The sequence below is a fragment of the Spirosoma sp. KCTC 42546 genome (assembly GCF_006965485.1).
Lineage (GTDB): Bacteria > Bacteroidota > Bacteroidia > Cytophagales > Spirosomataceae > Spirosoma.
Map to the genome: position 1 here is coordinate 6,819,084 of NZ_CP041360.1, position 57,671 is coordinate 6,876,754.

At 47.3% G+C, this 57,671-nt stretch carries 50 protein-coding genes (2 of these 50 cut by a window edge); 28 read left to right on the forward strand and 22 right to left on the reverse strand.

Annotation, left to right across the window (positions count from 1 at the left end; genetic code table 11):
- The 7 genes from EXU85_RS27855 to EXU85_RS27885 all read left to right on the forward strand — a co-directional run.
- On the forward strand, positions 1-3,545 hold the 3' portion of the coding sequence (locus tag EXU85_RS27855) for a hybrid sensor histidine kinase/response regulator transcription factor (RefSeq protein ID WP_142775226.1). Its footprint begins 526 nt before the window's first position; only the last 3,545 of its 4,071 coding nucleotides appear in the window; the start codon falls outside the window, past its left edge; it ends in the stop codon at positions 3,543-3,545.
- A gap of 387 nt (positions 3,546-3,932) precedes the next feature.
- Positions 3,933-4,331: a T9SS type A sorting domain-containing protein gene (locus EXU85_RS27860; RefSeq protein ID WP_142775227.1), complete on the forward strand. Its 399-nt coding sequence runs from the start codon at positions 3,933-3,935 to the stop codon at positions 4,329-4,331.
- A 194-nt stretch (positions 4,332-4,525) separates the two neighbouring features.
- Positions 4,526-6,196 (forward strand): putative maltokinase, encoded by a 1,671-nt coding sequence (locus EXU85_RS27865; protein WP_210422412.1) that lies wholly within the window; start codon positions 4,526-4,528, stop codon positions 6,194-6,196.
- A gap of 148 nt (positions 6,197-6,344) precedes the next feature.
- Positions 6,345-6,545 carry a hypothetical protein gene (locus EXU85_RS27870; protein WP_142775228.1) on the forward strand — a complete coding sequence of 67 codons (201 nt, stop codon included), beginning with the start codon at positions 6,345-6,347 and terminating at the stop codon, positions 6,543-6,545.
- Positions 6,520-7,020, forward strand: a complete 501-nt coding sequence (locus EXU85_RS27875) for a DUF6169 family protein (RefSeq protein ID WP_142775229.1) — start codon at positions 6,520-6,522, stop codon at positions 7,018-7,020. The genes EXU85_RS27870 and EXU85_RS27875 overlap by 26 nt, the downstream gene beginning before the upstream one ends.
- Before the next feature lie 82 nt (positions 7,021-7,102).
- Positions 7,103-9,118, forward strand: a complete 2,016-nt coding sequence (gene glgB / locus EXU85_RS27880; protein ID WP_142775230.1) for a 1,4-alpha-glucan branching protein GlgB — start codon at positions 7,103-7,105, stop codon at positions 9,116-9,118.
- 100 nt (positions 9,119-9,218) lie between these two features.
- Positions 9,219-9,992: a hypothetical protein gene (locus EXU85_RS27885; protein ID WP_142775231.1), complete on the forward strand. Its 774-nt coding sequence runs from the start codon at positions 9,219-9,221 to the stop codon at positions 9,990-9,992.
- 77 nt (positions 9,993-10,069) lie between these two features.
- Here the strand turns inward: EXU85_RS27885 and EXU85_RS27890 are convergent, their stop codons facing one another.
- Positions 10,070-11,032, reverse strand: coding sequence for an alpha-E domain-containing protein (locus EXU85_RS27890; RefSeq protein WP_142775232.1), 963 nt, complete (start codon positions 11,030-11,032; stop codon positions 10,070-10,072).
- A 250-nt stretch (positions 11,033-11,282) separates the two neighbouring features.
- On the opposite strand from EXU85_RS27890, the gene EXU85_RS27895 reads away from it, so the two are divergent.
- Positions 11,283-12,092, forward strand: a complete 810-nt coding sequence (locus EXU85_RS27895) for an NIPSNAP family protein (protein WP_142775233.1) — start codon at positions 11,283-11,285, stop codon at positions 12,090-12,092.
- Between the two features lie 55 nt (positions 12,093-12,147).
- Positions 12,148-13,542: a Gfo/Idh/MocA family protein gene (locus EXU85_RS27900; protein WP_142775234.1), complete on the forward strand. Its 1,395-nt coding sequence runs from the start codon at positions 12,148-12,150 to the stop codon at positions 13,540-13,542.
- Between the two features lie 121 nt (positions 13,543-13,663).
- On the opposite strand, the gene EXU85_RS27905 is transcribed toward EXU85_RS27900, so the two are convergent.
- The 5 genes from EXU85_RS27905 to EXU85_RS27925 form a co-directional block, all read right to left on the reverse strand.
- The gene (locus tag EXU85_RS27905) at positions 13,664-14,794 is read right to left on the reverse strand and encodes an OmpA family protein (protein WP_246859271.1); all 1,131 of its coding nucleotides are present in this window, start codon (positions 14,792-14,794) and stop codon (positions 13,664-13,666) included.
- A 104-nt stretch (positions 14,795-14,898) separates the two neighbouring features.
- Positions 14,899-15,510: a hypothetical protein gene (locus tag EXU85_RS27910; protein WP_142775236.1), complete on the reverse strand. Its 612-nt coding sequence runs from the start codon at positions 15,508-15,510 to the stop codon at positions 14,899-14,901.
- A gap of 61 nt (positions 15,511-15,571) precedes the next feature.
- Positions 15,572-15,826, reverse strand: a complete 255-nt coding sequence (locus EXU85_RS27915; RefSeq protein WP_142775237.1) for a Txe/YoeB family addiction module toxin — start codon at positions 15,824-15,826, stop codon at positions 15,572-15,574.
- A gap of 2 nt (positions 15,827-15,828) precedes the next feature.
- Positions 15,829-16,083: a type II toxin-antitoxin system Phd/YefM family antitoxin gene (locus EXU85_RS27920; RefSeq protein WP_142775238.1), complete on the reverse strand. Its 255-nt coding sequence runs from the start codon at positions 16,081-16,083 to the stop codon at positions 15,829-15,831.
- A gap of 62 nt (positions 16,084-16,145) precedes the next feature.
- Positions 16,146-17,996 (reverse strand): ABC transporter ATP-binding protein, encoded by a 1,851-nt coding sequence (locus EXU85_RS27925; RefSeq protein ID WP_142775239.1) that lies wholly within the window; start codon positions 17,994-17,996, stop codon positions 16,146-16,148.
- 258 nt (positions 17,997-18,254) lie between these two features.
- Here EXU85_RS27925 and EXU85_RS27930 point away from each other — a divergent pair, with 258 nt between their 5' ends.
- Together EXU85_RS27930 and EXU85_RS27935 are read left to right on the forward strand one after the other, a co-directional pair.
- Entirely contained in the window at positions 18,255-19,583 is a 1,329-nt protein-coding gene (locus EXU85_RS27930) for a hypothetical protein (RefSeq protein WP_142775240.1), read from the forward strand.
- Positions 19,584-19,646: 63 nt separating this feature from the next.
- The gene (locus EXU85_RS27935) at positions 19,647-20,666 is read left to right on the forward strand and encodes a leucine-rich repeat domain-containing protein (protein ID WP_142775241.1); all 1,020 of its coding nucleotides are present in this window, start codon (positions 19,647-19,649) and stop codon (positions 20,664-20,666) included.
- 62 nt (positions 20,667-20,728) lie between these two features.
- On the opposite strand, the gene EXU85_RS27940 is transcribed toward EXU85_RS27935, so the two are convergent.
- A complete protein-coding gene (locus EXU85_RS27940; RefSeq protein ID WP_142775242.1) occupies positions 20,729-21,694 on the reverse strand; it encodes a hypothetical protein in 966 nt (321 codons plus the stop codon).
- 137 nt (positions 21,695-21,831) lie between these two features.
- On the opposite strand from EXU85_RS27940, the gene EXU85_RS27945 reads away from it, so the two are divergent.
- The 4 genes from EXU85_RS27945 (at position 21,832) to EXU85_RS27960 (ending at position 26,700) form a co-directional block, all read left to right on the forward strand.
- The gene (locus EXU85_RS27945; protein WP_142775243.1) at positions 21,832-22,803 is read left to right on the forward strand and encodes an AraC family transcriptional regulator; all 972 of its coding nucleotides are present in this window, start codon (positions 21,832-21,834) and stop codon (positions 22,801-22,803) included.
- A 76-nt stretch (positions 22,804-22,879) separates the two neighbouring features.
- Complete coding sequence (locus EXU85_RS27950) at positions 22,880-23,833, forward strand: thioredoxin family protein (RefSeq protein WP_142775244.1); 954 nt, start codon at positions 22,880-22,882, stop codon at positions 23,831-23,833.
- Between the two features lie 113 nt (positions 23,834-23,946).
- Positions 23,947-24,507, forward strand: coding sequence for a low affinity iron permease family protein (locus EXU85_RS27955; protein WP_142775245.1), 561 nt, complete (start codon positions 23,947-23,949; stop codon positions 24,505-24,507).
- A 165-nt stretch (positions 24,508-24,672) separates the two neighbouring features.
- Positions 24,673-26,700 (forward strand): PAS domain-containing sensor histidine kinase, encoded by a 2,028-nt coding sequence (locus EXU85_RS27960; RefSeq protein WP_142775246.1) that lies wholly within the window; start codon positions 24,673-24,675, stop codon positions 26,698-26,700.
- Between the two features lie 43 nt (positions 26,701-26,743).
- Here EXU85_RS27960 and EXU85_RS27965 read toward each other — a convergent pair whose 3' ends face one another.
- From EXU85_RS27965 to EXU85_RS27975, 3 genes are read right to left on the reverse strand one after another with little or no spacing between them, the layout of a single operon-like run.
- Entirely contained in the window at positions 26,744-27,325 is a 582-nt protein-coding gene (locus tag EXU85_RS27965; RefSeq protein WP_142775247.1) for a biliverdin-producing heme oxygenase, read from the reverse strand.
- Positions 27,322-27,753: a response regulator gene (locus EXU85_RS27970; RefSeq protein WP_142775248.1), complete on the reverse strand. Its 432-nt coding sequence runs from the start codon at positions 27,751-27,753 to the stop codon at positions 27,322-27,324. Before EXU85_RS27970 ends, EXU85_RS27965 begins: the two co-directional genes overlap by 4 nt.
- A gap of 3 nt (positions 27,754-27,756) precedes the next feature.
- A complete protein-coding gene (locus EXU85_RS27975; protein WP_142775249.1) occupies positions 27,757-29,997 on the reverse strand; it encodes an ATP-binding protein in 2,241 nt (746 codons plus the stop codon).
- 236 nt (positions 29,998-30,233) lie between these two features.
- Here EXU85_RS27975 and rbsK point away from each other — a divergent pair, with 236 nt between their 5' ends.
- The 3 genes from rbsK to EXU85_RS27990 all read left to right on the forward strand — a co-directional run bounded on the left by rbsK (position 30,234) and on the right by EXU85_RS27990 (position 34,041).
- Positions 30,234-31,142: a ribokinase gene (rbsK, locus tag EXU85_RS27980; RefSeq protein ID WP_142775250.1), complete on the forward strand. Its 909-nt coding sequence runs from the start codon at positions 30,234-30,236 to the stop codon at positions 31,140-31,142.
- Between the two features lie 80 nt (positions 31,143-31,222).
- Entirely contained in the window at positions 31,223-32,782 is a 1,560-nt protein-coding gene (locus tag EXU85_RS27985; RefSeq protein ID WP_142775251.1) for an ADP-ribosylglycohydrolase family protein, read from the forward strand.
- Positions 32,783-32,856: 74 nt separating this feature from the next.
- Complete coding sequence (locus EXU85_RS27990) at positions 32,857-34,041, forward strand: hypothetical protein (RefSeq protein WP_142775252.1); 1,185 nt, start codon at positions 32,857-32,859, stop codon at positions 34,039-34,041.
- Positions 34,042-34,085: 44 nt separating this feature from the next.
- Here EXU85_RS27990 and EXU85_RS27995 read toward each other — a convergent pair whose 3' ends face one another.
- Positions 34,086-34,688 (reverse strand): outer membrane beta-barrel protein, encoded by a 603-nt coding sequence (locus EXU85_RS27995; protein WP_142775253.1) that lies wholly within the window; start codon positions 34,686-34,688, stop codon positions 34,086-34,088.
- 363 nt (positions 34,689-35,051) lie between these two features.
- Positions 35,052-36,917: a PQQ-binding-like beta-propeller repeat protein gene (locus tag EXU85_RS28000; protein WP_246859272.1), complete on the reverse strand. Its 1,866-nt coding sequence runs from the start codon at positions 36,915-36,917 to the stop codon at positions 35,052-35,054.
- A gap of 256 nt (positions 36,918-37,173) precedes the next feature.
- Here EXU85_RS28000 and EXU85_RS28005 point away from each other — a divergent pair, with 256 nt between their 5' ends.
- On the forward strand, positions 37,174-38,934 hold the full coding sequence (locus EXU85_RS28005) for a DUF885 family protein (protein ID WP_142775254.1): 1,761 nt from the start codon (positions 37,174-37,176) through the stop codon (positions 38,932-38,934).
- Positions 38,935-39,055: 121 nt separating this feature from the next.
- On the opposite strand, the gene EXU85_RS28010 is transcribed toward EXU85_RS28005, so the two are convergent.
- From EXU85_RS28010 to EXU85_RS28020, 3 genes are all read right to left on the reverse strand, one after another.
- Positions 39,056-41,791 carry an ABC transporter permease gene (locus EXU85_RS28010; RefSeq protein WP_142775255.1) on the reverse strand — a complete coding sequence of 912 codons (2,736 nt, stop codon included), beginning with the start codon at positions 41,789-41,791 and terminating at the stop codon, positions 39,056-39,058.
- Positions 41,788-42,126: a PadR family transcriptional regulator gene (locus tag EXU85_RS28015; RefSeq protein ID WP_142775256.1), complete on the reverse strand. Its 339-nt coding sequence runs from the start codon at positions 42,124-42,126 to the stop codon at positions 41,788-41,790. Before EXU85_RS28015 ends, EXU85_RS28010 begins: the two co-directional genes overlap by 4 nt.
- A 336-nt stretch (positions 42,127-42,462) precedes the next feature.
- The gene (locus tag EXU85_RS28020) at positions 42,463-43,455 is read right to left on the reverse strand and encodes a GRP family sugar transporter (protein ID WP_142775257.1); all 993 of its coding nucleotides are present in this window, start codon (positions 43,453-43,455) and stop codon (positions 42,463-42,465) included.
- Positions 43,456-43,585: 130 nt separating this feature from the next.
- On the opposite strand from EXU85_RS28020, the gene EXU85_RS28025 reads away from it, so the two are divergent.
- The 5 genes from EXU85_RS28025 to EXU85_RS28045 all read left to right on the forward strand — a co-directional run bounded on the left by EXU85_RS28025 (position 43,586) and on the right by EXU85_RS28045 (position 48,599).
- Positions 43,586-44,029, forward strand: a complete 444-nt coding sequence (locus EXU85_RS28025; protein ID WP_142775258.1) for a DMT family transporter — start codon at positions 43,586-43,588, stop codon at positions 44,027-44,029.
- 94 nt (positions 44,030-44,123) lie between these two features.
- Positions 44,124-44,735, forward strand: a complete 612-nt coding sequence (locus EXU85_RS28030) for a hypothetical protein (protein WP_142775259.1) — start codon at positions 44,124-44,126, stop codon at positions 44,733-44,735.
- A 29-nt stretch (positions 44,736-44,764) separates the two neighbouring features.
- On the forward strand, positions 44,765-46,018 hold the full coding sequence (locus tag EXU85_RS28035) for an MFS transporter (RefSeq protein ID WP_142775260.1): 1,254 nt from the start codon (positions 44,765-44,767) through the stop codon (positions 46,016-46,018).
- A gap of 561 nt (positions 46,019-46,579) precedes the next feature.
- A complete protein-coding gene (gene argH / locus EXU85_RS28040) occupies positions 46,580-47,914 on the forward strand; it encodes an argininosuccinate lyase (RefSeq protein WP_142775261.1) in 1,335 nt (444 codons plus the stop codon).
- A 40-nt stretch (positions 47,915-47,954) separates the two neighbouring features.
- On the forward strand, positions 47,955-48,599 hold the full coding sequence (locus EXU85_RS28045; protein WP_246859273.1) for a Uma2 family endonuclease: 645 nt from the start codon (positions 47,955-47,957) through the stop codon (positions 48,597-48,599).
- A 64-nt stretch (positions 48,600-48,663) separates the two neighbouring features.
- Here the strand turns inward: EXU85_RS28045 and EXU85_RS28050 are convergent, their stop codons facing one another.
- Complete coding sequence (locus tag EXU85_RS28050) at positions 48,664-49,530, reverse strand: SMP-30/gluconolactonase/LRE family protein (RefSeq protein WP_142775262.1); 867 nt, start codon at positions 49,528-49,530, stop codon at positions 48,664-48,666.
- A 186-nt stretch (positions 49,531-49,716) separates the two neighbouring features.
- Between EXU85_RS28050 and EXU85_RS28055 the strand changes: the two genes are divergently transcribed.
- Positions 49,717-49,932 (forward strand): hypothetical protein, encoded by a 216-nt coding sequence (locus tag EXU85_RS28055; protein WP_142775263.1) that lies wholly within the window; start codon positions 49,717-49,719, stop codon positions 49,930-49,932.
- A gap of 88 nt (positions 49,933-50,020) precedes the next feature.
- Here EXU85_RS28055 and EXU85_RS28060 read toward each other — a convergent pair whose 3' ends face one another.
- Entirely contained in the window at positions 50,021-51,271 is a 1,251-nt protein-coding gene (locus tag EXU85_RS28060) for an MFS transporter (RefSeq protein WP_142775264.1), read from the reverse strand.
- Between the two features lie 55 nt (positions 51,272-51,326).
- On the opposite strand from EXU85_RS28060, the gene EXU85_RS28065 reads away from it, so the two are divergent.
- The gene (locus EXU85_RS28065) at positions 51,327-51,989 is read left to right on the forward strand and encodes a phosphoribosylanthranilate isomerase (protein ID WP_142775265.1); all 663 of its coding nucleotides are present in this window, start codon (positions 51,327-51,329) and stop codon (positions 51,987-51,989) included.
- A gap of 122 nt (positions 51,990-52,111) precedes the next feature.
- Here the strand turns inward: EXU85_RS28065 and EXU85_RS28070 are convergent, their stop codons facing one another.
- Positions 52,112-52,534 carry an Hsp20/alpha crystallin family protein gene (locus EXU85_RS28070; protein ID WP_142775266.1) on the reverse strand — a complete coding sequence of 141 codons (423 nt, stop codon included), beginning with the start codon at positions 52,532-52,534 and terminating at the stop codon, positions 52,112-52,114.
- 333 nt (positions 52,535-52,867) lie between these two features.
- Between EXU85_RS28070 and EXU85_RS28075 the strand changes: the two genes are divergently transcribed.
- Positions 52,868-54,208: a tetratricopeptide repeat protein gene (locus tag EXU85_RS28075; RefSeq protein ID WP_142775267.1), complete on the forward strand. Its 1,341-nt coding sequence runs from the start codon at positions 52,868-52,870 to the stop codon at positions 54,206-54,208.
- Between the two features lie 116 nt (positions 54,209-54,324).
- On the opposite strand, the gene EXU85_RS28080 is transcribed toward EXU85_RS28075, so the two are convergent.
- Positions 54,325-55,095 carry an AMP nucleosidase gene (locus EXU85_RS28080; RefSeq protein WP_142775268.1) on the reverse strand — a complete coding sequence of 257 codons (771 nt, stop codon included), beginning with the start codon at positions 55,093-55,095 and terminating at the stop codon, positions 54,325-54,327.
- A 159-nt stretch (positions 55,096-55,254) separates the two neighbouring features.
- Between EXU85_RS28080 and EXU85_RS28085 the strand changes: the two genes are divergently transcribed.
- The gene (locus tag EXU85_RS28085; RefSeq protein ID WP_142775269.1) at positions 55,255-55,698 is read left to right on the forward strand and encodes a type I restriction enzyme HsdR N-terminal domain-containing protein; all 444 of its coding nucleotides are present in this window, start codon (positions 55,255-55,257) and stop codon (positions 55,696-55,698) included.
- Between the two features lie 158 nt (positions 55,699-55,856).
- Here EXU85_RS28085 and EXU85_RS28090 read toward each other — a convergent pair whose 3' ends face one another.
- The 3 genes in view from EXU85_RS28090 to EXU85_RS28100 are tightly spaced (at most 54 nt apart) and all read right to left on the reverse strand, a layout consistent with a single transcriptional unit that may run on beyond the window.
- The gene (locus EXU85_RS28090) at positions 55,857-56,423 is read right to left on the reverse strand and encodes a YceI family protein (protein WP_142775270.1); all 567 of its coding nucleotides are present in this window, start codon (positions 56,421-56,423) and stop codon (positions 55,857-55,859) included.
- Between the two features lie 45 nt (positions 56,424-56,468).
- Positions 56,469-56,924, reverse strand: coding sequence for a MarR family winged helix-turn-helix transcriptional regulator (locus EXU85_RS28095; RefSeq protein ID WP_142775271.1), 456 nt, complete (start codon positions 56,922-56,924; stop codon positions 56,469-56,471).
- Positions 56,925-56,978: 54 nt separating this feature from the next.
- Positions 56,979-57,671, reverse strand: the 3' portion of a protein-coding gene (locus EXU85_RS28100; protein ID WP_142775272.1) for a hypothetical protein. 1,329 nt of this gene lie beyond the right edge of the window; only the last 693 of its 2,022 coding nucleotides appear in the window; its start codon lies off the right edge, out of view; it ends in the stop codon at positions 56,979-56,981.

Sequence of the window (57,671 nt, forward strand, 5' to 3'; positions counted from 1 at the left end):
TTACGCTCTATCCGGCACCCCAGCTGGAGGTGCCGGTCAAAACGGTCTTTGAAGACAGACAACACCGTTTTTGGGTAGCCACCAACCGGGGATTGTATCTCTTTGATCGGGCAACGGGGCGATTTACCCCTATTCCCTTTAGAACGATGAATGACGCCCAGCCAGCATTTATTTCAGTTTATCTGGATGCACAGGATGTTCTCTGGTTAGGCACCGCTACGGCTGGTTATAGTTTGTTCAAGCTCGACCTTCGCCGTCAGCCCTGGCAACTGGTACCTTATAACCCTGGGAATCAACTCAATTCGTTCGTTTTTCTGAACTCAATCCACCAGGATGCACAGGGAATCGTTTGGGTGGGAACGACCAGTGGATTACAGGCCATCGACCCTGGTAGCGAAAAGGTCTTCACCTACCGCCCAGATCCTGGCATTTCGAAAGGTATTAGCAGTAATAATGCTCAGGCCGTGTACCACGATCGGGCGGGCACCTTATGGGTTGGCACCGATAATGGTATAGACCGGCAGGCCATTACCACAAAACCGTTTAAAACCTATCAGGTAATTCCGAATAAGGGTCAGGCAAATTTGCCTGAAAATCGGGTTAACGCCGTATTGCAGGATAACCATGGTCAACTTTGGCTTAGTAACCTAAGTACGGTTTATCGGATGGCAAGCGGAAAGAGCTTTTTCGAAAGCATTCCACCTAAAACCCTGGGGTCCATTGGCCAACACAAAAACTACCCTTGCGCCTTTCTATCCAATGGATCGGCAGGTATTTGGATTGCCACTACGGATGGCTTATACGCATTTGACCAGGCATCGGGCCGCTATACCAGCTATCCATCGGAAGTACCCGCCCAGTTTGTTGAGCGTGCGCCAACAGGTGATCTCTGGATTGGGGGCGAGGGGGGCGTTGCTTCCTTCAATCCACATACACACCAATATACCTACTATAAATATGAGCAAAGTGATAGCAGTAAGTTACCTGACCGATACGTACATGGGCTGCTAACCAGCAGAACCGGCGACGTATGGATTTTAGTAGAGCATCAGGGAATTTTGCAGCTGAACCCCAAAACTGGCCAAACGATTCATTACAAAGCTGGCCTCCAAGGCCAATTGACCAGCAACGACGTTCAGGCCATTTATGAAGACAAGGACGGCATTATTTGGATCGGAACGCACTTAGGCGGGTTAAATAAATTTGACCATAAAACCGGGCTTTTTACCACTATTACCAAACAGCATGGCATTCGGGGAAACAGCGTTGTAGGCATTACAAGCGACAATGCGGGTGCTATATGGATAAGCACCGATAAAGGCCTTAGTAAGATTGATCCCCGCACAAACGCCGTTCGTAACTATGAGCTATATACAGGATTACCTAGTAATGATTTTTTACAAAACGCTGTATGCCGACATAACAACCAGCTTTTTTTTGGCAGTTTAAACGGGATTGTGCAATTCAACCCTGATAGTATTCGCGACGATACGCGACCGTTTCCTGTTTATATAACGGCCCTTAAGGTACTGGATAAGCCTCAGCCAGTATCTAATGGAGAAATTACGCTGAAGCATGATGAAAATTTTCTGTCATTCGAATTTGCAGCACTGGCTTACGCACTACCTGAGCAGAACCAGTATGCTTATCAGCTCATTGGTGTCGACAAAAACTGGGTACAGAATGGCAATCGTTATGTGGCCAATTACACGAACCTATCGCCAGGCAGCTACACATTTCGGGTGAAAGCTGCGAATAGTGACGGTATCTGGAACACAAAGGGAGCCTCTATTCGACTTGTCATTAGGCCTCCCTGGTGGGCTACCTGGTGGGCCTATAGTTTCTATGCGTTACTGGCGGCTGTTGGCATTCGAAGTTATTTCCGTTTTTATACAAATCGTATCCGCCAACGGCAGGAGTTAGAACTCAATCGTAGAGAAGCCGAACAGCTAAAAGTTGTCGATGAACTAAAAACCCGTTTCTTTTCAAATATCACCCATGAATTACGGACGCCTTTATCGCTGATACTAACGCCCGTTGAGAAGCTCCTGCAAGGGAATCGGTTAGATAATTCAACCAGCCAAACGCTTGCACTGGTACAACGTAATGCGAACCAGTTGCTACGACTCATCAATCAGTTACTGGATCTATCGAAACTGGAAGCTAACAGCATGCCTGTTTCCTTCATGCGTGGCGAAGTCTCCGAATTTGTTAGCCAGTTGGTCGATTCATTCCGACCGGCAGCTGAACAGAAAGGTATAACGCTACAATACACAGCCGATGAATTGCCACCAGAGCAGTTATTCGATGCCGATAAGTGGGAAAAAATTCTGACCAATTTACTATCGAATGCCCTGAAATTCACTGGAGCAGGTGGAACCATACAGGTTACCCTCAAACCAGACGCTTCAGTCACTATCCCTGAAACTCCCCGTGTACTAATTAGCGTAAAAGACTCGGGCATTGGCATTTCATCCGACAATCTCCCACATATTTTTAACCGCTTCTATCAGGTTGATTACTCCTCTACCCGCCATTATGAAGGAACAGGCATTGGCTTGTCTTTGGTTAAGGAATTGGTTGATTTAGTAGGCGGGGCTATTTATGTGGATAGCCAGCCAGGGGTGGGCACTACCTTTAGTGTAACCTTGCCCGTTCGGCCTTTATCCGACGATATACAAGCGCCAGCGGTGGGTTTGCCTGACCGGAAACACACGATTATTGACCAACGGCCAATTGCTACGAAGGACCTCTCCGAAAATCAGTCAATAGCCGAAGAAGGAGCACCACGAATGCTTATTGTAGAAGACAATGTTGAACTACGGGAGTTTCTGATTGCTGAGTTAGCCCAAACGTATCAGGTACTTAGTGCAGACAATGGTGAAGAGGGCTGGAAACTGGCCCAGGCCGAACTCCCGGATATTGTTATTTCAGATTTGATGATGCCCAAAATGGATGGGTACGAATTGACAAGACTCATTAAAACTCATCCCGATACCGATCATATCGCTGTAGTCATACTAACCGCAAAGGCAGCTCACCTCAGCCGAATTGAGGGCTTGCAGGAAGGCGCTGATGATTACCTGGCCAAACCGTTCCATTTGGATGAGTTACATTTACGGTTGCACAATCTGATTACGCGTCAACAACGACTGCGTGACCAGTACCGTCATCAATTTACGCTGCTTGATACACCTACGCCACTCGATATAACAAAAGATCCTTTTCTGCATCGGGTTTACGAGCTACTGGATAATCACCTCGATAACCCGTCGCTTAATGTTGATTGGCTAGCCGACCAGCTAGCCATGAGTCGCAAAACACTCTATCGTAAAGTCCACAGTCTGACTCAACTCGCCCCCAATGAACTGATTCGCCAATATCGTCTTCGCAAAGCTGCCGATCTTTTACGATCTGGCCGAAACGTAACCGAAACGGCTTACTTGGTTGGATTAAAAACGCCATCGCATTTCACCCTCGTTTTCAAAGAATTCTACCACAAAACACCGACAGAATTTATAGCGAATCCTAGAAAAACCACTTAATTGGTGGATTTCCACTGCTACACCTGTACAATGTCCCAAATACGATAGAATATGACCCAAATTTGACAGTGTATTTCCGCATAACTATCGACATTTGATCAATCAAATTAGTCTATCCACATATCGAACTAATTCTATCCACACCATTTTTTACGATCAGCACCTCTGCTCTCCGCCTAAGGGTGTTATCATGATTTGATAACGCCTTTCAGATTGGAGGCTTTTTTTTGCCGTTCCCTCAACCATCCCATTTTACATCCACTCATCCAGCGAGTCAACCGTCCCAGTAGTTTGCAATGCATAGTACCAGCTATAGCCTATACCTTTGGTTCATCAATCGGGAATAACCCGACCTGCTTAGAACGAAAACAAACAACACATACTACCATGAAAACTCTCATCAAATCACTCGCCTTAGCCCTTACTTTAGGTGTTGTTACATCGGCCGCTACATTGGCTGAAACCAATCCAGGCAGCCGTCCTGTCTCATCGGTAGCCTACAAAACGGGCATCTACACAACCCCATCTGGTCAACTGAATATTGCCCTCGATAAACAAACTGGTGGCGCTGTCGATGTTCGTCTGAAACGTGCCGATGGTAAAGTCTTATTTGTCCAACACGTAGGCAAAAACGAAAGTAAATACCGGACCCGCTTAAACCTGAATGAACTGGCAGACGGTGTGTATCAGGTAGAAGTTACAAACGGTGTTGAAACAACGACACAGAATGTAACCATCTCAACCCAGCAACCCAGTGCCCCTAGCCGCGTTATTTCGGTAAACTAATTCCATCCTTCACGACATAAACAAAAACCTCACCTGGTCTGACTGGGTGAGGTTTTTGTTTATGGCCAGCGATTCTTCCGCAGTTAATTGAGTTGAATTATTTATTCTATATTCAAGAAATTTTTGACCTTCATCGGGAAAACAATACGTGACGGAAACTGCTTGACTAAAGAAGGATCTCTGGATTGCCACTCATGCTTATTAATCAACCTCAATCGTATACCACTGTCTGGTCCAATGCAGGCTCCGACACTGATTTCTGGACAACACTGACCCAAACGCTGTTGCCTCCCTATGTCAATAGCTGTCGTTGGTTTGCCGGTAAGGCCCGGCAGCAAACGGGCTTTTCGGCACAAACGATTCACTCGCTCCCCCTGCCTGATGGCGATGTGGCATTTCTGTTAATTCTGGAAGCCAGTTATGCCGACGGCGTTCCAGAAAACTACCTATTGCCCTTGTCATTCCTGACCAAAGCTGACGCAAGCGCTCTGGCGGAAATCCCTGAGAAGGGCCGCATCGGCGAACTTGTGCTTGGTGGCCAAAACGGTCTTCTAATCGATGCTATTTACGACGAACGCGTTCGGCAGGTACTATTCACCGCGATTTATCAGAATCAGAGCATAACCCAACTCAAGGGTCAATTGACTTTTCATCGGGGCAACGGATTGGAAGAGGGTGATGATGGATTAACCTCGCGGGTGCTACCGGTCGATTCCAGTAATTCTGCCATGACCTTCGGCGATAAATACTTTCTGAAACTCTACCGCAAACTCTTCGAGGAAACCAATCCTGAAGTAGATATGGTCGCGTTTCTGACCGATGAGAGCAATTTTACGCACATTCCGGCCTTTGGCGGCAGCATCATCTGGAAACGCACCCATACCGATGGCTCGGCCCAACCTGATGTAACGCTGGGTATGGTTCAGCGCATGGTACAAAACGATAAAGACTCCTGGATGCAAACCGGCGATTATCTGAATGATTTTCTGTACGGTGTTCCCCAGCGCATGTTTGCCATTCGGGAAGATGTGTTCGATAAAGTTGAACTGCTAGGCAAACGAACGGGTGAGATGCATTGCGCCCTGTACAAACCAGCCCGGAACAGCGTTCCATCGAATCCGGACTTTGCGCCAGAGCCCTTCACGGATGAGTATCGTGCGTTTTTGATCAAGCGTTTCGAGGATCTTCTCGAACGCAGGTATGCTCTCCTGATTGACAATTACACCAAACTCGATCCGCAGGCACAGAGACTGGCGTGGGTATTTATGGAAGCCAAAGAAATGATCGAGACGTTCATTGCCGACTTCCGAACCCGTCCGCTCCACTCACTCCGAATTCGGATTCACGGCGATTATCATCTCGGGCAGGTACTCGCGACAACTAACGATTTTGTGATCATCGACTTCGAAGGTGAGCCTGAAAGCACGATTACCGAACGAAAAATCAAGCACTCGCCCCTCAAAGATGTGGCTGGTATGATTCGGTCGTATCACTACGCGGTATCGGCCAAGCTATTCAACTCGACGGAAACGGATAACCTTGATCCTGACCATTTACAACGGGTATCGGATCGCTGGTTTTACCTAATTCGCGATACATTTCTGGATGCGTATCTGGATGTGTTTGGCGCTCCGCATCCCCTGTTCAAAAACAATAGCGAGATCAACTTTCTTCTCCTGATTTACCTGCTCGAAAAAGCGGTCTATGAGCTAGGCTACGAAATCAGCTACCGACCTGCATGGGTCAAAATTCCGCTCAAAGGCATCATCGACGTTGTGCGGGAAATCGAAAAAATTCGCCTGAGCGATGATACCGTTGTGCACGATGTACCGATGCTCCAAACGGGTTTATTGCAATCGAGATAGGAAATAGAGACACTCAGAGTGATGCTGACTGGAAAACTATTGATGTCTCACGGAAAAGGGGCTAGAAAATAGCTCCAAGCCTGATAAAAGCGTCAGGAACATCAGTTTATCAAAAAACGTTACATTTGGCATATAGACAGGAAACGCCATGAATACTGAAACGCTTACTCCTGATGAACAAGCGCGAGCCCAACATCGGCTCGAATTTGCCCGTGCCTGGATGGCCCGGAAGCGACAAGAGCAGCAGGAAATGATTGAGGAAGCGAAAACCAACCCGGAAATTATCGCAGCTTTTGCTGAATTAGACCGTAGAGCCGCCGAACGTGGAACAAGAATTATCGAGTTATGATTACTTATTTGTAGGTGGCCCAAACTACATTTATACGCTTAAAACACGTTTTGAGGCAGAGTACGAGATAAAATTCAAGCCTAGTGGGTACCTGGTCGATAAGCCAGAATTTGAGGCTCTTGTCTTTGACATGGTCATTGTCCTGACCAACAATCCGTACGAACCTCGACTACCGCCCGTAGACGCACTTATGTCCGCCACGATTCGATCAATCGTGGCGGATTTCTTTAAAGCTCACGAGCGGGTCGTCATTTATATTTGCGATGACTCGGACTCTAAAGCCGATTCGCGCCGAAAACTATTTGATCGGTGGTTCGGTCGATACAAAACCGAAATCTTTGTCAAACTTAACGTACCCCTTGGTATCGACGAAGACGGTATGGCTTATTCAGTTGAGCTAATTTCCCGGTTTGACAATCCACATTTCATGCCTATCTATGAGTCGTTCAAGCGAACGGTTTCCGGCGAAAAATAATACCCTCTTTGACCATCCCGCTTTTTTTCTAACTTTCCGGCTCCTATCGCGTTCTACAACGAGCGTACTACCCTTTTAACCTATGGCAAAACGAAAAACGACTACGCCCCCGGCTCAGCCCGACCCGTCGACACAGCCCACCACCTCTGAACCAGTAATCGCAGAATCGGCTCCAGCCGAAACGCCAACACATACTGACGGCCCTTATTCCCGCTTCACTGATTTCGATATTCATCTATTTCGGGCCGGGAAACACCAGCGGCTCTATGAAAAATTTGGGTCACACGTTGTTGAACACAATGGTGTTATAGGCACCTACTTCGCCGTATGGGCTCCTTCGGCCCGTTATGTGGCCGTTATTGGCAACTTCAATGGCTGGGATAAAAGCAGTCATTCCTTACATGTTCGGTGGGATTCGTCGGGTATTTGGGAAGGGTTCATCCCGCACATTGGCAAGGGCGAAACCTATAAATACTTCATCGTTCACGAAAGCGGGCGAGAGCTGGAAAAAGGGGACCCATACGCCCATTGGTGGGAGGTTCCACCTAAAACGGCTTCTGTTGTATGGGATACCTATTACGAGTGGAACGACCAGGAGTGGATGGCTAACCGCCATACTAAAAACGCCCTCAATGCCCCTATCTCGGTTTATGAGATGCACTTATCCTCCTGGCGACGTGACCCCAGCAACCCCGAACGCGAGTTGAGCTACAATGAAATTGCCGACGCGCTGGTGCCGTATGTACAGGACATGGGCTTTACGCACGTTGAGTTCATGCCCATTATGCAGTATCCCTATGCACCCTCCTGGGGGTACCAGATTACGGGTTACTATGCACCTAGCAGCCGCTTTGGTACGCCACAGGATTTTATGCAACTCGTTGAACGATTGCACCAGGCAGGCATTGGTGTATTTCTGGACTGGGTTCCCTCTCACTTCCCCGGCGATGCACATGGCCTATACGAGTTCGATGGCTCACACCTGTACGAACACCCCGACATGCGGAAAGGCTATCACCCCGATTGGAAAAGCTATGTCTTCAATTACGGCCGACCAGAGGTACGCTCGTTCCTGCTCAGTAACGGGCTGTTTTGGCTCGACCGCTGCCATGCCGACGGACTCCGTGTGGATGCGGTTGCATCGATGCTCTATTTAGATTATTCCCGCAATGCGGGTGAATGGGAGCCGAATGTGTTTGGAGGCCGCGAAAACCTGGACGTTATTTCGCTCATTAAAGAATTGAACGAGGCCGTTTATAAAGAATTCCCGGATACCCAAACTATTGCCGAAGAATCAACTGCTTTTCCGGGTGTATCAAGACCGGTTTACACGGGCGGATTAGGCTTCGGGATGAAGTGGATGATGGGCTGGATGAACGATACGCTCCGGTATTTCGAGCGCGACCCGGCTTTCCGCAAATACCACCAGGATGAGCTGACATTCAGCACGATATACGCCTTCACCGAAAACTTCATGTTGCCTCTCTCGCACGATGAAGTGGTATATGGCAAGCAGTCGCTGGTAGGTAAAATGCCCGGTGATGAGTGGCAGCGGTTTGCGAACCTGAGGCTGTTGTTTTCCTACATGTTTACACACTCCGGCACCAAACTATTGTTTATGGGTGGCGAATTTGGGCAAACATCCGAATGGAAGTTCGATACCAGCCTCGACTGGCATCTGCTGGAGCATGGTCCTCACAAAGGCATGGCCGCCTGCGTAAAAGCGTTAAATAAACTCTATAAATCTGAACCCGCGCTATACGAAAGGAGCTTCAGCCCTGATGGCTTTGAATGGATTGATACCACCGACCGCGAAAATACCGTAGTCACCTATTGCCGTAACGGCAACAATCCAGAAGATAGCCTGCTTATTGTGTTGAATATGACCCCCATTCCACGCTCCAATTACCGCATTGGCGTGCCTTCGGCGGGTTCCTACCAGGAGGTGTTTAATAGTGATGCCACTGAATTTTACGGTAGCGGAGTTGCCAATACCTCTCCTATAGCGAGCGAAGAGGCAACATGGCATGGTCGTTCACAGTCGATTCAGGTGAATGTACCACCTTTGGGAGCTGTCGTCTTGAAAATAGTGAAGTAGTAAAATCGGTGGAGTGGTGGGGTACGTGAAGCGGTTATTAACTGCGCTTACTCCACCACTCCACTATCATTTTCCAGATCTAACAGCCTGATTTGTCTGCATGAAGAAAATACTTGTGGGTCTTTTACTCGTAGTTTCTGTCAACAGCTTTGCCCAATCTCCTGTTGCTACTCGGTTAAGTAGTGGGTATGATGTGGGCATGGCCTATTCAACAGGTCACTACAACCCATCACTCACTTACTTCCAGTTGCTCACCATTGGTGAGCGTAAGTTGTTCTCCCTCGGCTGGACTATGCGATTAGGGGCATTTTACGGCGACAATCTCAATTATTACACGGCTCCAGCTCGCCTGACACGCGGCAAAACAGGCTTTGGTGCACTCGGTGCCCCTTTGCTTGTTAACAACATCGATACCGTTCGATACGATTATGTGTCCATGACGTCGCTCAATGTTGGGATTCGGGCGCAGATTAATCTGGGGCGTGTTGTACTGGGAGCCAGCGCCGATTTGGTGGGATTGACGATCGGTAAATCGCGGACGGGTCGCTATAAATCATCAACAGGGCAGTATGCGCTACGATCGGCCTCAGGTCAAGATTCGATCAATGTTTATTTTCAGGGGAATAATGTCTTTCAGCAAACATCCCCCAGCCATTTCAATGTACGCCTACTTGGCGATAATGACATTGGAACCATCGCCACGGAGGTGTATGCGCGTATTCGGCTAAACCAACGGGTTGGCGTGAAGCTAGGTTACCAATGGCTTACTACCGAAACCACCGCAGCCAACCGGAACGTAATTGCAGACAACAAACGTTTCCGCCACCGGGCTGGAATGGCGTATCTGGCGCTCACGTTTCCGATATTTCAATGAGTGAAAGAGCGAACGAGTTAATGAGTAAATAACACAGACGGCTTATTAACTCTTTCGCTTTTTCACTCATTGATATTTTACACTTCTATCGGCTTCAAATCGAAATAAGTTTCAAAAACGGCGACTGCGGCTTCATTAGTGCGTGTCTGAAAATTATCGAGGTATTGATGCAGACCTGCTTTGAAGATATCGGCGGTTTCCGTGAACTCGATTTCGGTCCGAAGTTTGGAGAGTGCCCGTTCGGCTGAATTTCCAAAGCCTCCTGTAATGTTATTACCCGAAATTTCGTAAAGCGACAACTCAGCCTGCCGGATACAATGCGCAACAGCCCGAGGGAACATCTTGTCCAGAATCAGAAATTCCACAATACTGGAAGGTGTCAAGGCTCGATACTGCTGGCGGTGCATATTATACGCACTCACCGATTTCAGCACCGCCGACCAAATCATTAAGTCGATGGTAGACCCAACCAATTCAACTTCGGGTAACAGCGTAAAGTATTTAACATCCAGAAAACGGGAGGTTTTATCAGCCCGCTCCAGAAACCGGCCTAGTCGGCCAAAATGCCAGGCCTCATTACGGGTAATCGTTGCGTCGATAATCCCATAAAAAAGCTGAATGCTATTTCGAATTTCCGTAAAAAAATGCTGGGTCTGAACCTCTTCCCACTGCTGTTTGGGCGATGTATCGCGCACCATCAGATAAAACTGGTTCAGATGCTCCCACATCTCTTTGGAAATAATTTCACGAATGGTCCGGGCGTTCTCGCGAGCATAACTCAGGCAGGCCACAATAGAATTCGGATTACGCTTATCGAAGGTCATGAACTGAATAACATTCTCACGCGTAGGCTGCTTGTAATGTTCCCTAAATAGGTCAATATCAGCGGTTGCAATGAGCAATGGCTCCCACTGTTGATCAACATTGGGGGGCAGGTCGAGGGCAAGATTGAAGTTCACACTCATGAACCGGGCATAGTTTTCAGCCCGCTCAATGTAGCGATGCATCCAGTAAACAGAGTTGGCAACGCGGCTCAGCATAACGTATAAAGTTGGGATAAAACGGTGGATGACCAACAAAAATAGGGATTTATGCTGGCTCAACAAGACAATAATACCTATTAAGACTTATTGACAAAACATTCATTGTCTAAAAGTCGATTTACCTTTATGAAAAAACTCAGGGTAGACTATATAATAATTAGCTCCGAAGATACGCCAAGAGGTTAGAAATACATTCCTTATCCCTTATACAGTCAGGAACCTCTTTACTTCTTAGTTACGCAACAACATGACTTGTAAATTGTATTCAATACTCACTGTTGGTCTGCTCCTCAGCACGTCCTTATTTGCAATGCCAAAGCCAAATCAGCCCAAATCAGGTCCGGCCAGATCAATCCAAACCGCTCCGAGCACTAAATTCTACGAAGTTCGGATTTACCACCCAACGCCGGGCAAATATGCCGAAATTGTGGATCGCTTCCGGCAGTACACTACCAAGATTTTCGAGAAACATGGGATGGAAAATATCGGCTACTGGACCCCCACCGATACCACCAACAAAGAACTGATCTACATTCTGGCCTATCCCAGTCGGGAAGCCCGCGATGCTTCCTGGAAAGCCTTCGGTAGTGATCCCGAGTGGAAAGCAGTGGTAGCTAAAACTGAAGCAAATGGTAAACTAGTCGATCATGTTGATCAGATTTTCATGACCGAGTCTGATATATCGCCAAAGCTTAAATTAAGTCAGAAATCGCCCGAACGAACGTTTGAATTACGCACCTATACATGCACGCCTGGCAAACTGCCTAATCTGCTCTCGCGTTTCCGCGATCATACGATCAAGCTTTTTAGCAAACACGGCATGACGAATGTAGCCTACTGGGTTACGCAGGAAAAAGATCCGGCCGTACAATCTAAGCTGGTTTATATTCTGGCTCATCCCAGCGAGGCCGAGGGGAAAGCACATTTCGAAGAATTTCGTAAAGATCCAAAGTGGATTGCGGTTAAAGATGCATCTGAAAAAGAAGCTGGTGGTTCGTTGACAACTAAAGTCGAGTCGATCTACATGAAACCAACCGATTATTCGCCAATTAAATAACTCGGGCAAACAACCCAATTTATCAATCGGTTTCATAACGTAAACAAACAACGTTATGAAACCGATTGATCGTTTAGTTACTACCTTACTCGAAAGCCCTGCGCGATCTGCTTTGTCGCGACAGGATTTTCTTCAACTTACAGGGCGTGGTTTGGCCGTTGGCGCATTAGGCGGTGCGCTTGCCTCCTGCGAAAAGAAACCCGAAGCCACCAACTCAGCTTCCTCAACAGCCAGTACACCCAGCGGCCCTGTTCCAAAACTCCCCGCGACCTCCCCGCCAGCTACGGTACCCGCCGACTCCAGCAAACCCATTGAACTGGAGCAGATTAAAGCCAAAACAGAACAGCAGGAAGGCCCTACGCCTACCCCAATGCCCGAAGATAAGCGCGTTGGCTACGCACTCGTTGGACTGGGTCACCTAACCCTTAATCAGATTCTACCCGCTTTTGGGGCTTGTACAAAATCGAAAGTGGTAGCGCTGGTGAGCGGTAGTCCTGAAAAAATGCAGAAGGTAGCCACGCAGTATGGCATCAAAAAAGAGAGCTGCTACAGTTACGCCGACTACGACAAACTGCGCGATAACAAAGAGGTACAGGCCATTTACATTGTGCTTCCCAACGGCATGCATGCCGAATACACGATTCGGGGAGCGGAGGCCGGTAAGCATATTCTGTGCGAAAAACCGATGGCCAACTCAGTAGCCGAATGTCAGGCGATGATCGATGCCTGTAAAAAAGCGGACCGTAAGCTCATGATTGCCTATCGAATTCAATATGAGCCCCATAATAAGATGGTTCGCGACATGGTTCAGAAAGAGCAGTTTGGCAAGGTAAAAAGCATCATCGCCAACAATGGCCAAAACTCCGACAACCCGAAACACTGGCGGTTTAATAAAGCGCTGGCCGGAGGTGGCTCCTTACCCGATGTTGGCCTGTACTGCCTGAACACAATCCGGTTTGTGCTGGCCGAAGAACCCTCGGAAGTTATGGGCTATGTGCACAGCACGCCCAATGACCCCAGGTTCAAGGAAGTGGAAGAGCAGGTAAACTGGCTTATGAAGTTCCCAAGTGGTATACAGGCCAGTTGTGCAACTAGCTACGGTCATCATGACGATAAGAGTTACCGAGTGCTGGCCGACACAGGCTGGATCAAAATGGACCCCGCCTTTCCTTACACAGGCCTAAAACTAGAAACAAGTCAGGCTCAGGGTACCGAGAACCAGATCATTCAGCACAACATTGCCGATAAAGACCATTTCGCTACCGAGATGGATCATTTTTCGGAATGTATTCTGAATAATAAAGTGCCATTTACGCCCGGCGAAGAAGGACTTCAGGACCAGAAAATCATGGAAGCTATTTACCAATCGGCACGCGACAGAAAGCCGGTAAAATTGGCTGCGGTCGATAAGAAAGACGCGTTTCGGGGCGAGGAGCCTAAAGCTGCCTAATCCTGTCTGAACCGGGATTTTTTTGATTTAACTGACCGGCTATGATTTTTTATAATTTTGCTTTCAAAGAAAGACGAAGGCTAAAATCATAATCGGTCAGTTAAATCAAAAAAATCCCGGTTCAGATGACCACAAACTCCACTCGTCTATTCTTCTTCCGGTTCTCTTCGTTAGTATTGGGTGCAATAGAATCGATGGGGCCGCGGCCAACGGCTTTCAGTCGACTTTTGGCGATGCCTTTGTTAACCAGGTAGTCGATAACTGCCTGACATCGGTCGCGGGAGAGTTTTACGTTTAGATCGAAATCGCCCTGATTATCGGTATGCCCACGTAGTTCGATTTGCATGGACGGGTTTGCGTTCAGCACCTCCGCCAATTGATCCAGCTCGGCGTTGGATTCGGGTCGTAGAACAGGGCTGCTCTGGTCGAAGTAGATGTTCTTAAGCGGGATGGCTTTCCCCTTTTCAATGGGACCAAACGGCCTATTTGTAACGGCTGGCATCTGTACGTTGCTGGGGAGAACAGGCACCTTTAACGCGGGTTTGGCAGCCGGGGTTTCTACGTAGGCCGTCTTCGCCGATTTAACCACCGCTTCGGGGAGTGCCTGGGCCTGGGCGACATCGGGTGCTTTTTTAGGCGTCAACATCACGCGTGCTTCACTTTGTACACTATCCAGCCTGATGGACTTTGTAAAATCACCATAGCCCGTAGCCGAACTGGTCAACTGGTAGATTCCTCTACCCGGCAGGTCCGTTTTAACCAGACCAGTGGCTGAATCGGGCGTTAACAAAAGCGTTGTCCTGCCAGCTTTGCCTGAGATCGTGAAATGGGCATCATGGATCACTTTGTTGGTCCGACTATCAACCGCCCAAACGGTTAGTTTAATAGGAGCCGGGTCTAACTGGGCATCAAATTCATACCGATTACCCGCCGACGATACAGCAATCGTCATACTTCGAAAAACGGTTGTATACCCCTCACCACTTACCTCAATAGCCAGCACATCGGGCGTATTAAACACGCGTTCCAGACGCCCGTTTGCCAGCGCAAACTGCTGCGTTTTGCCCGTTGCTCTGGAAGTTATTTGGGCAACAGCCGATGCCATAGGCTTACTAATGTCAACGGCAAAAGCTTTGACCGTCAGAATGCTGGGTTTGGCATTTCGTCCGGAGTCAGCCAGGAGAGCCGTTACCGGCCTAACCCTGGGTGAGGCTTTGATACGTGAATAATCGACTTCCCTACTTTGGGCCATACCGGATTCAGCAAACAGTAAACAGACTACTGTTGCCAACACTATTTTTCCATTTGGGAGAAACATCCGTTGCCTGTTTAATTACCCACCACCCGACGTTTAGCTCAATGATGGGCTGTGGTCGATACCGGCGGGTTGATCATAATATGCGCTCTATGCGTACCGGGGTCCATAATCCAGGGCATACCGGGCGCTTCGGGCTTCAGGGGCAAACCCGTACTTTCGGCAGTCGCGTAGGGAATATATACCACATAACGCAGGTAACCATCCTTCACCTCGCCGGTGGTGGCATCGAAGTCACCGTCTTTCGCAGTATAAGAGAACAAAGTCGATGGGTGCGTTGGCATCATTAACTTCTTGTCTTTCACTTCCTGCTCGCGCATCGCCAAAATCTCGGCAGGCTTTTTACCCTCTTTTTTCAAGATTCGCCCCCGCTCCATAAATGGGTCCAGATCGCGGTGATAGCAGGACACACTTAGCCCTTTTTGGGCAGGATCATCGGCTAAGCACACAAGCTCGTTGGTGCCTTTACGCAACACAACAAATTCATTTTTAGGAGAATACCCATAAACCGTGGCTCCGTCCCGCTTGTCGGCCGGCGCAGCCAGAACAGCTGTTTTTATCTGGACATCGGGAGCCGGTATTGTGGGCGTTTGGGCTAACGCTGCGGCTAGTGTTCCTTGTAACGCAATGAACGTAAGAAGTTGGATTTTCATGGTTAAACTTTGTTTAGGATTGATGGCGCAAGGCTGAACATCAACAGCCCACCCACATTGATCAGTAATGAAATCGACATTGTATAATATGCAGTCGTTCAGCTTCAGCCCGATAAACGAGTCGATGCTCGTCAGTAATTCGGCGTGACCAGAAGCCTGATAGATTTTCTTTTAATGGCTCTGGCTTTCCTTTACCTTCAAAAGGCGTCCGCAGACATTCCTTAATGAGTTCATTAATACGTCGGAGTACAGTCTTATCTGTCTGTTGCCAATAGATATAGTCTTCCCAGGCATCTTTATCCCACGATAAATTCATCGTTATTCTTCGATCAGGCCATGAGATTCAAACTCGCCCCGATTTGCCCGATCAACCGCATTCATCAGTCGATTTCGGTTCTTTTCTGAACTTAGCAATTGAAGCGTTTCTTTCAGCGAATTATACTCTCTTAGAGAAATCAATACAACATTTTTGTTTTCACTTCGATTGATGATGACCGTATCACCATCATCGCTAACCTGATCGAGCTTAGCCTTCATGGAACGCCTAAACTCCGTATAGTTGACAACTTGCATAAATAACAATCAATTATGTACAATTTTACGTACTTATTTCGACAACTTCAACTAGTCGCTCCTTACTGATACCCCCGCGCCTGCAAACCAAACAACTCGGCATAACGGCCATCTTTTTCGAGTAATTCGTAATGGCTACCAATTTCAAGCAGGGTGCCATTTTCCAGAACCAGAATCCGGTCGGCCATACGGACGGTGCTGAATCGGTGTGAGATAATTACTGATGATTTTCCGTCCGTCAGTTTACCAAAACGCTGGAAAACTTCGTACTCAGCGCGGGCATCGAGGGCCGCCGTGGGTTCGTCGAGGATGATGAGCTGAGCATCCCGCATGTAGGCCCGGCCCAGCGCGACTTTCTGCCACTCGCCACCCGATAGTTCGACGCCTTTGCCAAACGAGCGCCCTAATTGCTGATCATATCCCCCAGCTAGTTTAGCAATCACCGTATCGGCCAGGCTGCGTTGGGCTGAGGTTTCAATGCGGGGTTGGTTGGTCCGTTCGTCAATATCACCCACAGCAATATTCACCCCCGCCGACATTTTAAAGCGGGTATAATCCTGAAATATGACACCAATGTTGCGCCGAAGCTCCATCAGGTCATACTCGCGCAGATCATGGCCGTCGAGGAGTATCCGCCCCTCAGCAGGATCATAAAGTCTAGCCAGGAGTTTGACAAGTGTGGTTTTACCAGCTCCGTTTTCGCCAACAAGGGCCAGTTTTTCGCCTGCCTGAAGTGTGAACGATAGATTTCGCAACGCCCATCGTTCGGAGTTTGTGTATTTGAACCCAACATTCTCGAATACAAAACCTTCCCGAATCGGATTGGGAAAGGCGCGTATCGTTTTGGGTGAGTGAATCAGCGGCTTTATGGCGAAGTAATCGAACAAATCCTGCAAATAGATCGCTTCCTGCGTAAGGCTGCTGAATTGAAGCAGAATACCTTCCAGTGAACCTCGAACCTGCCGAAACGACCCCGCCAGAAACGTTAGATCGCCAAGCGTTATCTGACCATTAACGGCGCGCAACACAATCCAGACGTAAGCCCCGTAATAGCCTGCGGTTCCCAAAGCCGTGAGTAAGGTTCCCCAACCTGCCCGACTGATGGCCAGCGCCCGATTTTTCAGATAATAGCCCCACGACAACTCCTTAAATCGGTCGATCAGGAACCCGGATAAGCCGAAAATTTTAACCTCCTTGGCCGTTTCATCACTGGCACCGATGTACCGAAGGTAATCGAGTTCCCGGCGTTCGGGTGTCCAGGAGCGCGATAAGGAATAACTACGTTGATTGAAGTAGTTGTCGCCAATAAACGAAGGCGTAACCGCGACCAGAATCAGTAATAACAACCATGGATTGTAGACCGCCAGCCCAGCCGCTAGGAAACCCACCGAAATCAACTCCTGTACCTGCCCAAACACGCCGGATAGCAGCACCGTCCGGCCAGTCGTCTGGCGTCGGGCGCGTTCGAGTTTATCGTAGAAGGTAGCATCTTCAAACTGTTCCAGATCGAGCGTAGCCGCGTGCTCCATTAAGCGAATGGAGGTTTGATTAGCAAACAGATCGCCCAGCAAACTGTCCATTAGGGCCACAGCTCGGCCCAGTGCCGTGGACAGAATAGCCAGCCCAAATTCCGCCCCAACCAACCACCAGATATGCTGCGTATCATCAGTAGACGTATGTTTCGAAAGCGCAACTACCTGATCAATGATAAGCTTACCAACGTAGAGTGTAGCCGCCGGAATAGCGGCCCGAATAAGCCGTAGAGCCGCATTACCGAGAAATAAAGCCGGTGATACTCCCCAGACAAGTTTAAAAAATGCGGGCAGGTTACCCAATGCCGTGAAGCGTTCGCGCCAGCTTACTTCATCCTTAGTATCAGCGGGTTTAGAGCGTGGAATTTCAGATTTTGCCATATCTAAAAAGACAAGCCCAGGGCGGGATTAGTTCATCTGGGTTTGCTTTCTAAATGCGATTGCGTTGCTACCAATCAGTTCCCCAGAAGTTTGAAAATAACCTATTCTTCATCACCAATCATCAGCACTGCCTCCTACGTTAAAACTATATCAACCTGCCGATATAGTCACTTTTCAGCCACATCTTCGTCTAAGTCACAACTTGGGTAGATTTTACTACAAAAACCACTACGCCACTGTGTACTTAGTCCTCTTTTTATGAATGCACGATTTCTCTTATTATTCCTTCTAGTATTACTGAGTTTTATAGCTGTATCCTGCAAAAAAACAGACGAACCTACTCCTGAAGACGCTAATTTTTCGGTAGAGATACCTGATGCCGCCTTCGAGCAGGCGCTAATTGATCTAAAAATAGATACTAAAAAGGACGGAAAGGTGCTGTTCTCCAGCGCTCAACGGGTAACCAGTCTGAATCTGTATAATAAGGGAATAAGCAGTTTAGAGGGTCTGAAATCATTTAGCCATATAACCAGCCTGGATTGCTCCCGGAATAACCTGACTAGTATCGATCTGAGCAATAACACAGCGCTAACGACGCTGGAATGCAATAGCAACAGCCTAATAATACTGAATATCAGCAAGTTGACCGCTCTAAACCGTTTGGGTTGCAGCGAAAACGAATTAACCGGTCTGGATATCAGTAACAATACAAAACTTACTCATTTAGACTGCTCAGCAAACAACTTAACCAGCCTGAATGTCACGAAAAATACGTCACTAACTCTAGTATATAGCAATGCCAATAAGTTGACCAGTTTGGACGTGAGTAAGAATGTCGCGCTGAATTTCTTAGCCTGCGCCAACAATAACTTAACGGGACTCGCCCTCCAGACGAACACCCAACTCATCTATTTAGACTGCAAAAACGCCAATCTGACAAGCCTGGATCTCAGTAAGAATCTAGTATTAACCGAATTGTACTGCTCTGCAAACAACTTCACTAGTCTGGATCTCAGCAAGAATAAAATCCTCACTCATCTAGCTTGTTCAGCTAGCCAATTGCCCCGTCTGGATATTAGCAGAAATACGGCCCTCACTCATTTATATTGCGATAACAATTACCTCACTACACTAGATATCAGCAGGAATACAGCCCTACAGGAGCTGGATTGTAAAAACAACAATGTAGACAGTCTGAGTCTAAGCAAGAATATAGCCCTGGCGAAGTTGGTTTGCTCGTCCAACAACCTGATCAATCTGGATCTCAGCAAGAACGTAGCCTTAAGCGTTCTGAATTGCGGTGGCAATAAATTGGCCAATCTGGATCTCAGTAAGAATATCAAATTGACCAATCTGTATTGTTCCAGCAATAAGCTCACCAGTCTGGATGTAGGCAAGAATACGGTCTTAACCGAATTGTATTGCTCCAATACGAACCTGACTAGCCTGGACCTGAGAAAAAATCCATTGCTACAGTGGCTGTCGTGCAACAACACCAGTATTCAATTTATCTGTGTGGCCGACCTTACCAACGTAAGACCCACCTGGCTGAAAGATGATTCGGCTACGTATCAGATTTGCCAATAAGGTATTCTATACTTCGTAGTTGGATGCCCGCTTACCACTAGCAATCCACATTTGTTTTTGTTTATGAACTTTCGAACTCCCCTACTCGTCGTCATTATTTTGTTGAACGTGCTTCTTATCTCCTGCAATAAGAGCAACGATCCTGAGCCTAATTTGCCGCCAACAGCCTTTACTATTTCGGGAAAACTGGCCCCTAACGGCCCCAATCTGGTGCTGACCTGGACCAAAGCCAAAGACCCTAATGGCGATCCGGTCACCTACATCGTATTCTGGAAAGACACGCTAACCAGAACCTTGACCGATACAATGTACACCCTCCGGAATGTGCACTACAACACTACGGTTGTTGGGAGTGTAATTGCCAAAGACAGCAAAAAAGCCTCGACTCTTTCGTCATTTAGTATCACTGTCGGGGCTGAACCTTACCTAACTATACCCGATATAAACTTTGAGCAGGCTCTGTTTGACTTAAAAATCGATTCGTTAATGGACGGCAGACTACGGGCTGCCGATGCCTTTAAAGTAATCAGTTTAAATGTTAGCAATAAAAAGATTAGCCGTTTGCAGGGAATCGAGGGCTTTATAAGTTTAAAAACGCTCGATTGCTCCGGCAATAGCCTAAGCAGTTTAGACATTAGTAAGGCACCCGCGCTCACTAAATTGTATTGCAGCTCTAATAAATTGACCAGCCTGGATGTCGCTAAAAATTTATCCCTCAACGAGTTGGACTGCTCGGCAAATAACCTCAGCGGCCTGAATGTGAGCCTGAATACCGGCCTCACCCTGTTGGGCTGCACGAAAAATAACTTGACCAGTCTGGATGTAAGCAAGAATGCCAAACTGACCAAACTGTACTGCACGAATAACCGCTTAACGAGTCTGGATATCAGTAAAAACACAGCCTTAACCGTATTGTGGTGCTTTTCCAACACCCTAACCGATCTAGACTTACGAGCGAATACACTACTGCAAGTGCTGCAATGCTTTGGCAATAAAATCCAGACCATTTGTGTAGCCGACCTTACCAAAGTAGCAACCGATTGGCAGAAAGATACGTCGGCTACATATCAGGTTTGTAAGTAGGGTATCCAATAATCTGTAACTGAAATAGGCTGCGTTGTCCTGAACATAGCCTATTGTACTCTTCACTCACTCAATTCAGCCACTAACGTCTTAAAAATTTCATAAGCCGGTTTAGGAGAATAATCGTCTTTGAGCAAGCCGAACTGGTGAAAAAAATAAGGGTTCTCAGAATTCGTATCGCGCAGGTTAAAATAAGAATAGCCACGAACATTGAACGTTTCCCGGTGTTCATAAACAGCTCGAATAATGGCTTCCAGTAGCTGGGCCTGTCGGTCGTAGGGACGCGTGGGACTGGTGGGCCATCCGTTTTCGCCAATGAGTATGGGAATACGAAAGGGTATGGCCGCATGTGCCATATTTACATACCGAAACTGATGGAGTACAGCCCGAACCCCATCACTTAATTGAACCGTGGGTGGCAACGGCACAAACACATCCGGGAAGAAATCAAGGGCCACATAATCCAACGCATCCACAAACGGCTGACCACCAAGCCGCCCGATTTCTGGCCAGAAATCATCATTTGGATCAAATATGGGGGTTGTACTGAACCCCACCCAAACGGACAACTTCAGTCGGCGGATTTCTTTCTTTGCGGCTATAATGCCCGTCACCAACGCCTGACGCACATCGGGCGAAACCGCATCGCCACCCGCTTCTTTCGAGTTGGCTTCTTCCGTAATCTGTAACGAGGTCAGATTGTCGCCATATTGTTGTATGATCTCCCGAATATACTTGACCCACTTATCGAGCGGGTCGTTACTGGTGCGGTAGCAGAGAACCAAATCGAGTTTTCGATTCGGCGTTACGTAGTGAAGGGCATTATCGGGAGTTGGCCATGCGGACTGACCGTTGCCGATGTACTGCACATAAGCCCTTACCATAAACGGTTTATTGGTGGGCTGTAACTCATTCAGAACCTGTAGAATTAGTTCCGGACGATCTGGCGGACCCGTAATCAGTCCGCCTTCGCTTTCAGGAACCCCAACGGCACTGCCGGGATAAATACCAAACGTGAAAGGATGCATTGGTTCGCAAGTTGATTCGATGGCGAAAGTAGCATGTTCATGCTGTGGCCTATCCACGCGAAACGGATTCTGGAGCCCGTGAGACGGATTTTGTAACGAGTTTTGGTACGACACGTCTTTAACCGTAGCTTCGTTATATGGAAATCATTTCGAGCAACCACGGTTGTTACTTCGATGTGTATCAGCGGAGTTATCCACCCGAATTCCACGGATATGCAGGACACACCGAAACGCATGTCCAGTTAGCCGATGAGGTTTCACGGGGTGTGTTGAGTGAGATCTGTTTTCAGGGCGTACGGATTCATTACGGACAATTTCAGACCCTGGAATCCGATACGATTCGAACAACAGAAGATTTCCCATCGGTTGAAATGGCGTTTCAGTTGCAGGGACGAACATCGGGGCAATCGTCAGCATTGTCTGGTTTAGCACCAAACCAACACAATCTGAGTTACCGTCCATACGCCGATAGTCAGAGCCGATTTGAGGTCGGTGATCATCACTACGTGGGCATCCAATTGACCGAAACATTTTTCTCCCGATTTACGGAGGATGACTCACCCGCAATGGGTCGCCTGCTGAATGGGTTGGCTCAAAAAGAAGCCGTTGCGCTATCCAGACATAATTTAACAATTACACCTGCGCTACAAACGCAGCTGATCGCATTAACCCAAGTCAGTCGTTCACAACCTCTTAAGCGTCTTTATCTGGAAGCAGCTGCGCTAGACCTACTACGCCAGCAGATAGACCAGGTCGATAGAAATCAGTCAAAAACAAAAACGACATTATCCTCTAATGACATTGACAAAATACTGGCAATTAAGGATTTACTCGAACACAACCCACTCGATACGTATTCACTGCTGCAACTAGCCCGCTTCGGTGGCTTGAATGATTACAAGCTCAAGAAAGGGTTTCGTGAAGTGATAGGTAATACAGTATTCGGTTATCTTAACGACCTTCGAATGCAGTATGCGCATCAGTTACTTCGCGATACAGATGGTACGATTGGCGAAGTCGCTACCAAACTGGGCTACAGTGAAACGCACCATTTTTCAGCTGCTTTCAAACGCAAATTTGGGTATTTACCGAGTCAGATTGCCCGGTAATGGCGCGAGGCCGGGCCACGTTGGCTCTGGCTTCGCGCCATTAACAAATTAACAATTTTTAGCTGTTACTTCTTCAATGAATACATTCGTTTCAAGGCTGACGCTACCTTATGTTTTGATTAAACTAAGTCTGCTTTCTGCCTATGGCATGCCCCCGCTTTCTGATGAGCCAGCAGGAATTACGTTTTTTAAAGGTTCCTGGAAAGAGGTGTTGGCCGAAGCCAAGCGCCAGAACAAACCCGTGTATCTGGACATCTATACAACCTGGTGTCCACCCTGCAAGCGGATGGCTAAAGAAGCGTTTCCGAATCCAAAAGTAGGCACCAAATTCAATGTCCATTTTATCAACTACCAGCTCGATGCTGAGCGGGGTGAGGGTGTGCAGATCGCCAAACAATATGCCGTAGCCAGTTATCCAACAGCGCTCTACATCGCTCCCAATGGCGCGCTGGTTCACCGGGCGGTGGGTTATGCCGGCGTCAACGGCATGATCGATCAGGCCGATCATATGCTGGCGTTACCTCAACTACGCACAACAATTGCCAAAGGCGATAAAGAGTATGCAAATGGAAAGAGAGACCCATCTTTCCTGAAAAAGTATCTGTTAGTACGCCAGGCCCTCAATCGCCCGACTACGGATGTGCTTGATGCCTATCTGGATGCATTGCCGGAATCCGAACGTTTAACAGCCGAAACAATGGCTTTTGTAGCCGGAGCTATCCAATCATCTACAACAAAAGCCTTTGATTATCTGATCAAAAATCGCCCCGATTCACTGGCAGCCGATGCCGCAAAAAGTAGCTTAGCCATAACGGTTTCTGGTGCATTGACCCGTGTGCTTTATACTGATTTCAAGCGAGTTATCGACACCAACGACGAGATTTTGCTAGAAACGATCATTGCCAACAGCGAACGCAATACGGCCTCGGCGAATCCATCAGCCGTTCGGGACGAGGCACAGAAACAGGAAGCAGCCAATACCTACCGGTTAACATTCCTTCAACAAACCCAAAACCTGACGAAACAATAAGGTAGTTCGTTTACACAAGTTCACTTTCTGCGATTATACTGCCATTTTAATCTCACTAAGCGCAATGGATTGGCGATTTAGCGAGAACTTACCTTCTTTAACTCATTTACCCAATGAACTCCAATCGATTTACTAAATTCTTTGAGCACTTTGCTTCCAAAGCAACCCAGGCTACTGGCTCATCAAGCGCTTTTTTATTGGCGCTATTAACGATTATTATCTGGCTCATTACTGGTCCCATTTTTGGCTACTCCGACACCTGGCAGTTAATTATCAATACCGGAACAACCATTATTACGTTCCTGATGGTATTTCTGATTCAGAAATCACAGAACAAAGATTCTCTGGCCATGCAGATCAAACTCAATGAACTTCTTGCTGTGAATCGTAAAGCCAGTAACCGCTTACTCAATGTGGAAGATCTGACCGAAGCGGAACTTCATGCACTGCATAAGTTTTTTGGTAAACTGGCCGACAAAGCAAAAGATGAAGCGACTATTTCCGAATCGCACTCGGTTGAAGAAGCGGAGGAAATCCACTACGATAAACTTGAAGCCTTACATGAGCGCCAGTTAGCGCGCCGAACTGACAGGCCAACTGCCAAACAACCAAAGGAATCTGGTAAAAAGACGAAGCCAAAGGTTCCTCCTGCCGAACAAAAGCCTAAAGCCTAATAAATCGACTTTTACAGGATTGCTTCAGCGTATGTTGATTTCTTTGTGTATAACTTTAGGTCGATAGTAGTTTTAGCAGGACTTCTACCCAAACAGTCCTGCTAAAAAACAGGTTTATTACTTCCAGAACCTGCGGATACATCTGCTTTTTGTTTGTTTCAATCTATGAATCAGCCTCTCGCTGCTCAGCCTATCTTACTCTTACCTGATGAAGAAGCGTTGTTACGGCGCTCCTACGACCAATTACAAACAGCGCTTAGTATAGGCCTTATTGCAACCTGGTTCTGGGATATTGGAAATGATCTGGTTTATGGTGATCGAAATTTATTTCAATTCTTTGGCGTAACCGAAACGCAGGAGCAGGCGGGATTGCCTCTTAATACATTTACGAATAACATTCATCCCGATGATCGGTCGCGAACTATAGAGCTGATTAATGAAGCCCTCCAATCAGGTACTACCTACGAAGCAGAGTATCGCATTGATGGAGAAGGGCTGAAAAGTCGTTGGGTACTCGCCCGAGGTCAGGCAACCTACAATGAACAACAACTACCGCTTTCACTTTCGGGCGTACTCATTGACGTAACCGATCGAAAACGGGCAGAAATCCGGTCGCAGGTTACCGAAACCAGTTTGCGATTAGCTGTCGAATCGGCCCGCATTGGCACCTGGGATTTCCATCCACTAACAGGCGAATTAATCTGGTCAGATCGCTGTAAAGAACTATTTGGTCTGCCTTCTACAGCAGAGATTAACTATACCGTGTTTTTGCAGGGTCTCCATCCTGATGATCGGCAACAGACTGATCAGGCAGTTCAGGATGTGTTACAACCCGACAGTAACGGATTTTTTATATGTGAATACCGAACGATTGGGTTCAACAATGGGCAACTTCGCTGGATTCGCTCCAACGGCCAGACGTTTACCAATAAACAAGGCGCAATTGAGCGATTTCTCGGTACCGTTGTCGATATAACTGCCGACAAGGAAAACGAAGTGCTTCTCCAGCAGCGTGTCCACCAGCAAACGCAGGCGCTGGAAATTCAGGCGCATCAATTGCGTACTACACTGGATGCATCGCTAAACAGCATCATCGCCATGACGGCAATTCGAAATGAAACGGGCACCATTGTCGATTTTATGATGGATACCGCCAATGAAGCCGTGATCCGAAGTAATTTCATGACTCCCGATCAGATAATCGGTCGTCGTTTACTAGCCGTATTTCCGGGAAATAAAGACAACGGCTTTTTCGATCTTTATATCCGTGTTGTTGAAATTGGGGCTTCGGAACAAAGCACCCAGTATTACCGGGATGAGTTTGGACTGGAAGGTTGGTTTGAGGTATCGGCCGTTAAGCAGGACAACGATAGTGTAGTAGTTACCTTTAACAACATTACTGAACGAAAGAAAGCAGAACTGTCTGCTCAGCAACAGTCGGCGGAGCTTAAACAAGCCAATGCTGAACTCAAACGCTCCAACGAGAGTTTGCAACAATTTGCCCATATAGCCTCGCATGATTTGCAGGAGCCCCTCCGCCGAATTCAGGCGTTCAGCGACTTACTGAAAGCGCAGTTTGCCGATAATCTTTCTGATGGTGAAACAGATATGATCCGTCGGATTCAACGGTCGGCGCAACGAATGCAAATGCTGGTTAAAGATTTACTCCTGTATTCCAAGCTCAGCACCCAGCGAGAACCATTTACAACGGTTGCCCTGACTACAGTTGTCGACGACGTTATCAGCGATCTGGAAATGAGCATCTCGGAAAAGAGCGCAACCATTGATGTAGGTGCTTTGCCAACGGTTTCGGGCAGTTCATCACGGTTGCGGCAGCTTTTTCAGAACCTACTTGTCAACGCGTTAAAATTCAGTCCACCCAATGTAGCACCAGTCATCCAAATCCGCTCCCGCATGGTGCAACACGACGAATTACCGACTCGATTGCAGGAACTTCACCTCTACCCTTTTTGGCTCATTACAGTTACCGATAATGGAATTGGCTTCGATGAACGTTACAAAGACCGGATTTTTACCCCTTTTCAACGGCTACATGATAAAACCACGTATAGTGGAACCGGCATTGGTTTAGCCATTTGCCAGCGAGTTGCCGAAAGTCATGGCGGCATGATGGATGTTACCAGCCAACCGGGCGAAGGCTCAACGTTTAAGGTATTTCTGCCTGTTCTGTAAGATGTAGATACGCCATATTTTGGAAATATGGCGTATCTACATCTTACAGAACAGGCACCTGATTACGCAGGAAAATGGTCTGATAATTTATAAAGGCTTGCGCAGCTGCCGAGATCACTTCATCAGGATGGGCTTCTCCCTCATACGTTAAGAATGCCCCAAAACGCTTCCACTGGAAACCCGTATCAGGCCCGTAACCCCGATAAAAACGAGCATGCGAAAGTAAGGGCTGAATGGCCGGATTGTTCTGTAGGAGCCGCCAGATAACTGTACCGCCCAGCATTGACCCTTCTCCTACGTAGGCCGCTCCCAGCAACGAAACCGGCGACCAGTCCATGAATAACTCTGGCATGTCCTGCGGCACAGGCTCGTTCAGGTGGGCTAAATCGTCCAGTAACCAGGGAGTTTTCCGGCGAGTTTCAGGCTCATACTCCCGAAAAAAAACGGGATGACGATCAATTGCGACTTCAAGTGCCTGATGAAACGTAAAATGGGTTCGGAGCAGGTGCGTGTACTCCTCAACGGAGAGGGTACCATGTTGTAATGCCTCTGTGTAAAACAGTTGTTCGGTTTGCTCGTGTAATAGCCGGGTATCGTGCCGCAATCGCTCTGGTAAAGTCGTCATTTATAATCCGTTCGGGTATTATTCTCTAACCAAAAATCACACAGTTTGCCAATTACACTACCAGTTGCCTGATAACTTCCGGGCTTCACCACATAGGCGTTAACACCCGCTTCGTAAGCTGACAGAATATCACGGGGGCTGTCTGAGGTGCTAAACGCGACGATGGGCACAAACCGGGTTCGGTCAATTGAGCGAGCCTGTTGAACCACCTCAACACCGCTCAGCCCATTCAGGTTTAAATCCAGCAAAACCAACTTAGGCAATGACTGGGGCTGGTGTTTATAACGGCCCTGGCCCGTCAGGTAGTCTACGGCCTCTGAACCACTTTCCAGAACAGTATACGTAAAAGGCCGATTCAGTTTCCGCATCAGGCGACCAAAAATATCCGCATCGTTCGGATTATCTTCAACATACAAAACATCAACCATGAGTTAGGAATGAGTTGGCAATGGAAATGAAACAGAAAATGTTGTACCCCGATCCGGTTCACTATGAAACCAGATTTTGCCCTGATGCCGATTGATAATCCGTTTAACAATTGCCAACCCAACCCCAGAGCCTTCAAACTCACGCGAATTCTCTAATCGCTTAAATAAATCAAACATCTTGCCAGCCTGCTTCATATCGAAACCAATCCCGTTATCGTCAATAGCATAAATAACCTCATCGTCCGTCTGCCGACCATTTATCCGAATAACGGCATTGGCTGCCAAACGAGTGTATTTCGCTGCATTACCGATTAGATTGGTAAAAAGCTGGAGAGCCATTGTCGGGTCAGCCGTTATGGGGGGCGTATCGCCAATATCAATCTGGATTGAACGCCCTTTGGTAGTCACCAGAATTTCTTCCCGAATGCCCTCAAGTAGTTGCTTCATATCGACCACTTGTGTGCTCAAATCGGTACGGCCCATCCGTGAGTAATACAGAATATGCCGAATCAGGCTCCGCATCCGGTCCGTTGAGTCAATAATTTTCTGAAACAGTGCCTGGGCGTCAGGGTTTAAATCCTGTCCATATTCCTCCAGCAGAATTTCAGAATAACACCGGATCGACGACAGGGGCGTTCGCAGATCATGCGATACGGTATAACTGAACGCATCCAATTCTTCGTAGGCTACCTGTAACCGCTGGTTCAACAAGCGAATCTCGTTGGCTTGCCGGGTCACAACCTGTAAAATATCCTCCCGCAGTTTTACAACAGCCCCTATTTCAACTTCATGCCAGGGGCTCGATGTGTTCCGCACAATCTGGGTCCAGGCCGCAAAACTTGTTCGGGGATTAATCCGCTGCTGTCCATCGGTAGTAACCGTTACTGGTTTATCGGGATTCCCAGCCCAGGTAACCTCCTGAATCTTTTCAGGTTTAAACCAGAATACGTACTCCGTCAACTCTCGCGACAATTCGATGGCCAATAAGCCTGAGGCTACATCTCGGAAGGCTTCGGCAGGCGGATATAGATTGGGAAGTTGATTGGTTTCCAGAAACGTTTCCGGATCTGTCATATGTACCCATTCGGCTAACCCGCGAATGGCGGCTTCGTCGGGTGTTTTCCCAAGCCGGTACACTTTGTCATTAAACAGCAGTGCAGCGCCAGTAGCCTCGGTTACATCGAGCACCGTAACGGTCGATTTAACGAGCGCCCGAACAACATCATCACTGAGAATCAACTGTTCGTGCAACTGCTGGCCCTTTTGGGTGTATTGAAGCAGGTTGGTCTTGTCTTCTTGATCCTTCCGAAATTCCAGCGCAGCCGAGAGTAACTGGCTTACAAATTTGGCTGCCTGTCGCGCCGGATAATCCACGAAACGGGGCGTCGTATTATGGCAAGACATTAACCCCCACAACTCACCCCGATACAGCAGCGAGATACTCATGGATGCCTGCACACCCATATTCTTAAGGTATTCGATATGAACCGGCGAAACGGCTCTCAATACAGAATGTGTAAGATCGAGCGGGCGATTTTCAGGCCAACCCAGCTCCGATAGAATACGCGACGGTGTGCTGGTTGCATCGGCAATCAAGCGTACCAGATTGACTTTATATAATTCACGGGCTTGCCTGGGAATATCCGAAGCTGGGTAATGCAGACCCAGATAGGGTTCTAACTCATCATCTTTAGCCTCAGCTACCACCTGTCCATGCCAGTCGGCCCCAAACCGGTACACCATTACCCGGTCAAAACCAATGATGGTTTTGACCCGCTGTGCGGTATTTTGCAGTAAATCGGTGAGGGTACGGCTAGATTGTACTTCTGTGAGTGATTGCGCAATTAGTTGCTGATTAATCAACAGATTTCGATCGTCCCCTATGGGCTCCCACTCCAGAAGAATAAGCCCAAGGTATTGATGTATAATCAGATTCCAGACTTTCCCATTCAGCGTTACCCGATTTGGGTTCATGGTATCCCAGGAATCGTTCCGGCAGCCTACGTTCAGCAATTCAATTAAGTTGCTCACGGGTAAGTCTGTATCCGTTAGCAACGTTTTGACGGACTGGCCCAGCAATTGAGTAGGTGGTATGCCAACCAGTTCAGCTATATTGGCACTGACATGGACAATGGTATACGTGTCGGACTGAATGGCTACTAAATACCCGTGTGACTGGATATGGCCGAGAATATGGATCGGTTCGCGCTCGCAGTTTGTCAGGTCAACAGCAAATGAATTCATTGAGTACTTTCAGGTGATTAAGTAACGATACAAGTTGATTAATTAACTGGCATCGGTACGTCAAGAGGTAGTAGCAACAAAGTGCAATATAAGCATACGAAAAGTAGGGTTGGATAAATTCTATTAACTGTACTACGCAGCAGGTGTTCAGATAAAATCAACTAAAACAGTATATGCGGGATATCCGATGCATTTAAAGAGGTAAGTAGAATTCGTTAGCAAAATCCTAATTTTTTATGCCAAATCAGATTTTGGTGGTTGGTAGTTCAAATACCGATATGGTCGTTAAGACCCAAAAATTACCAGCACCGGGCGAAACCGTACTAGGAGGCACATTTTTGATGAATCCCGGCGGAAAAGGCGCAAACCAGGCTGTTGCTGCTGCCCGACTTGGCGGACAGGTGACCTTTGTAGCCAAAGTGGGTACTGATATTTTTGGTCAACAGGCCGTTGCCGGTTTCAAGCAGGAAGGTATTAATACTACGCACATACTGACGGATAATGAACATCCGTCGGGGGTAGCCCTAATCAATGTAGATGCTGCCGGCGAAAACTGCATAACTGTGGCACCGGGCTCAAACGCTCATTTGCAAGCCAGCGAAACCGACGAAGCCCTGCAAACAACCTCTCCCGATACGCTGGTGCTCCTTCAACTCGAAATCCCACTGCCTACTGTTGAACATGTAGTAAAAAAGGCTGCTGAACGGGGCTTACGGGTTATTCTAAATCCCGCTCCTGCCCAACAGCTTCCCACGGCTTTGTTTCAACATCTGTTTCTAATCACGCCTAACGAAACTGAAGCCGAGCTATTTACGGGTATCCGCGTAACCGATTTGCCTACGGCTAAACAGGCTGCACAAAAACTGCACGAGTTGGGCGTTTCAAATGTGGTGATTACGCTCGGGTCAAAGGGGGCCTACTTATCTACCGGAACGCAGGATGAGCTCATTCCTACAGCAACCGTCAAGGCCATTGATTCCACCGCTGCCGGTGATTGTTTTAATGGCGCGCTAACCGTCGGCCTGGCAGAAGGCCAGCCGCTTCCCGATGCCATCGCCTTTGCCTGCAAAGCCGCTTCGATTTCGGTGACGCGTATGGGTGCCCAGGCGTCGATGCCAACGCGGGATGAGGTTGGGATCAAGTGATCTCGGGTTCTTCAACCCGACACCACAGCCTACCACCAATTACAATTATTCTTATTTGCCCCTAAAACCGGTTCATTCTCATGAAATTTCTCTACTTATCCGTACTTGCCCTACTCTTATCAGCAACGACTCCCCCGGTCAGGCCAGCCAAAAAGGGAGCACCACCTACCGTAACACTTTCTAAAAACACGATTCAGGACAAAATTAAAGGTGGCTGGGCAGGTCAGGTCATTGGCTGTACGTTTGGGGGGCCAACGGAGTTTCGATTTACAGGTACGATGATCAATGCCTACCAACCGATTCCGTGGTATGACGGCTATATCAAGAAAACGATGACCGATATTCCGGGCCTGTACGATGACCTCTACATGGACCTGACATTCGTTGACGTTTTTGAGAAAAAAGGCCTTGATGCACCCGTTGCCGAACATGCCAATGCCTACGCCAAGGCAGAGTACATGCTCTGGCATGCCAACCAGGCTGGGCGGTATAATCTCCTAAATGGGATGAAAGCTCCGGAATCAGGCCATTGGCTCAACAACCCCCACGCTGACGACATTGATTTCCAGATCGAAGCTGATTTCTCGGGACTGATGTCGCCCGGAATGCCCAACACAGCTGTACAGATTGGCGATCCCATCGGCCATATTATGAACTACGGCGATGGCTGGTATGGAGGTGCTTATGTGGGTGCCATGTATTCGCTGGCCTTTGTATCCAAAGATGTTAACTACATTGTCAAAGAAGCGTTAAAAACCATTCCAGCCCAAAGCACTTTCTACCAGTGTATTGCCGATGTCATTAAATGGCATGATCAGTTCCCAAATGACTGGAAGCGCACCTGGTTTGAAATTGAGCGAAAATGGGCCGACGAAGTAGGCTGCCCCGATGGGGTATTCCACTCCTTTAACATCGACGCCAAAATAAACTCCGCTTACATTGTGCTGGGCCTGCTCTACGGCGAAGGCGACTTCACCAAAACCATGGAAATCAGTACCCGTGCCGGACAGGATTCAGATTGTAACCCAGCTTCGGCGGGGGGTATTTTAGGAACTATGCTGGGCTATGACCAGATTCCAGCGTATTGGAAACAGGGATTGAAAGAAGCCGAAGATATCGACTTCAAATACACAACCATGTCGCTGAACGATGTGTACGCTATGAGTATGAAACATGCCTTACAGGTTGTTGAGCGCAATGGCGGAAAAATCAACGGCGATCAGGTAACGATTGCGCTACAAACCCCAAAAGCCGTTCGGCTGGAACAAGCCTTTACGGGCCATTATCCGGTTCTGGTACGCGGCATTCATAAAGAGATCGACGGAGAATACAGTTTCGACTTTGAAGGAACTGGTTTTGTACTCAAAGGCGAAGCCAAACCGAAAACCCGCAGCGCCTGGGACGCCAAAACGGAGTTCGTCTTTACAGCCGAACTCTCTATTGATGATAAGAAGATTGAAACAGCCAAACTCCCTGCCGATTTCACCCATCGTCGGCACGAGTTATTCTGGCGTTATCAACTTCCAAAAGGGAAACATACAGTACGCATTAAGGTCTTAAATCCTGATGCAGAGCATATTGTTCGTATGGGCGAGCTGATTGTGTACTCTGATCAGCCCGTTCAATCAAAGCTCCGCTAAACAGCTGGAACATACGCCATACATCCAAGATATGGCGTATGTTCCAGCTGCTTAGCGGAGCAACCATATAGCTTATGTCTTTTCGCTGGGTATCCTTTTTTCTTTTACTGGCGCTCTCAGCTTCGGCCCAGAAGCCAATCCCCCCCTCGTTTCATCCTGACCCGACTGGTGCGTTGAAAACCTATCAGGAAAGTTTGGCTAAACTTCGACTTCAACACCCAAATCACCGCGAACTACCTGATCTGAAGTTTTTTCTGTTCGGTATGGGCGATCGCCTAAAGCTCATTTATCGACGTGGGCGGCTCTTGAATGCGCTGACAGGTAATATTGAGGAGCAATGGCGGGTAAAACAGGAAATCATTGTCCCATCGGAGTACCTAGTACAATTGACACTGACCGACGGGCAAACCATTCAGCTACGGGAAGACGAAACAGGGGTGTGGTTACTCCAGACCGGCAGACGTCCCAAACTAATTCCAGGGACTCGTAGTCGCTTAATACTACCTACCTTTGCCAATCATCCATTGGGGCCGGTACTCCGGGTATTGCATCAGGAAATTCTGATCAATATAATTAATGGACGCCCTGTCCCGAATTTTCTGGTCTATTTTAAACCCCGCTTTCGCGATGCCGCAATCATGGCTATGGTGTTGCGGGAGACTAATAATCTACCCCTGATTCACGATTGGATCATGGCAATTCGCGATCCTTTCGACCGTACTAATCACGGAGTTCCCGAAGCCGATAACCTCGGAGAAGTATTGTTCCTCGTATCGCTCGTGTCCGACAAAACCCACCCTGCCGTACAAATGGTTTTGGATTCGGTCAGGCAGTTTCAGAAAGAGACGTATATAATCGGCAAAACGGATGATGCCGAACACCCTGTTTTTCAGACGAAATGGCTTAAGTATGGCCTAAAGTCACTGGGGTTACCGGATACTTACACGATTCCGAAACAGACTGATAGCTATTCGTCGCTCTTCTGGTTGGATTATAAACGGGAGCTCACTGGAGAAAAAAGATTCGAGGAGCGTTTGAGTGTCAACTCTCCCTACCTGGCCTGGGCAGAAGACCATTTTTATGGTGAAAAGCGCGGTATGGTCAGCAGCCTTGACTACCCGCTGAGTTGGGAACAACAAGCCAGTAATGCTCACTATCCTGGCCTGACGGTGCTCGATAAAGAGTTCGTGAAGCAGAAACTAGCCTTCCCCAACGCGTGGCACGCAGCAGAAATGTTCCTGTTACTTCTGGAGAAGTAAGGTTATGTTTTGTAGTACCGACCGTCCCGGTCGGTACTACAAATTCAGCGGGAACCGCCGATGGTAAGCCCTGCTTTAACGCTGTAATACGAGTTATCAGCGGTCATTGTCAGTCCCGACGTAGAATTCTTAACACTGGTATCGCCCACCAGATTATAGGAACCTTCTACGTGAAAAATTTTGACTTTAACGCCCACTCTAAACAAGCCACCGAGGTTGGTTGTAACGGGTATTGGGTACGAAATTGACGAATAGATTGGAGTGCTTTTATCGACATAATATACCCCTACGCCCGCACCAATATAGGGCCGAAAAGGTCCACTCAAATTAACAACGTAGTTTGCCGTTAACACCCCCGACATAATGGACTTCGCTTGCGATGGGAACGAAAGAGCGTTATCCAGATATTCTGTGCGCTGAACAAATGCCTGTTCAAAACGAAAGCCCAAATCCAGATTTTTAATAAACTTATCAAGCTCATACTGTGGCTCGATGCTGTACACAAAACCAGCTTTCGAAAAATCGTTTTTCGTTGCCTTATAGGTAGGGGCTGCATACCCGCCAGCAATAGTAACTTTAAATGGTTTGTTTTGGGCAAACCCGGCAAAGGAAATCTGTAAGAGGAAAAGAACGAATAATTTACGCATAAGATAGATTGGTTTGTTTTAGATGATTGCCAGAAGTCACGCTGAATACTCTGCAATCATTATCTATAGTCTTTACAGCCAAACTCCTATTTACGTTGCAAAAGGTGGGCTAAAAAGACTGGGACTAAATTTTAGCGCAATATTAGTCTGTTTTCATTTGGTTCTGCCAAGCCGGCAGGATTTCCTGCGTTTCTTTAACTGTCTCTTAATAAGAATCTGATAAGTGGCTTAATATGAAAGTTGCGGATGTAGAGATAATCTTCTATGCGGATGGCGTGCATAGTAGCCCGCATTGCCTCACGCCAACCCAATCCCAAAGAGTATGCATCAGGACCACGCCAGGCTATCTGCATTTTCCACAAATCACTTCTCAACCTCAAAGGCCAGCAGAACGTTACCGGGCATTTCGCCAAACAGTCCATAGCCCGAGTTGACAAACAGCATGCCAGCATCCACCACTGGCGCAGAGCCGTCAATTGACCCGCCTTTCCCCTCAATACCGTTCACGGTCTGATACACTTTCGCGGTATCATAGTCCCAGAGTATTTTGCCATCTGTTGTTGAATACGCCCGGATGTGTCCGTCCAATGTTCCGGCAAACACCAGCCCCGGAATAACCGTCGGCGCGGCTGAATTAGCCTCAATGCAACCCTTCTTTCCGTCGCAGGATGGTGCGGCTGTTTTCCAGACGATCTTTCCGGTTGCTACCTCCAGTGCAAACAGACCCGGCTCGGGCTTGATCAGCGAATCGACTTTAGGATTAATTCCGTATTTATTATCGGCGTTGGCGGCATATACATACTTACCGTCGGTGGCCATACCCCAGTGAATGCCACCCAGTGCCCCACCTCGGCCAATGCGGGTTTGCCAGAGGACCTTCCCATTATCGGGCGATAAGCCGTAGACGATACCCGCCTTCTGGCCAACCACCAAGATATCCTTCCCGGATGCTTGTTTTACCAAAATGGGGGCCATGCCAAAATCAAAATCGGGGCCTATTTTTTCAGGGCAGTTGGGATTCCCTGGACAGGCCAGATTCCAGGTATCATCTTTTGTCGACTGAAACGACCAGGCCAGTTTTCCGGTTTTGAGGTTCAGTGCCTGAATGGCATCGCTGGTTGTGGTCGATGGGCTGGTATAATTCTCCCCCGTTCCAAAATAAAGTAACCCGCGTTTGGCATCAACTGTGGGGCTACACCAGACAATGGCACCCGAAGGGCCGTAAAAGGGTTGCCCGTTTTTCTTTTTACCAGCCTCTTTTGCTTCCTCGGTAATTACCCGATGTCGCCAGACCTCTCTCCCTGAACGGGCGTCCAATGCCACAATCTCACCGGACGATGAACAGCAAGGGTAGCTCGGATCTAAAACAGAGACAACCTCGGTAGATGTCAGGGGAACATAAACCATATTGTCGTAAACAGCCACCGATCCCGTATTGCCCGATTGCGGGTGTTTTCCGGCTTTGCTTTCCCAGATCAGCTTGCCGGTTTTCACATCAAGCGCATAGGTATTGGTATTGTTATCGGCAAAAAAAGCATGGATTTCATCCTTCGTCTGCACAACCGAAATGGCACCTCGAACAGCCGCTTTTGCCAGAAAACGCCACCCAATTTTTCCCGTCTTTTTATGAATGCTGTAGACCTCCCCAAAATGGGTACCCGTAATAAGCCAGTCGGCAACGATAGCGGGTTTGCACCTAACCTGACTAACGTCTGGAAACGCAAACGCCCATTTAAGCTTAAGATTTCCGACGGTTGCCGGAGAAATACCCGCCTGCTTCTCCGACCTGAAACCGGTTCCTTCCAGATTACCACCCCAACCCGAATGATTTATCAATGAACCCTTGCCAGCAGGAAGCGCAAAGGAAGTGTAAGCTTCCTGGGGGATAACAACATCCTTCAGCGCCTTACTGGCCAACCACTGAGCAATGGCTTTTCGCTGATCGGGAGTAAGATCCTTAGCTTGGGTACGCATTTTACCAGTTTCTAGAGCAGCCAAAATAGCTCGTGGAGGCATTTGAGCCAGTACAAAATAGCCGGGTGCTCCTACCCCTGCTTCGGCTTTGTGGCAATTGTTGCAGGTAGCCATGTATAATTTCTGGCCTTCAGTTGCCACCGCCATATCTAGTTTTTGGGCAAAACTGTTGACCAACAACAACGAAAAAAAGGCAACGAGTATCCACAAGCCCTTAGCCCGTGCTGGTTCACAAAATTGAAAGGCAGTTTTCATCAGTTGCTAGTGGTTTAGTTGAGGAATTTACATAGAAAGGCTTGTTGTAGCGAAGCAAGCAAAATGCCAGTAACTGCCTTTCCATCAGTCGATCCGCAAAAGTAACGCGTCTGGCAGGGCAGGCATCTACTTTTGTGATGAACAACGGTCCACTAGAGATGAAGATTGAATTTGATAGGATGAATTGCTGCTGTACGTAGACTTTGTCACTGATTTGTTGCTATATTGGAACAACTACCGATCGGCCTTGTCTTCAATGTCCTACCTAACCCGTCAGTCACTCACACTAAGTCTGTTACTTATCTCTTACGGGTTACCCACCTGTGCCCAGACACCCGTACAGCAGCTTCATAAACTTATCGACAGCACCTGGGCTTTTCAACTTAGAGAGCATCCACTAACGGCAGTTTTTGTGGGGCAGAAAACCCAGATTGAGCAGTTGGGCGACTATACCGAGGCTTCTTTCGCTAAAGAAGCCGCATTCTACCGCCAACAGCTGAATCAACTCAATACCATACCCACTGAACCCCTTTCGGAAGTAGACCGTGTTAACGTTGAATTACTGCGCTATACGCTGGAAGAGTCCATTAGTAATTACGAGTTGAAAGCCTACTTAAATCCGCTAACGTCTGATTATGGTCCGCACATAGGTTTATCGTTTATTCCAAACTACCTGACCTTCCGTACGTCTGCTGATTATGAGAGCTACAGTAAACTCTTGCGCACATTTCCTGCGTATATGGGCAACGTGATTGCGATTATGCGACAAGGATTAAAAACCGGAATGACCGCTCCGAAGATCATCCTGAACGGGTATGAAATTACGTATCGAAATCATATCGTTACCGATCCGACCCGGAGCGTTTTCTATGAGCCGTTTTTACACTTGCCCGCATCAATGAGCAAGGAAGAACAGGCTCAGATTCAGCAGGATGGTCAGAAAGCCGTATTGGAAGGGGCGGTGAAAGGGTATCAGCTATTTGGCCATTTTATGGACACGGAGTATATCCCCGGTGCCCGTGCTACGCTTGCAGCCTACGACTTACCAAATGGCAAAGCGTATTATCAGCAACGGGTTCGCCATTACACTACTATCGACCTAAGTCCAGATGCCGTCCATCAGATGGGATTACGCGAAGTTGAGCGCATTCAGAACGAAATGCAGGCAATTATTACCCAAACTGGTTTCAAAGGCTCTTTCGCCGATTTTCTGAAATTTTTGCGTACCGATTCCCAGTTTTATGCAAAAACACCCGTCCAGCTGCTTAAGGAAGCTAGTTACATTGCCAAACAAGCTGAGAGTAAACTGTCTGCCTTTTTTGGTAAGCTACCACGTCAACCCTACGGAGTTGCCCCTGTACCCGATGCACTGGCACCCAAGTACACTAGTGGCCGTTACATTGGTGCTCCGCTCAACAGTAAAACACCAGGCTATTATTGGGTAAACACCTATAACCTGAACAGCCGTCCCTTATATACGTTAGAGTCGCTCACCCTTCATGAAGCCGTTCCGGGTCATCATCTGCAATCGGCACTGGCAAAAGAACTGGCCGACCTGCCTCCCTTCCGTAAAAATCTATACGTCGATGCCTTTGGCGAGGGCTGGGGTCTGTACTGTGAGTGGCTGGGAAAGGAGATGGGCTTTTATAAAGACCCTTATAGCGATTTTGGCCGCTTAACCTTCGAGATGTGGCGAGCCAGCCGATTGGTAGTGGATACGGGTATTCATGCCAAAGGCTGGACCCGTCAGCAAGTCATCGACTATTTGAGCACACATACGGCGTTATCGATACACGATTGCACCACCGAAACCGACCGGTATATCTCCTGGCCAGGTCAGGCGCTGGCGTATAAGATTGGCGAACTAAAAATTAAGGAAGTACGACAAAAAGCCCAGAAATCACTGGGCGAGAAGTTTGATATTCGCGCCTTCCATGATCTGATCTTAAGTCAGGGAACACTCACCATGCCCATTCTGGAGAGACTGGTGGATAATTACATTCAATCGGCCAAGTAGATATTTTGTTTTACCAAATGCTTCACGCAGGAGATAGATTAGTCTGCGCATGTCAGGAGTTGAGTCATTTAAACGCACCGTACAGCTACGATGCGTTTAAATGACTGCCGTTGCGGAAAGTTTATTCTGAACGTAAACTGTTGACCGGATTTATCAAAGCGGCTTTGATGCTTTGGAAACTCACTGTCAGCAGCGTAATTAGTAAAGCCCCGGCGCCAGACACCGCAAAAATCCACCAGGAGATGTCAGTACGGTACGTATAGTTCCCTAGCCATCCAGTTAGAAAGTACCAGGCCGTTGGGATAGCAACCCCCAGTGCAATGACGACCAGAAACACGAAATCTTTGGCGAGTAATCCCCACAGGTTCAGCACTGAAGCGCCCAGCACTTTGCGAACGCCAATCTCTTTGGTTCGTTGTTCGGCAATGAACGAAGCCAGTCCGAACAGACCCAGACAACTGATAAAAATAGCCAGCGTGGCAAAAAATGAAGCAAGCTTACTGATCCGTTCTTCATTACTGAATTTTTTAGCATACTCTTCATCCACAAATTTGTAATCGAATGCCGCAGAAGGAACTACTTTCTTGAATACAGCTTCGATTTTAGGCAGCGCTTCGTTCGCACTGACGGTTGGCTTGATTTTTATATCAATTTGGCTGGCAGCAGCGTAGTTCGCATCTAAAAAGAAAAATGCACGCTTCTCGGGCTCATAGGGCGAGTTCCTGACCATATCCTTAATCACACCAATAATTTGACGAGATGTTTTGCCGTCATAAAAGGTGATAAATTCTCCAATTGGCGGTCGGAATGCCGCACCACCGCCGTTGCGGTTTTTCAAACCAAGATAGTTAGCCGCCGATTCATTGATAATCATTTTCGTACTGTCTGTGGCAAACGATTTGGAAAAATCCCGACCAGCAAGCAACTGCCAGCCTACCACCTTACCAAACCCATACGACACATCGGTTATGGCAAAATCATCGGCTACTTCAGGATCTTTACCTTTCCAACTGAAACCACCCATATTGTTCCAAACAGCCGTTAGAGGGCTTGACGATAGCTCCATACCAGCCACCATACCTGTATTGAGTAACTCGTTTCGCAGCACATCCAGTTTGCCACCATAATTGGGATCATTTTTCGGAATGGTAATCAATCCTTCCCGATTATAGCCCACGGGGCGATCCTGGGCAAATTGAATTTGTTTGTAGACGACGATAGTGCCGATAATCAAAACAATCGAAACAACAAATTGAACAACCACCAGAATTTTCCGAGGTAAAGCCGCAAAACGTCCTAAGCGAATGGTGCCTTTCAGGACTTTCACTGGCTGAAACGCAGACAAGTAAAACGCAGGATATGCGCCCGCTAAAAAAGCGGTAACAGCAATAAATGCCAGGCTGATTAGCCAAAAAGGTAAGCTTTCGACTGGCAACGATAATTCTTTGTCTGCTACTTGATTAAACCAGGACAGAGTAAGTGAAATCAGTACCAATGACACCACAAACGACAACACAACCACCAGGAACGATTCGCTTAAAAACTGCTGAATGAGTTGAGTTTTCAACGAGCCAATGGCTTTCCGAATGCCTATTTCCTTGGCTCGCTTTTCACTCCTGGCGGTACTCAGATTCATAAAATTGATACAAGCCAATAGCAAGACAAAAAGGCCAACAACACCAAAAAGCCAAACAAACGTGATGCGCCCACCAGCAGGCCTTCCATTTTTAAATTCCGAATACAAATGCCAGTCCTTCATCGGGTACAAAAAAACCTCATACTTGTATTTGGCCGCCCGCTGAGCCATTTCTTTTGGCGTACTTTTCTGAAAAAAATCGTTGATGCGGGCATTGGCTGTCTCGAGCGAAACATTGGGCTGCAGCTGCACATAAATACCGAATGAACTGTTGCCCCAATCGTTTTCGTTTTGTTTAATCCAATCATTTGACGCAACCCATAAATCCCAGGGCGAAAAAAACTGCACTTCGCCAAAACGATTATTCCGGGGTATATCTTCATAGACGCCCGTTACGACCACATCGATACGGTTATCAATTTTTAGGCGTTTATTGATCGGGTCTTCCTGACCAAACATAGCTTCCGATGCTGATTTTGACAGCACAATCGAGTGAAGCTCTTTCAACGATGCATAGTTGCCTTTGACCATTTTCAGCGAAAGCATTTCCAAAGCACCCGCTTCAATAAATTCGCCTTTTTTGGGCATTTTTTTATCCTCAGCCGAAAGCGTATATTCTCCAACCCACCAGGCCATCAAAATGTGCTTGAAATAGTGATGGTAATGCCGTTTTAAAGCGGCCCCCATCGGAAATTGTTGCGCATCTGTTCCGTCTGTTTTTTGGATATTTGGATCTGTATACAACCTCCTCACCTGGGCAATGGAATCATAATTTTTATGATACTGGTTAAACGAAAGTTCATCGTACATCCAAAGCCCAATGAGCATCGTCACAGCCATGCCCATCGCAAGCCCCGAAATGTTGATGAATGAGTACCCCTTGTTTTTGGCGAGGTTCCGAAAGGCGATTTTGAAATAATTACGTAGCATGTCAGGTAAGGCGGGTTGAGTATGTTCAGAAATGGGTTTGCCAGTAGCCCGGACAGACCGGAGCGATTGATGAAAAAATGGGGTTAAGCAGTGTAGCACCGCCCAGCCGTACTCGCGCCGGGCGCGGGCCAGACCTACCTGCTCAACGCGCTTATGGAATACTTCCTGCAAATCCCCCTGCACGTACTCCAATAGGTGCGGGGCCACGAACCATTCCAGCAGGCGATCAGCCCACCGAGGGGTTCGTGAGTCAGAGTGGGGAGGTTCGTTCGGGTTAGATTGCTTTTTCATAGCCCCAGTAAGTCAAATTTTCCCTCAGGGATGCTCTGCCAGAGCTGGTTGCGCATCTGCTGAATCTCCAGGAGTACCCGCCCACCGGCCGCTGTTAAGGCAAACAACCGCTTACGCCGTCCTCCACGCTCGGTAGTTGCCCCGCCCACGGAGGACGACAGAAACCCTTTTTCTTCGAGTCGATACAGGGTGGTGTGTACCGCACTGACAGTGAAGCTCCGGCCTGTCTGGAGTTGAAGTTGTTCCATAACGGGCACGCCATAAACCTCTTCGGTGCTGGCGGCCACTACCAGCAACACCAGTTCTTCCAATTCCCCCAGAATAGTCTTTTTCATAAGCGTGGCTGCATGCTTGATTAGATACAATATCTTAAATCAAATCTGGTGCCAGAATTAAAAAAAGCGTCTTTAGAGCAAAACCAGCTTGGTACTAGTAAAAACGATGTCCAGAAACGGACGAATCATTGTCCATGATTGGACAAGATTAAGGGGGGAATTTTACTCTCTGACCCTATTGACTATAGGCAGAATGTAGCCATATCCAGTAGCCAGAATGAGCCTATTAAAACTCCTGTTAAAGCCTGCAATCTTGCCGAAATAGGAAGACACAAGTTGTACCCATAATTCGTCAACTTAAACTTGGCTACACCTGAGCCGCAAGTATATGCAGCTCTACTTAGCGGAAATAATCAGCACCAAGCCCAGTACATAACAGAATCCCATCAGCACTAGATAGCGACTTGACAGCGTGGGCGCTCCCCGAAATTCGTGCCAGATACACACACCCCACAAAACAGCGATGATGGTTGCTCCCTGCCCCAGCCCATAACTGATCGCATAACCAGCCGCCCCCGATGCCAGTAAGCTCGATGCCATACCCAGACACCACACCATGCCACCCAGCATCCCGATGCGATGGTTGCGTCGGCTCACATCACTATAAAAAATATCGCCGTCGGCAGGTTTGCTGGCAAAGCGACGCAGGATGGGCAGGAATAATGGCGTACTGACGACAACTCCCAGGGCAAATAGAACCAAGGCCGTATAGGGCGTTAGCAGACCCGACGCAGGCCTGGCGAAGTCCGTTGTCATGGATTTAGCGACGAAGTAGAAAAAGAAACTCATTAGAAACCCGCCTACCAGCGAAGCTACCAGCCCTTGCGTACTAACCGATCCATCTTTGGCTCCTTTTGCCCGATAGGCCATTGCACTAAATACAACCGCCAGAAATATGGAAAAAACCCCACCCGACAACAAGCTAACATTGCCTATCGGCGATAGAATATAATTGACTACCACACCCAAAATTAAGGCCAGCCCAATTCCAACGGGCATGGCTACTGATAATCCTGCCAATTCAATGCCCACCACGATAAGTATATTGGCGATATTAAATACGAAGCCACCCGCCAATGCATACAACAGACTTTGTGTATCGCCCTGTTTAATATCACTCAGAAACGATCGTCCCGAATCACCAAAGCTGCCAAATGTAAAGGCCAGGATCAGGCTCAACAGTAAAATTCCGTAGGTATAATCGCGGTAAAAAATAGTGGTTGGTACTGATTGAGTGGCCAGTTTTTGTGTGTTGGCCCATGAGCCCCAGCAGAGCATTGTCAGGAAGCAGACAACAACAGCTACTGGGTAGTACGTGATGATAAACATATAAGGTTGAAGTGTTTAGGCAAGGAGTAGCGCAAGCTACGAAATATACATAGTATGGCAAAATGCTAACTCAATCGAAAATCAGCACAAAGAATAAAGTTCCGACTGGCGGTTGCCTACCTTTGTATCCATGAATTACATCTATCTGTTCTTTGCCTTCATTGTCGGTTTAGCCATTACTGTTCAGGCGGGCGTTAATGCCAATTTGCGTCAGGCAATGGCTAATCCTATTCTGGCCGCTATTATTTCGTTCGGTTCCGGATTTATAGCCCTGGTACTGATGTTTCTGGCTACCGGCGGGTCAACTCCTTCATTCGAAACGATAAAGCAGATTAGCTGGTGGAAATGGACAGGGGGCGTTATGGGTGCTATTTACATGATCACGGTTATCGTGAGTGTGCAGAAAATAGGAACGGCGAATATGGTCAGCTTAAGCGTAGCGGGGCAACTATTAGCAGCCCTCATTCTGGATCATTATGGCCTACTAGGCTTTTCGATTCACCCGGCCAACACCTGGCGGTTACTCGGTGTCGGACTGATCATTGCTGGGGTACTGCTGGTGGTGAAAAATTAATGGATAATGTAAAATGGATAATGGATAACGATTGATGAGAACAAGACTGTTGACTCATTGTTCATTCTACATTACTCATTGTTCATTACTCATTATGCCAATCAATTACCGCTTCTACCCCTCGCTGCTAAACACGTTCTCGCGCTACTTAACAGGGGGAAACCTTTCAGTACATGAGTTGATCGACTCCATCAATCGGGTTCCTACACCAACCACGGCGGCTCAGGAGCGGGGCATCTCCTTTGAAGAAGCCATCGTAAAGGGGACCAACGAAGAGCGGTTCAACGCTGAGATTGTTGCCAAAGTCCGTAAACTTCTCCCTCGCCCCATTGTCGATACGCAGGTGTTTTGCCAATGGGAAATTGACGATGTGCTGTTCTATGGCTATGTCGATCTGATTGGCAAATTCAAAGCCGTCGACCTAAAAACAACAGCTTCCTACCAGCCAGGACGCTTCGTACATAACCACCAGAATCTATATCTGCACGCGCTGAAACGGAAAGGCATCAAACTGATGGAGTACGTCATTACAGATTTTAACGACGTCTATGTAGAAAGCTACGCCTTAACGCACCCTATCGACAGACAGTTGGAGGAAATTCGACTATTCAAGGCGTTTCTGGATGAACACCGGCCACTCATCACGGATAAAAAGATATTTGTCGCTCCCGGTGAGGATGCCGATGCGGGCCGTAGACGATACTAGTTCGCTCGGTTTCGTTGTACCTTGCGTTCATGCTTCAGCAAACGCTCCATCTCTATCAACGGGCTTATCGGGGACTATCGCCATCGGTATGGTTACTGGCGGGTGTGATGCTCATTAACCGCTGTGGCACCATGGTATTGCCGTTCATGACGCTTTATCTCACGCAGCATCTCCATTTTTCGGTTACAGATGCGGGCATTGTTATGGCCATTTATGGGGCTGGCGCTTTTGTCGGCACATTCCTCGGCGGGCGCTTAACCGACCGGTTCGGCTTCTACTACATTCAGTTAATTAGCCTGATTTTTGGTGGACTGGCCCTGGTACTGCTCCAGTTTGTTGTGAATTTTTATGCTCTTTGTGGGAGTGTATTTATTTTCACCTTATTTGGCGATGCCTTCCGGCCCGCCAACCAGGCTGCTATTGCCCACTATTCCGACTCGGAAACACGTACTCGGGCCTTCTCGCTCAATCGGTTGGCAATTAACCTCGGCTGGGCAGTTGGCGGAGGATTGGGTGGCTGGTTAGCCAGCATCAATTACAGCCTTCTCTTCTGGGCTGATGGACTGACCTGTTTAGTAGCGAGCCTGGTGCTGTGGTTGTATTTACCTGATCCAGCAATAGCCAGAAAGGTTAACGAAACAACGATAGTAGCCGTAGATGAAGCCGGTTTGCCAGATAAAAGTCCTTACCGGGATACGCTATTCGTTGGCTTTGTGGTTTGTGCCGCGCTATATTTTGTGGTATTCATGCAGTTGTTTTCGATTGTGCCGCTGTTTTTCAAAGAAGTGCTACATATGACTGAGCGCCTGATTGGCAGCCTGATGGCACTCAACGGCATCATCATTGTGGTGGTCGAAATGGCGTTGGTTTATAGTCTTGAGCAGCAAAAACGGTCGAAAATCAACCTGATTATAATGGGCGTTATGCTGACATCAATATCCTATATCGCGCTCACAATACCGACCATTAGCGTATTTTCTGGATTACAAATCGCCCTGCTATTCATTGTATTGGGTACGCTAAGCGAAATGCTGGCCATCCCCTTTATCCAGTCATTTTCGGTTGAGCGATCTACTCCGGCAACCCGAGGTCAATACTTAGCTTTATATTCAATGGGTGGCGCACTTGCCCAAACTACAGCCCCGGCATTTGGCTCACTTATAGTGGCAAATTTCGGATTCACGACACACTGGCTGATTTTAGCCGGAATTGGCCTGGTATCAGCAGGTGGTTTTTGGTGGCTGGGGAAGAGCTATAGTAATGAAATGCTGTTGGAGCAGTAGACTAAAAACAATCAATACGACACTTTAAGACGAATCAATACCTAGTCGCAAAATCAAATGGAAAACTGTCCAATTTGTTTCACTGAGCTTGAAATTAGAGAGTGCGCTCCGTGTTATGATTGTGGATGGGATATACCAACTGAACTTGAGCATTTAAGAGAAGGTCGTCATACTTATGCTGTTTATGAAGTTATTGCGGACTTAAGAATTACATTATGCAACACTTGCGCAGTCGACTTTAGTAGCTATACATCAGAATATTTTGGCTTTCAGAATGCCCATCCAATATCTCTTAAAAATTTATCTTTTATAAAGGATATTCGTAATCCACAGTCAGAATTCGACAAGTTCTGTCCCACCTGCAATCGTAGATTTAAGTTCTTGAAATTTATGCAATCAATACGAGAATGGGCCCAATCTATAGCAGATTAAGAGGTCGCTTTCAATACCAATAATACATCTGAGTTAATTGAAAGATTGTCTCCCAAACTTTCTTTACGACCTTTGTAAGCGTCAATGAGCGGGCTACTTTTCGCTCTTTCACCCTTTCGCACTTTCGCTTTGAAACTCTGGCAAAAAGAAGGCGTTACTACCGCCGACCAAATAGAACGCTTCACCGTCGGGCGCGACCGTGAAATGGATCTCTACCTCGCTCCGTTCGATGTGTTGGGCAACCTTGCTCACGCGCAAATGCTCGAAACAATTAATCTGCTGACTAAGGCCGAATTAAGTCAGTTGACAGCTGAATTGAAGAAAATATACCAGCAAATTGACGCCGGGCAGTTTGTGATTGAAGAAGGGGTCGAAGATGTTCACTCGCAGGTTGAATTGATGCTCACACGAGCGTTAGGTGATACGGGAAAGAAAATTCACTCGGGCCGGTCGCGCAACGATCAGGTGCTTGTCGATATGAAGCTCTTCACCCGCGACCGGCTCTGGCAGGTAGCCGAGAGCGTGCAGCGCGTATTCAACCGACTGGTGAGCCGGTCCGAACAACACAAAGATGATTTAGTGCCGGGCTATACGCACCTACAAATTGCGATGCCGTCATCGTTTGGATTGTGGTTTGGCGCGTATGCTGAAGCCCTGGCCGATGATATGCTGACGCTTCAAACGGCCTATCGGCTTGCCAACCGAAATCCGCTTGGTTCAGGCGCAGGCTATGGGTCTTCGTTCCCGCTTAACCGAACCCTTACAACTGAATTGCTGGGCTTCGAAGGCATGCACGTTAATGTCGTATACGCCCAAATGAGTCGGGGTAAAACCGAACAAACGGCACTGACCGCACTCGCTGCCGTAGCCGCCACGGTCTCGCGGATGGCCATGGATATTTGCCTGTACAACAGTCAAAATTTCGGTTTCCTGACTCTACCCGATGGCCTGACGACCGGCTCCAGCATTATGCCGCACAAGAAGAATCCGGATGTAGCCGAACTACTGCGGGCTAAAACCAACCGCATGAAAGCGCTGCCGATGGAAGTAACGCTCGTCATGAGTAACCTCCCTTCTGGCTATCACCGCGACATGCAGTTGCTGAAAGAAATCCTGATGCCTGCTTTCGACGAAATCCTGGATTGTCTGAGCATTACCGATTTCATGCTCGAACACATTCAGGTCAAACCCAATCTGCTGGATGATCCTAAATACGATCTGTTATTCAGCGTCGAACGGGTAAATGAGTTGGTATTACAAGGCGTGCCTTTCCGTGAAGCCTATCGAACCGTTGGGAAGGAAATTGCCGAATATACCTACCATCCACCCCGCGAATTGCATCACACGCACGAGGGCAGTATCGGTAATCTTGGCAATGATCTGATCAGCGAGGCAATGGAAAAGGCAATGGCTGGTTTCGGGGTAAACAAAGCACAACTGGCTATTGAGCAGTTATTGGCCTGAACGAGTTAATTGTGTAACTTTCCTAAAAACACAGAACGCTATGATTACATCAATCGAAACCGTTCAGCCACACGGTCGGTCCGAGAGTGCGGTGGACTCGCCCGGCGTGGACTCGCCCGCCATTCCTGAATCGCTTATTTACGAGATACTCAATGGGCGCCCATTGTATTACAAGGGGTATCGGGATGTGGTGGCAGGGACTCTTAAATCCGAAGACCTTATGGGAAGTAGTGATTTACAAGCTATTTTGGTATCACTTATCAATACGCATATTACTGTCAATCGAGACAAAAAACGGTACATTACAGCTACAAACGAGTCAGGTTTGCATATAGCCGTTGGGGATAATCTGTCTGCCGATATAGCCATATTTGAAAAAGCAAAACTATCTAAACTTAAAGGCAAGTATTTTGATATAGCGCCAAAAATTGTGATTGAAGTCGATATCAAAATCGATCTGAATGCCATTGGCAGCGACGTAGCGTATATTTCCGAAAAAACACAGGAGCTATTCGATTTCGGTGTTGAGCGAGTGTTGTGGGTGTTATCCAGTATTCGCAAGGTCATTATTCTTCATCCAAATCAAGATTGGATAACTACCGATTGGAGCAACGATATACTGGTCATGGAAGGCTGCGTTCTCAACATCAAAAAACTCCTGGATGAGGAAGAAATTTCGTATTAACGATAGCTCAGATAATCAACAAAAAAGGGGGATCATCACGCAGATGGTCCCCCTTTTCTATTAACTACTCCACCCGATACGCAACCAGACTATTCTTGTAAAACGTGGGAACAATCAGTAGTTTTTTCCTGGCGATGTAGTCAATATCCGCCGAATTGATTTTTGCTTCACGTGTATCCAGCAACTGTTCTTTTGTACCGTCGGCACTGATGTGAAAAATCTGTCCGTTCCAGTCCGAAACAAAATAGTTGCCTTTGCCTTCGGCTACAATACCATCTGTATTAGCCATGCCGTCGGCTAGTTTCGTTATCGCTTTTGTAGACAGATCTACCGATTGCAAGGCCCCGATTTTAGTGCTCCCAATCAGGAGTTTATCCTTGCCAACGGCCAGCAGTCCGTTGGGCTTATTAAGTTGTTCGCCTTCCATAAAAATCTCCCATTTACCATCCTGCAGGCGGTAGATTTTGTCGTTTCTATTATCGGAAACGTACACCGTTCCATCTTTTGCTACCGTTACGTCATTTAAGAAACTGTCTTTCCCAACAGCATCCCAGGTTTTCTCGGCCTGCCCATTTTCGGTATTGATACAAACCAGGCGATACACATCGGTTACATAAAGCTTATTTTTATAGAGCCCCATTCCTTTAGGAGCGTTCAGTCCCGATGTCCAGCGCAGGTTTTCGATTTTACCATCCAGCGACACTTTAGAAATGAAGCCACTTCCATCAAGATCGCCAGGTTTTCCATCGATATTGGCTACATAGATCGTACTTTTTCCATCGTAAAGAACAGATTCAGGTGTACGGAGCGTCGTATCCGTTTCCCATACTTTCACCAGTTTCATAGGTTTCGGCTTAGCAAGTGTAGGTGTCAACGCGAGTAGGCCAATGCTGGCAGTTGCTATAACGGCCCAAAATGTAGATTTCTTCATCTTCTATTGATTATCAATTAATTGAAAAAAAATTAGTTGTAACATGCCGGGTTAACATGCGCCTTATAGCGAATACATAAAAGGTACAATATGACTTTTCTAATTGTCTACCAATTTTCTATGCTAAAAGGGAAACAATCTGAAATCGAGGGTGTTTAAAATCCTGCACGCTAAAAAAATCAGGTTATGGAAAACTACCAGTCCCTCGCTTCGCAGGTGCAAACACCAGTCGGGCAAGTCAAACTCAAGGAAAGCATCCGCGATATGATCCGGCTGCAACGTGATTATCAACTTTCGGACGAATTGTTCTGGGAGGTGTTTAACACGCGTGTGCTGCTCAACGAACAGATTGATGTGAATGCCTTCCTCAGCGATCTGAATGCACCCGTTGCTGTAGCTTAACGTACGGTACCGGTTGCCTGCCTGCTCCCAACTATCCGACAATTGACCGGTAGCTGGGAGCAGGTTTTTGTTTGGTGATTAGCCCTGATCAGCTCAATCGCACTGCGAACAATTCCTTTGATTTGGCATAGACATACCCAACTACAAACAGGGTAACCACACCACCTAACGCCACCGATGGAACTGTACCAAGCAATCGGGCCAATAAGCCCGATTCAAACGCACCAATCTCATTCGATGAACTAACAAAAATACCATTCACAGCAGCCACACGCCCACGCATATGGTCGGGTGGAAAAATCTGGAGAATCGTCTGGCGGATAATCACGCTCACGCTATCGAACGCACCAGTCAGTCCCAGCATGAGCAGGGATAAATAGAAGTTCGTAGAATATGAAAACACAATCGTGGCCACTCCAAATCCGGCCACCGACAGCAGCATATTTCGCCAGGCATTGTGCGTTGGCGGATGCTTTGTCATATAGGCCATAGTTAACAGAGCGCCGATTGAGGGAGCGGCTCGTAGAAATCCTAAGCCCTCGGCCCCCACTTTTAGAATATCTTCGGCAAAAACGGGCAGAATAGCGACTACACCCCCAAATAAAACGGAGAATAAGTCCAGTGAAATAGCATAGAGTACAATCTGGGTTTTGAAAACAAACCGAAATCCTTCTTTCAGACTTTCCCGAAGACCCAGAACCGGTTCGTTGCTAACAGGCACGGGCTTCCGGTCGATTAGGGTAATGAGCACATAACAAACTACCAGCAGCGCAATGACTACAATCAAGGAGTTATCGAACCCAACCCAGCTATATAAAAACCCCGCCAGCCCCGGCCCAACAATAGCGCCTGCCTGCCAAAACGAGCTACTCCAGGTTGCGGAGTTCGCATAGAGTTCACGAGGAACCAGAAATGGTTTTAACGACGAACTGGCTGGCGAATAAAATCCCTTTGCTGTGCCAATCAGCATCAGAACGCCGTAAATAGTGGCTAAACGAGCCGTTTGCGACAAACCCGACACAATAGATGGCTGAAAAACTAAATACAGAATTACGGAACCAAGGAGAATAACCAGCAGGCTCCACTGTAAAATGCTTTTCTTATCGCGCCGATCGGCCAGGTGCCCCCCAAAAAGGGATAAAGCAATAAAAGGTATCGCTTCTGCCAAACCTACCAAACCCAGCATGAGTGGGTCATGAGTAATTTTATAGAGTTCGTAGCCCAGTGTAACTTCCTGAATCAGCAAGGTGGCTGTAATCAGAAAACTGTTCAGAACGAAGTAACGAAATTCAGGAATTCGGAGGGAGGCAAAGGTGTCGTTAGTCGTTTGTTGACCCATAATCACACGAACCGTAGATTTACGGCTACATCATTTAGTTAAGCAACCGAAAACAATGGAATCTCCGTTCCGAACGAGGGTAAAAATTTGTTGTATTAGCAGCCTTGATGAAGCGCAACTGGCTATTCGGCTTGGTGCCGATGCCCTTGGATTGGTAGGTCGAATGCCCAGTGGTCCCGGTGTGGTCGGCGATGAATTGGCCGCTCAAATCGTCAAGTCGACTCCCCCACCCATAGCCACATTCATGCTAACCAGCGAAACAAATCTGGCTGATATCATCGCCCATCAACAGCGAGTCGGTGCAAATACCATTCAACTCGTAGATGCGGTACCGTCAGAAACCTACGCCCAATTGCATCAGGCTCTGCCTGCGATAAAAGTGGTGCAGGTCATACATGTTATCGACGAACGAAATCTCGATGAAGCGCTGACAGCCATTCAGCATGGAGTCGATGCATTGTTACTCGATTCAGGTAATCCAACGTTGGCTGTGAAAGAACTAGGTGGCACGGGACGCGTGCATAACTGGCAGGTAAGCCGTCAAATTGTCGAGCAGTCGTCGGTACCCGTGTTTCTGGCGGGTGGCCTAAAGCCCGAGAATGTACGCGAGGCTATTGACACAGTGCAACCTTTTGGCCTTGACATTTGCAGCGGTGTGCGCACAAACGGCCACCTGGACGCTCACAAACTCGAAGCGTTTATGTTGGCGCTACAGTAAAAGCGCGTGGCACAGGGGGCTCAGAGCTCGGATGTCAATCGCATTCCGCGCACCTTGCTCCACGCATAAAAAAAGCCCGCACTGAATAGTACGGGCTTTCTGCTCTTGCCAGACTGCCATCATTAGGCAACGGCAATCTCCTTCACCAACTTTTCCTCTTTTACTTCAATCTTGGGTAGTTCAACCGTCAAGATACCATCGGTATAAGCGGCTTTGATACCATCAGCATTTACCGTTTTTGGTAAGCGGAAACTGCGTTCAAATGATGTAAAGCCAAATTCCTGAACGGTGAATTTCTCCGTATTTTCTTCGTTCTTCACTTCCGATTGATAGGCAATCGTCAGCTTGTTGTTTTCAACGTTAATTTTTAAGTCCTCTTTTTTCAAACCAGGCGCAGCCAGATCAAGGACAAAAGCGGTCTCGGTTTCTTTTACGTTTACGGCTGGTACGTTCGGTGTCGTGTTCTGATACCGATTGATTACCGGACGACCGTAGAATGGGTTAAAGAAAGTAGGGAAGTTGTTATATCGAACTAAGGTTGCCATTTGCTTATTTGGTTTATTGGGTTGTTTATAATCAAACACATACATCCTTAGTCAAATGCTGTACCAAAGCTATTTTATCAAATCATTACTGCCATTTTGTCTTAAACTATCATAAAACAGCCCAAAATTATGCCAATATGTCTCACTTAAGTACGAACTCCACTAAATCAAGGGGTAGTTGGCAGGTATTTTTTGTCATTCTATATCTTTTACGCTGAGAATCAGGCCTAGTTCACAGTTTAACCATAGTTCCAACTTGGCTTAACGGCAACAAAAACCTAATTTTATCCCCCTCAATACAATACTTGCTCACCAAAACTTCTTGACTCTTTTATGAAGCGACTTATACTGCCGCTGGTTACTCTGTTTTTGTGCACCAGCCTCAGCCCTTCTGCCAGCGCCCAGCAAACCGCCGTTGATTTTTTCGAAAGTGGCATTACCAAAAGTAAAGCAAACGATTTTACAGGTGCACTACAGGCATTCAGCATGGCTATCACCATGAATCCCGACAATTCGGCGAGTTATTATAATCGAGGACTAGCCAAAGCCAATCTAAAGGATCATCGGGGGGCCATCCTAGACTATGATCGTGCCATTGAACTTAATGGAAAAGATGCACTGGCTTATTTGAGCCGGGGAGTTAGCAAGAGCAAGCAAGACGACCATCGGGGTGCATTGCTGGATTTTAGCCGGTCTATCGAACTCAACCCCGATGATCCGCAGGCGTATTACAATCGGGGCGTTAGCCGAAGCCGCATTGATCAGTACCGGGGGGCTTTGGCCGATTTTACCAAAGCCATCGAACTCGATCCAGGCAACGCGCAAACCTACTACGTGCGGGGTATTACAAAACAAAAGCTGGAAGATTTTGCCGGTAGCCTGCCCGATTTTACGAAAGTAGTTGACCTAACGCCCAAACGTCCGCAAGCGTATGCTGGACGGGGTATGTCGAAGGTTGAGTTGAACGATTTTACCGGTGCCGTAACCGACCTCAATAAGGCTATTGAACTCAGTCCCGAGGATGGTGAGTCTTTCTTCTACCGGGGGTATGCCAAAGGAAAATTAGAAGATTATAAAAGTGCATTAGCCGATTACGATAGGGCCATTGCCCTTAAAGGTGACAATTATCGGGCTTACTACGGTCGAGGGTTCTGCCGGAGTAAACTTGGTGATCAGAAAGGTGCTGTTCAGGACTTTAATCAGGCCATTGATATGAACAATGTCAATACCGATTCAAAGGTTGTGTATAGCGGCAAGATCAGCCGTGTTACGCTCGATAAGCTACGAGATGTGGTACAGGAACGTAACAAGATCAACGAGTTAGGCAACGAACGTGCCGAAGCTTATTTCAGTCGGGGTATTAGTAAAAACAAACAGGGCGACCAAAAGTCGGCTATCATTGATCTTAACAAGGCTATTGAACTTAGCCCAACCTACGCCGAAGCGTATTTTAGCCGGGGCCTGATAAAATCGGCACAGGGCGATCAACGAGCCGCCATTATGGATTGTAACAGTGCCGTTAAACTAAACCCGCGTTATGCCGAAGTGTATTACATTCGGGGAATTATCAAACACAGTCTGGGCGATGAAAACGGCGGCTGTTTAGACCTCTCTAAAGCGGGCGAGCTTGGCTATAACCCAGCCTATAAAGTAATTAGTGATTATTGTAATTAAAGAGGAGAAAGGAGTAGAGGGACGAAAGGGAGAAAGGGGTTTAGATGATACCTCTTTCTCCCTTTCTAATCCTTTAATCAGTTGTCATAAAATAAATTTGTCTCTTAGTTCGCTTACTACTCAAACCGCAAATGCTTTACTGAATCACCGGATGATTCAAGTTCGAGCAGAGCGTCGATACCAATATCCAGGTGAACATTGACGAACTGGCCTGTCACTTTCTTATCGCTCTCTTCGGTTTTGACACCTTCTGGCACCAGTGGGTTATCAGACACGAGCAACAAGGCACCGTGTGGGATGGAGTTAACGAAACCTACCGTAAAAATCGTAGCGGTTTCCATATCGATAGCCATTGTCCGAAGTTCGCGCAGGTAATCCTTGAACTGTTCGTCGTGTTCCCAGATCCGCCGGTTGGTGGTATAAACCGTGCCTGTCCAGTAATCCAGTTCGTATTTCTTGATCGTTGACGATACTGCCCGCTGCAATCGGAAGGAAGGTAGGGCCGGAATTTCGGGACGCATATAGTCGTTACTCGTGCCTTCGCCCCGAATAGCCGCAATTGGCAGCACCAGATCGCCGATCTGCGTTTTTTTCAACCCACCACATTTACCTAAAAACAAAACTGCTTTTGGATTAACTGCCGACAGTAGATCCATAACCGTAGCCGCCATAGCGCTACCCATTCCGAAGTTAATAATGGTAATGTTGTTGGCCGTAGCGGTTTGCATAGCCCGGCCCAGGCCAAAAATTTCTACATCGAACTTCTTGGCAAACAACTCAACATAATTGATAAAATTGGTCAGCAAAATGTATTCACCAAATTGCTCGATGGGTGTACCGGTGTAGCGTGGTAGCCAGTTCTGAACGATTTCTTCTTTTGTCTTCATGATTAGTGTAGTGGGTGAAGTGGTGAAATAAGTGAAGTAGTTATAATGGATGAAATATTAGGTAAAGTAGTATGATTCCTGGCGTTTAGTCTACTTATTGCGCTCATTTCACTTACTACACCTATTCCACCTACTTCACTAAATCCTTATCTTTGAGGTATGGTCGACTTGAACCTCCCTCCTTTTGACTACAAAACTAAACAAGTCGAAGGAAAACCATATATTTTTGACTTACTACGCCGGAAGTACGTTCGGTTGTCGCCCGAAGAATGGGTCCGACAGCATATCGTGAACCTGTTACTAACGCATTACGCCTACCCAAAAGCGCTCATCCGCTCCGAAGGGGGGCTGAGCCTCAACCAAACACAGAAACGAACGGATGTGGTTGTGTTTGACCGTCAGGGACAACCGTTTTTGGTAGTCGAATGTAAAGCTCCTCATATTGCGCTTACGCAAACGGTTTTCGACCAGATTGCCCGCTATAATCATGTTCATCGGGCACCTTATATCGTCATTTCAAACGGCCTGACACACTATTGCTGCTGCGTGAATCATGATACGGCTGATGTACAATTTATGGATGACTTCCCGGCATTTGTTTAATTGAGCCCAAAGACCCAAAAATCAGTTAGTCTCAACCGCTTGCACTCTATAGTTCAGACAGCATTATCGCTCGTATAGGGTTCGTTTGGGGTTACTTTGTACACAAAAAAATCCCCGACACCAGTGGTGCCAGGGATCAATATATAAAAGCGAATAGCTTAATTTTTAACAAGCTCGCCGGTAGCCCGGATCGTAATTTCATCGCTAACAACAGCCGCAGGAATAGTACCTAACGTAAAATCAGCGCGTTTTACTTCACCACTTACTTTAAAACCAGCTAAGGTTTTCTTGTTCATTGGGTTGGTAACTGGACCTGTAATCGTAGCGTCAAGCGTTACGGGTTTCGTTACACCGTGCATCGTCAGATCACCTACCAGTTTGTATTTGTTACCTGATACTTTGCTAATCGACTTACTTTTAAAGGTCAATGTTGGATACTTGGTAGCGTCGAAAAAATCGGGGCTTTTCAGGTGAGCATCACGTTTTTCCTGATTCGTATAAATGCTATTTACATCGGCGGTCAGGTCGATTTGAGCATCTGAGAAATCATCTTTAGCAGACGTCATTTTCACGTCGAAATTCTGGAATTTCCCGTCAACCTCCGATAACATCATGTGCGTTACAGTGAAGGCCAGATTTGAGTGAGCTTTGTCAAGTGACCAGCTCTGAGCGAAAGCGCCCACTGACGAGAATAACAAGGCAGCAATTAAAGTTGCTTTTTTCATTGGTAAGATATGTAAACAGTTAATTGAATTTAAAACGAGTAAACCCTATTCTCGAAGTCGATCGAGCAACTGGCTCAGGTAAATAGCCTCCTCTTCAGTTAGTTTATTTCGCTGTATTTCAGACCACTCCGTCTGATATACATCTAACTTATTGAGCAATGCCAATCCCTCCTCTGTAATTAGTACATCAACGGCCCGACGGTCGCTGGGGCATTCGGTGCGTAGTACGAGTTTCTTGGCAAGAAGTTTATCCACCAATCGCGACGCATTAGACATTTTATCGAGCATACGCTCTGTAATATCACTAACCTTAACCGGCTCAGGATACTGCCCACGTAAAATGCGCAACACATTATATTGTTGCAATGTCAGGCCAAATGGCTTTAACATATGCATCTGACTGGCCGCCATCCAGTTGCTGGTAAAGATCAGGTTCACCATGACCCTGTGGTAGGGCGATTTAAATGGTGTGCTCTGTTTTATATCAGTTTCAATGGACATGGCACAAAGATAAAACAATTACATTTAATGTAGCAACATTTAATGCAATTATTTTTATTGATACGGAATAATACGGGGAGCGGACAGATCAAAATCGCGGAACCGCAGGGTTGGAACGCCCTCAAAGGCTGTTCTGAATGGGATTGTATTGCCAGGAATATTAGGATAATAAGCCAGTCGAATCTGAAAGCTGGTAAAGGTCAGGTTTTCATTTCGTAGTCGAAACCCGATCCCATATCCCTGATAAAGCGGTCCACTCAGCAAAGGTCGATCAGGAAAACTAACCAGCCCCAGGTTAACAAACGTAACAAAGGCAACCCGGAAACCGATCAGGCTCAAGCGAGAGAAAAGCACATTTTCGTAGTTGACAAACCATCGATTTGTACCTCTTAGTTGATCGCTGTTAATACCGATACCATCGGTATTAACACCACTCCCACTGCTACTTAATGAGATATACTCATTGTCGAATCGGTCAATACCGACCGTATAGCGGGTGTTGAAAAAGTGGCGCATATTCCCCCATTTGGTTTTCATGAGTGGGCTAAAATAATTGGATTCGAACGAGAAAACGGCCTGCTCTACTTTATGGTCCCGCACATAACCTCCCAAATTAACCAACCCATAGAGGTAACCAAGATGCCGGACATACTTCCCCTGCGAAAAATTCACACCGGCATATAGTCGGCGACCTAATTCAGCATTGTCGAACCCAACAGTAGCCGCCACAGACTCTCCAATTGGAAC

Coding starts and splice junctions, on each gene's coding strand:
- EXU85_RS27860 (WP_142775227.1), top strand. CDS start 3,933: ATGAAAACTCTCATCAAATCACTCGCCTTAGCCCTTACTTTAGGTGTT.
- EXU85_RS27865 (WP_210422412.1), top strand. CDS start 4,526: ATGCTTATTAATCAACCTCAATCGTATACCACTGTCTGGTCCAATGCA.
- EXU85_RS27870 (WP_142775228.1), top strand. CDS start 6,345: ATGAATACTGAAACGCTTACTCCTGATGAACAAGCGCGAGCCCAACAT.
- glgB (WP_142775230.1), top strand. CDS start 7,103: ATGGCAAAACGAAAAACGACTACGCCCCCGGCTCAGCCCGACCCGTCG.
- EXU85_RS27885 (WP_142775231.1), top strand. CDS start 9,219: ATGAAGAAAATACTTGTGGGTCTTTTACTCGTAGTTTCTGTCAACAGC.
- EXU85_RS27890 (WP_142775232.1), bottom strand. CDS start 11,032: ATGCTGAGCCGCGTTGCCAACTCTGTTTACTGGATGCATCGCTACATT.
- EXU85_RS27895 (WP_142775233.1), top strand. CDS start 11,283: ATGACTTGTAAATTGTATTCAATACTCACTGTTGGTCTGCTCCTCAGC.
- EXU85_RS27900 (WP_142775234.1), top strand. CDS start 12,148: ATGAAACCGATTGATCGTTTAGTTACTACCTTACTCGAAAGCCCTGCG.
- EXU85_RS27905 (WP_246859271.1), bottom strand. CDS start 14,794: ATGGCCCAAAGTAGGGAAGTCGATTATTCACGTATCAAAGCCTCACCC.
- EXU85_RS27910 (WP_142775236.1), bottom strand. CDS start 15,510: ATGAAAATCCAACTTCTTACGTTCATTGCGTTACAAGGAACACTAGCC.
- EXU85_RS27915 (WP_142775237.1), bottom strand. CDS start 15,826: ATGAATTTATCGTGGGATAAAGATGCCTGGGAAGACTATATCTATTGG.
- EXU85_RS27920 (WP_142775238.1), bottom strand. CDS start 16,083: ATGCAAGTTGTCAACTATACGGAGTTTAGGCGTTCCATGAAGGCTAAG.
- EXU85_RS27925 (WP_142775239.1), bottom strand. CDS start 17,996: ATGGCAAAATCTGAAATTCCACGCTCTAAACCCGCTGATACTAAGGAT.
- EXU85_RS27930 (WP_142775240.1), top strand. CDS start 18,255: ATGAATGCACGATTTCTCTTATTATTCCTTCTAGTATTACTGAGTTTT.
- EXU85_RS27935 (WP_142775241.1), top strand. CDS start 19,647: ATGAACTTTCGAACTCCCCTACTCGTCGTCATTATTTTGTTGAACGTG.
- EXU85_RS27940 (WP_142775242.1), bottom strand. CDS start 21,694: ATGCATCCTTTCACGTTTGGTATTTATCCCGGCAGTGCCGTTGGGGTT.
- EXU85_RS27945 (WP_142775243.1), top strand. CDS start 21,832: ATGGAAATCATTTCGAGCAACCACGGTTGTTACTTCGATGTGTATCAG.
- EXU85_RS27950 (WP_142775244.1), top strand. CDS start 22,880: ATGAATACATTCGTTTCAAGGCTGACGCTACCTTATGTTTTGATTAAA.
- EXU85_RS27955 (WP_142775245.1), top strand. CDS start 23,947: ATGAACTCCAATCGATTTACTAAATTCTTTGAGCACTTTGCTTCCAAA.
- EXU85_RS27960 (WP_142775246.1), top strand. CDS start 24,673: ATGAATCAGCCTCTCGCTGCTCAGCCTATCTTACTCTTACCTGATGAA.
- EXU85_RS27965 (WP_142775247.1), bottom strand. CDS start 27,325: ATGACGACTTTACCAGAGCGATTGCGGCACGATACCCGGCTATTACAC.
- EXU85_RS27970 (WP_142775248.1), bottom strand. CDS start 27,753: ATGGTTGATGTTTTGTATGTTGAAGATAATCCGAACGATGCGGATATT.
- EXU85_RS27975 (WP_142775249.1), bottom strand. CDS start 29,997: ATGAATTCATTTGCTGTTGACCTGACAAACTGCGAGCGCGAACCGATC.
- rbsK (WP_142775250.1), top strand. CDS start 30,234: ATGCCAAATCAGATTTTGGTGGTTGGTAGTTCAAATACCGATATGGTC.
- EXU85_RS27985 (WP_142775251.1), top strand. CDS start 31,223: ATGAAATTTCTCTACTTATCCGTACTTGCCCTACTCTTATCAGCAACG.
- EXU85_RS27990 (WP_142775252.1), top strand. CDS start 32,857: ATGTCTTTTCGCTGGGTATCCTTTTTTCTTTTACTGGCGCTCTCAGCT.
- EXU85_RS27995 (WP_142775253.1), bottom strand. CDS start 34,688: ATGCGTAAATTATTCGTTCTTTTCCTCTTACAGATTTCCTTTGCCGGG.
- EXU85_RS28000 (WP_246859272.1), bottom strand. CDS start 36,917: ATGAAAACTGCCTTTCAATTTTGTGAACCAGCACGGGCTAAGGGCTTG.
- EXU85_RS28005 (WP_142775254.1), top strand. CDS start 37,174: ATGTCCTACCTAACCCGTCAGTCACTCACACTAAGTCTGTTACTTATC.
- EXU85_RS28010 (WP_142775255.1), bottom strand. CDS start 41,791: ATGAAAAAGCAATCTAACCCGAACGAACCTCCCCACTCTGACTCACGA.
- EXU85_RS28015 (WP_142775256.1), bottom strand. CDS start 42,126: ATGAAAAAGACTATTCTGGGGGAATTGGAAGAACTGGTGTTGCTGGTA.
- EXU85_RS28020 (WP_142775257.1), bottom strand. CDS start 43,455: ATGTTTATCATCACGTACTACCCAGTAGCTGTTGTTGTCTGCTTCCTG.
- EXU85_RS28025 (WP_142775258.1), top strand. CDS start 43,586: ATGAATTACATCTATCTGTTCTTTGCCTTCATTGTCGGTTTAGCCATT.
- EXU85_RS28030 (WP_142775259.1), top strand. CDS start 44,124: ATGCCAATCAATTACCGCTTCTACCCCTCGCTGCTAAACACGTTCTCG.
- EXU85_RS28035 (WP_142775260.1), top strand. CDS start 44,765: ATGCTTCAGCAAACGCTCCATCTCTATCAACGGGCTTATCGGGGACTA.
- EXU85_RS28045 (WP_246859273.1), top strand. CDS start 47,955: ATGATTACATCAATCGAAACCGTTCAGCCACACGGTCGGTCCGAGAGT.
- EXU85_RS28050 (WP_142775262.1), bottom strand. CDS start 49,530: ATGAAGAAATCTACATTTTGGGCCGTTATAGCAACTGCCAGCATTGGC.
- EXU85_RS28055 (WP_142775263.1), top strand. CDS start 49,717: ATGGAAAACTACCAGTCCCTCGCTTCGCAGGTGCAAACACCAGTCGGG.
- EXU85_RS28060 (WP_142775264.1), bottom strand. CDS start 51,271: ATGGGTCAACAAACGACTAACGACACCTTTGCCTCCCTCCGAATTCCT.
- EXU85_RS28065 (WP_142775265.1), top strand. CDS start 51,327: ATGGAATCTCCGTTCCGAACGAGGGTAAAAATTTGTTGTATTAGCAGC.
- EXU85_RS28070 (WP_142775266.1), bottom strand. CDS start 52,534: ATGGCAACCTTAGTTCGATATAACAACTTCCCTACTTTCTTTAACCCA.
- EXU85_RS28075 (WP_142775267.1), top strand. CDS start 52,868: ATGAAGCGACTTATACTGCCGCTGGTTACTCTGTTTTTGTGCACCAGC.
- EXU85_RS28080 (WP_142775268.1), bottom strand. CDS start 55,095: ATGAAGACAAAAGAAGAAATCGTTCAGAACTGGCTACCACGCTACACC.
- EXU85_RS28085 (WP_142775269.1), top strand. CDS start 55,255: ATGGTCGACTTGAACCTCCCTCCTTTTGACTACAAAACTAAACAAGTC.
- EXU85_RS28090 (WP_142775270.1), bottom strand. CDS start 56,423: ATGAAAAAAGCAACTTTAATTGCTGCCTTGTTATTCTCGTCAGTGGGC.
- EXU85_RS28095 (WP_142775271.1), bottom strand. CDS start 56,924: ATGTCCATTGAAACTGATATAAAACAGAGCACACCATTTAAATCGCCC.